Raw genomic sequence first — 57141 nt, 5'->3', positions numbered from 1 at the left:
GCGGGCCTCGACGGCCTGGACCGCGGTCAGCGACAGCCGTACGTCACCGAATGCCTCGAAGCCGGCCGCGCCCAGGTGCAGCAGCGCCACGTCGATGCGGTACCGGCCGGCCAGGGCGCTCATCGCGTCCAGGTCGACGGTGTCGCCGGAGACGTACACCGTCGGTGCCGAGCCGTCGTCGGTGTGCAGGAGGAAGCCGGTGACGGGACCGGTGAGGTCCTCGGTGCCGACGGGACCGTGGCGGGCGGGGACCGCGGTGATGTTCAGCGGCGTACGGCCCGGCTTGGACAGGGTCCGGGTCTGCCAGGGCTCCAGGCCGACGGCGCCGCCCCCGAGATCGGCGGCGCCGGCGATGGTGGTGAACACCTGCGAGGCAGCGGAGGCCACCGTACGCCCGGTGGTGTCGAGGTTGTCCAGATGCCCGGTGTGGCTGACCACGACGGCGTCGAGAGCGGGCAGTTGCGAGGGCTTCAGCGCCGGGTCAGCGGTCTTGCGCACCGGAACCGGGCCGTCCTGGTACTCGGTGCCGGCGGCGTCGAAGGTCGGGTCGGTCAGCAGCGTCCAGCCGGCCAGGTGGATCAGCGCGGTGGGACCGCCGAGCACCGTCACGGTGTTCACGGCGCGGGTCACGGCGTCGTCGGTTGCCACGGGTTACTCCTTGACGATCAGGGGTTGGTCCCCTCACTCTGACTGAGTTACTTTCTTGAAGGAAGTACATACCTTTAGGTGAGGTGAGCACGTGCAGGAAAGCACGCGAGGCAACGTCCGTAATCCGGCCTGCCCCGGCAGGCAGCTGTTCGACCTGGTCACCGCCCGGTGGGCCGCCCTGGTCCTGGTGGATCTCATGGAGGGCCCGCAACGCTGGTCCGAGCTGCGCCGACGGGCCGGCGGCGTCAGCGACAAAATGCTCGCGCAGACCCTGCGCGACCTCGAAACCGGCGGGCTGATCACCCGCACCGTGCACGCCGACCGCCCACCGACGGTGCTGTACGCCCTGACCGATCTCGCCCGGGGCGTCACCTCAGCACTGCAACACCTCCAGGACTGGGCCGAACAACACACCAGCGACTACGCCCACCACCTAGGCACCCACACCACCGAACCGAATCCCTGAAAAGGCCACCGCAGTGCTCGCTTCTGCGGCCAACCGCTGTGGGATCACCTATCGAAGGCCGAACAATCCGTGGGAGTCGTCACCGGCCGGCATGATGGAACGTCATCTGCTTTCAGCCGAACACGTCATACTGACCGCGTGGAAGCGGTGGCCCACATCGAAAGAATGCGCTGTGAAGCACCGTAGGCACGCCCTGCAAGAGCATGCCGGTCTGGTAACTGCCGCGCTCAGGAAGGAAGCACTGCGTCTCGATGGCCCCGAATGCGACGAAGCGCTGAAGCGCCTGGCCAAGATGCTGATCACAATTGCTGAGCGCTAATCCGACGGTCACTTGGACTCTTCCGCCGACAAACGAGTTGGAAGGGCTTACGCCCGTTCGACACCGTGAAGGATGGCACTCACTCTGATGGTGAGCGGCATCGTCGCCGTCACAGCGGGCGCAGCGGTGGCGGGACTTCCCGATGACGCTGCCACCGTAGCGGTACCTGCTCTTGCGGGCTTGGTGATGTGGCGGGTCAACAAACGCCATGGCGGACCAGAGACCGGGGACGCGTTCGATCTTTTCCGGCCACGATGACGGCCGACTCCTGGTCACAGCAGCAGTTGGAGTTGTCTTCGAGCCGACGGCGAAGAGCCGCTATCTCATCAGCTGAAGGTGAGTTCGCAGAAGGCGTTGCGGATCTCGGTGAGGGGCTGGCGGTCGCGGGTGTAGAAGAGCTTGTTGGTCAGCAGTACGGCCCAGCGCCCCTGGCCAGGTGAGATCCACATGCCCGTTCCGGTGAAGCCGTAGTGCACCCAGACATCCTGGGTCGGCTCGGTTCCGGGAGCTGGGTGCCAGAACAGGCCGCGTACGGGCTCCAGTTCACCGGTCTGAATCGTCAGCGACTCAGCCACCCAGGCCGGCCCAAAGCCGACCTGCTCCGGTGCAGAGGTGCCGCCCAGCATGTGACGCAGGAAAGCGGCGAGGTCGTCGAGGACGGTGAAGGCGCCGGCGATGCCGCACACACCGCCCAGGAGCCGCGCGGAGAAGTCGTGGGCGACGCCTTTGAGGTGAGCGCCGGTGTCCTGGTCGAACTCGGTCGGTGCGCACCTCGCGGCGGTCTCGGAGGGCAGCAGCCCGAACCGGGTGGTGTTCATACCGAGCGGCTGCCAGATCCGCTCCGTGGCGAGTTGATCGAGGCGTTGGCCCGAGAGGTGTTCGGCGAGGTAGCCGAGGATGAGGGCGGCCCGGTCGGTGTACTCGACGGCCTCTCCGGGCTGGCGGTGCAGTGCTTCCCTCAGTACGCCGTCGCGGATGTCCTGCGGGTCGGTGCCGTAGAGGTTTCTGAGTTGCGCCCGCAGAGGGACACCCGCCGTGTGGGTCAGCAACTGGCGTGCGGTCACCGATCCGAGGGCGTGGTCTTCGACCTCGGGCCAGAAGGTACCGAGGGGAGAGTCGAGGTCGAGCTTGCCTTCTTCCCAGAGGGAGCCGATGGAGGACCACACTGCGAGGATCTTGGTGAGGCTGGCGGCGTCGAAGACGGTGTCGGGCCGCATCGGTACATCCGGCTGCGCGGGGGCGAGGACCCCTGTGGTGCCGTGGACGTGAGTTCCAGCAGCGTCTCCGACGGCCCATACAGCGCCGGGGTAGACCTTGTCGTGGACGCCTTCGCTCAGGAGTTGTTCGATGCGGTCGGTGCGGTACGTCATGGTCTCCCTGTTCGCAGTGGGCATCCCGCCGGTCAGCGTAGTGACGCGGGTGGGATGAGTGGAGGAACGGCGTGCGGGGCTGCCCTTGCCTCTCCGGACAGCTCGGTTTCCGTACCTGCTCAGGAGAGTTGGCGGCCGAGGTCGAGCAGAGCTTGTGCGGCACGCGACAACGGATACCGAGCAGCGTTCGCGTAACCCGCCTGCCGCAGCGCGGACAGCAGGCCGGGTGAGGTTCGGAGCCGGTCCAGATCGCGGGCGAGAGCAGCCGAGTTGGTGAAATCGGTGGCGACGCCGGAGGCAGCGAGGGTCTCGTTGAGGCCGGGTACGGGTTGGTAGAGGACGGGCAGTCCACAGGCTTGGGCCTCCAGCGCGACCAGGCCCATGGCCTCCAGAGTGGTGGACGGCATGACCAGCACGTCGTGTTCGGCGAACACCTTCCACAGTTGTGGACGGCGTAGCCAGCCGAGGTAGCGGGGCCGCATGCCAGCCCGGTGGAACAACGGTGCCAGGGCGTGGAATTGGGCCTGGGGTGCGGCGATGCTCAGCTCGACACCCGGCACGGGCGCCAGGCTTTTGATCAGTGCCTCGGCCCCCTTCTCCGATGTCAACCGTCCCGCGTACAACAGCCGTAGATGGCTGGTGGCAGTGCGGGGTGGCCGGGGTGGCGGGTCAGTGAGCAGGTGATCGGGGATACCCCAGGAGATCCGGGTGATCTTCCGGCGGCCGGTCTGCGGGGCGAGCTTGAGGAGGCGGTCGGCCATTGCTCCCGTCGGTACGACGATCGCGTCGGCGGCTCTGGCGGTCTCGCGCAGGACGCGGAGTTGATCGCGGTGGGCCTCGGCGAAGATCAGATCGGTGCCGTGGACCAGAGCGATGCGGGGATGCAGGGGCAGGGCTCGGATCAGCGCGGGACTGGCTCCGAAGGTGAGGTGCTGGAGGTGCAGGACGCTGATCTGCGCTGGGTCGATCGCGGCTGAGAGTGCCTTGCGCAGGGCTGCGATGTAACGGCCGAATGCCGGGCCTTCCAAGCACTTCCCGGCGACGGGAAGCAGGTCGAGCCCGGCCGGGAGGTGGTGTCTAACGTTGGGCGGGCCCAGCATGAACGCGTGTGCCGGGACCAAAGGGCGGTCTCCAGTGTAGAGATCGAGGAAGAGTTCGACGCTGCCACCCGGACTTCCGGCGGGTAGGTCCAGCAGGGTGGCGGCCAGCGGCCCGGTGGCCGGATGGGGACTCACAGGGCTCCTCCGCGGATCTCTTCGTAGAGGCGGGAGATGTCGATGCCCTCCGTGGTCGCGTACTTGGAGAGCTGCTGTTGATAGCTGGCCGGAGTGCCGTAGGCCGTGAGGAAGACGAGCTTGCCGAACGTCATCCCCGGATAGACCCGAACGGGCTTGGCTGCGCGGATCTCCAACGTCCAGCGGATGGCGTGGCCTTGGTGGCCGAGCGGAGCGGAGACGTGGACCCAGATACCAAGTGCGCCGATGGTGCGGTCGCCGTTGAGCATCTGCGCGTACGTCTCCGAGCCGGTCTGCTCCAGCGTGATGCCGAGGTAGAGCACCCCCGGCCGCAACACCAGACCCGTTGCGGGGATGGTCTGTTCGATGAACGTGGTGGGAGCGGCGGCATCCAGGTCACCGGCACACATGCGGAGCCTGTCTCCGAGTCGCCAGTCATAGGCGTTCGGGGAAAGACGGGCGGGGTCGTACGGGTCGATCGTGATCTCACCGGCCTGGAGGGCAGCACTGATCGCGGGGCCGGTGAGGATCACGAGGCGACCGGCTTCAACGGGGTGACATCCCGCCAGTACTCGGACGGCTGCGGGCCTGTGGCGACCTGGTACTTGCCTTGATACGGGGCGATTTCACCGGTGGAGACGAAGAACATGATCTGCGCGATCTTCATCCCGGCGTACACCCGCAACGGACGGACCGGCGAGAGCATCAGCGTCCACTGGCCGTGGAAGCCGATGTCGCCGATGGGGGCGGTGATCTCGACGAAGAGGCCGAGCCTGCCGACCGAGGACCGACCGAACAGCAGCGGCACGAAGGAGTCGGAGCCGACTTGTTCGAGGGTGTGCCCGAGGTACAACTCGCCGGGCTGGAGCACGTATCCGTCCGTTCCAATCTCCCACTCACGCGTGAGGTTCGGGCGGTAGGAGTCGATCACCGTGTCGGCGTAGGTCAGCAGGGTGGGGCCGAGGCGGACGTTGTAGCTGTTCGGGTTGACCTGTTCCAGCTCGAAGGGGTCGATGGTCAGACGACCGTCGCGGGCAGCTGCGGTGATCTCGGGTCCGGTGAGGATCACTGCTCGCCTCCCGCAGCAGTAACGGCGCGTTGTACGGCTTGGCCAAGTCGCAGCCCAGCTTGGCGCGTTCGTCCGCCCAAGTGGCTGTCGGCGAGGTAGTCGGTCGTCAGTACGCTGCTCACCACCAACGGAAGTGGCATAGGGGCGATGACCAACGGGCCTACATGTTCGGCGAGTTGCCTGAAGAGCTGAGCGCGGTCATCTGGAAGAGCGGCGTGGACGAGGTGGTTGTCGAAGGGCTCGACGGCCAACAGGTCGCCGAGGGTGAGCACTTCGCCGAGCGGTACGGATCGGAGGGCGGTCTCGTTGAGAATCACCGCATCCACGCCGAGGCCGTGACGGAGTCGTGCGGCGATCTCTCGCAGCAGACGACGGCGATCCAACTCCCCATTGCGATAAGGCTCATTCACGGTTCCGAGCGAACTCGCCAGCTTGCGGCCGACGAAGGAAATCTCCTCCTGCACCGTGGCAAGCTCTTCGGGAACTCCGGATGCTCTTGGGAAAGTGCACGTACGCGCGGTCCAGCCGCTGCCGACAGGTTCCGCGGCGGCGTAGCCGATGCCGAGTTCACGCCCCTTGACGATCAGCGTGTCACCGATGTGCACCGGGCCATAGGTGTCGCTGTGGCAGTGACCGGCAAAGATGACGTCCACCAACGGGCAGGCGGCAGCCAGCTTCAGGTCCTCCTCGAAGCCGGAGTGGGACAACACGACCCACGCGTCGGCTCGGTGGTGGTTCTCCAGCATCACTTCGCGCAGAGCGTGAGCCGGGTCGGTGACGTGATGGCCCTTGCGGTCGCGGGTGGGGATCGTGTGGAACGCCTGAGGACCGATCACCGCCGTGATGGCGACCCGTTGGCCGCCGACCCGCTTGATGCGCACGCGGTCGAAGAGCGGTTTGCCGTTGGCGTCGGAGGCGTTGGCGCACACGGTCATCTCGTGCAGCCCTGGCTCGAAGTAGTGCGACCAGCCGTGATTCCCCGGCGCGAGCAGGTCGTACAGGCCGGTGAGAATCTCGCGCTCGATCCGGCCCTTGCCGAAGCGGTAGTAGCCGCTCCCTTCGAAGAAGTCGCCGCAGTCCACGATCAGGCTCTCGGTCCTGGCGGTGTGGAGGTGGGTGAGCATCGGCGTGACCGTGTCGAGGGCCGAGTGGACGTCGGTCGTGGCGATGATCTTCCGTAACCGTCGGCTCACGGGGTGACCTCGCAGATGTCGGCACCGAGGGCGTGCAGTTTGGTGGGCAGGTCGGCGTGTCCGCGCCGGAGTTGGTCGAGGCCGCCCAGCGTGGTGACACCGCGCGCGGTGAGGCCGGCGATGAGCAGGGCGGAGCCCGTGCGGATGTCGGTGGCCTCCACTCCGGTCCCGGTCAGCTGCTGCGGGCCGGTGAGGCGGCACTTGGTGGGTGACAGGTCGTGGATCTCGGCGCCGAGACGGGCGAATTGGGGCAGGAGGTTGCCGTGGCGGCCGGGGTTGATGGTGTCGGAGAAGAGATGAGTGCCAGGGCGGGTGAGGGCCAAGGCCATCAAGGACGGTTCGAAGTCGGCGTCCAGACCGCCGGGGGCGAGGGAGGCCACGGCTCGTAGCGGCCGACTGGTGGGCCGGGTGTCGTGGGCGTGGACGGTCAGAACGTCGTCTTCGACGCTGGTCGGCACGCCGAGCCTTCGCAGGGCGCCGATCAGGGGTACGACGTCGTCGCCGCGTACACCGCGGATACGTGCGTCGCCGCCCGTCACCGCGACGGCACAGGCCAGCGTGCCGGCTTCGATCTTGTCGCCAGGCACCTTCCAGGCGATGGTCTCCGTGGGGGCGGTCGGGGGCGGCGCGAGCGAGAGAAGGGACCCGTCGGCCCGGCACTGCCATCCAGTCGTCCGTAACGCCTCTACGACACTGAGCACTTCCGGCGAGAGGTTGGGCCTGCTCAGCCTCAGCGGTCGTCCGGCCACGACGGCGCGTAGAACGGCGGCGATGGTCGCACCTCGGGAACGGAAGGGCAGCATGATCGAGACCGTTCCGGTCCGAGCGGCGGCTGCTTCCACGAGGTAGCCCCGGTCGTCGACGGTCGCGCGGTCACCGAAGCGCTCGTAGACCGTGAAGTGCTGCTCCATACCACGCTCCCCGATCCGGCATCCGCCCGGCCAGGGGAGTCGGGCCTGTCCGTATGCACCGAGCAGTGCCGGCACGAGGTAGTACGAGGCTCGGATACGCGCGGCGGTCTCTGGGTCGGGCCCCGATTTCGGCCTGTCGCTGGGCAGGATGGCCACGGTGTGCGGATCGGAGACGGGGCGGGCTGTGTGCCAGCCGGACTGCTGGAGCAGGGTGAGCATCGTTTCGACGTCGGTGTTCGCTGGGACGTTGCCCAGGTGCACCGGCCGGTGCAGGGCCGCGGCGGCGGCCAGCAGGGGCAGGGCCGCGTTCTTGGACCCGTCGACTGTCACGGAACCGGCGAGAGGGGTCCCTGGCCGGATGGCGACCACTTCGGCGGCGACCGGGGGAATCCTTACGGCTGTCAACCGTCAACTCCTTTGCGGGGGAAGGCATCGTGAGGGCTGTTCCGGACCACTGACCTTGAACTCGGCCCAGCACCGCTTGCCGGAAGGCAGCAGATCGATCCCGTGGCGATCCGCGAGGGCGGCGACGATGAACAGGCCGCGTCCGCCCTCCTCTTCCCCATCCGGCAGTCCGGCCTGTGGAGCCTGGGAGCTGGCGTCGGTCACCTCGATCAGCAGGCGTTCGTCGTACAAGCGGGCGCCGGCCGAAATAGGACCGTGGCCCGCGTGCCGTACCGCGTTGGCGAGCAACTCGGCGGCGACCAGTTCCGCCGTCTCCAGAAGTTCCTGATCGAGGGAGGCGTCCCAGTCTCGTATCCCGATCGCGAGCCGCCGACGCGCCGAACTGGCGGCAGCAGCGGTGCCGTGAACGGGAAAGTGGATCTGATGCGCTTCCATGAGCGGCCTCCTGGATCGGTGTGGCAGCTCCACGCAACCGCTTCGGAGGCAAGGGGGGCCACGCCGTGTGCCGTCGCCGCATCACTTATGCAGGAGCTGCATCACGTCCAATCGCCGCTCGGTTACGCTCGGTTGAGCAGGCAGGATCGGCGGCGGCAGAAAGGGCCGTGGCACAGATGGCCGAGGCACAGAGTGAGGCGAGACGGATCGGCGAAGTGATCCGTCAGGCACGCGTGTTACAGCGACGCTCGCAGACGGACGTTGCCGCCGCTCTGGGGTACCACCAGTCGAAAGTGAGCCGCCTGGAGAGCGGCAGAGGCACCGAAGACGTGCGCACGCTGCGCGAGATCGCGCGGGTGCTGAGCATTCCACCGCACCGTCTCGGTCTCGTCTCCTCCTCCGATGCCAGCCCCGCCGATCCCGGAACAGAGGACATGTACCGCCGTACCTTCCTGGCCGCGAGCGTCGCGGCTCTCGCGGCTCCGTCGTCGTCCACCGCCGCACATCACGACCTGGTGCAGGTTCTGCTGCCAGGTACGAGCCCTGCTGCCCCCGAGCAGGCCCTGAGCATCGACGAACTGCGGGACCGGACACAGGACGTACGCCGGATGTTCTGTACGTGCGAGTACACGGACCTGGAGCGGACGCTGCCGGGTCTGATCACCGATCTGCGCCATGCCGTCGGCGGCTCGTCCGGCTCGGCGGAGGCGTCCGGGTTGCTGGCCACCGCGTACCAGACGTCGGTGAGTCTGCTGCTGAAGCGAGCTGATCAGGGCAACGCCTGGCTCGCGGCCGGTCGGGCCATGGCCGAGGCGGAGCGGTCAGGTGATCCCGTTGTCCTGGCCGCCAGTGTCCGTGTTCACGCCCACGTCCTCGTGCGCGAGAAGCACACCGCCCAGGCGGTGAACATGGTCCGCCACACCGCCGACCAGCTCACCGGTTCCTACGATCAGCGCTCACCCCGATACCTGGCAGCGGTCGGCCTGCTGCTGCTCCGTGGGGCGACCGCCGCCAGCAGAAACGGGGACCGTGCCACCACCCAGGACTTCCTCGTCGAGGCCAAGGAAGTCGCCCGCTACGTCGCCTTCGACCGGCCCGACGCCTGGGCGAACTTCAGCCCCACCAACGTCGCTCTGCACGAGATCAGCGCGGCCGTCTCCTTCGGCGACGCCGGCATCGCGCTGGAAACCGCGCGGCCACTCATGCGGCACCACATTCCCGTCCCCGAGCGCCGGGCCGCGCTCTGGGTGGAGACCGCCCACGCCTACAGTCAGCAGGGCAGACTCGCCGACGGCTACCAGGCCCTGCGCATCGCCGAGAGCTGTGCGGCCCAGGACATCCGCCGACCGGCCGTACGCGAACTGGTCGCCGACATGGCGGCCCGCGACCGCCGCCGGGCCCTGCCCGAACTGCACCACTTCAGCCGCCAACTGGGAGTGCCCGCGTGAGTGACCAGCCCGACAAGCCGTTCCTCCAGATCATTGTCTGCGCGGCCGGGGTAGCCGCCGACGTCGGCAAACTGATCACCGCAGCGCAGGAACGGCACTGGGACGTCGGTGTCGTCGCCACCCCGCAGGGGCTCGGCTTCCTCGATGTGGAGGCGGTCGAAGCGCAGACCGGTCTCCCTATCCGCTCGGCCTGGCGAACCCCGGGCCAACCACGCCCGACCCGCCCCGCGGACGCGATCGCGGTCGCCCCGGCCACCTTCAACACCGTCAACAAGTGGGCCGCCGGGATCGCCGACAACCTCGCCCTGGGCATCCTGTGCGAAGCACCCGCGATGGAGGTGCCAGTGGCTGTGCTGCCGTACCTGAACTCCGCCCAGGCCGCCCACCCCGCGTACCGGCAGAACCTGGGACAGCTGCGCGAGATGGGCGTCCTGATCGGGTCGTACGAGCCTCATCGGCCGAAGGCCGGCGGCGGCGCGAACCGCTTCCCCTGGGAGGAAGCCTTGGACCTGCTTGAACCTCGGCTCGCTCGGTAACCGCAGCCGGGTGTGGTCAGGATCCAGGCAGTAGCGCCACGACGGTGGACTGGACGAGTTGGGCTGCGGCCAAGAGGTTGGGGACTCCGCCGCAGCGTTCGACGAGGTTCTGGAGCATGTAGCGCAGGGTGCCGGGGTCGCGGGCGGGTTCGTCCAGGCGCGAGGTGATCATGGCGAGGTCACGCAGGGCGGCGTCCACCTCGGGGTATTGGCCGCGTAGTTCTTCCAGGCGCCGTCGAAGGTCGTCGATGCTGTCGCGGGCTTTGTCGACCGCTTCGTTGGTGATGTTGTTGGTCTGGCTGGCGTTCTGGGAGAACGCTGCGGCTTGGGCTGGCCCGGTCATGTTGCCGTGGTTGATGATGCCGAAGTTGGGTCCGTTGGGGACAGGGTCGGGCTGGCGGCGGATGGCCATGCGAGGCTCCTGTTGAGGTGCGGGTCAGTTCTTCTGGGAGGGGCTCTGGGAGAACGGGGCGGCCTGTGCGGGGCCGATCATCGTGCCGCCGTTCATGACACCGAAGTTGTAGATGGCGGTGGCCTGTTGCTGGTATGAAGCGATGTCGACGTTGTGGTCGCGCAGGAAGATCTCGGTGGAGTCGAAGACTCGGCGCTGCATCATCTGCACGTAGTAGCGGGCGTCGTCGTTGGTGTGCATGTCCTCGATCCAGCGAACGCTGTACACCTCTCGAAGACTGACCGGTCCGCTGCCCGCGTCGAGTTCGGGACGGCTGCGAGCCTTGCGACGCAGGAGCCGGTCGACGCCGACATAGATGTCGCCGACGGCGTTGAACGCATTGCGGCCGAGCCATCTCAGGCTCCGCGGGTTTGCGGGCTTGAGACCGGCGACCTTCGGGTTGAGCGGAGCCATGATGTGTGGCCGGACGGTGACGCGCAGAAAGCCGCCCTGGTAGGCAAGGTGGACCAGAACGGCGGCGATGAGATCACCGTTCCAGGCGGTGACCCGGGCCCAGATGTAGCGGCGAGCAATCTCGTCAGCGGGTTTGTCTCCGACGTTGTCTTCGGCGAGGGCGTGCAGGGTACGCCAGGCATCGCCGTCGATCTGGGCCCAGCGTTTGTGGTGGATGCCAGCGATGCCGATGACCTCCATGCGCGGGATGGGGTGATCGGGGTGGTGGGCGGGTGCCGGGTCGTCCAGGCGGCGTGCGACATGCGTGTGCAGCTGGGCAACGGTGAAGTGCTTCAGCGGCTTGCGCGCCACTGGTTGGTTGTGCTGAGCCAGGGCGTCTAGGACGGCCTTTGCCACCTCGGCCATGTCGGGCTGGCTTCGGCGTTGTGCGGGCGAACCGAGCCCCGAAGACAACCCGGGATCTTCGTCCCCCGTGTCCTGGTTCTCCGGGGCCGGCTCGACGTCGATGCCAATGACCGCAGGCGGCCACGCCTGAAGACCCGCTCCGAGAAAGCGGTCCCGGTCGCCGCTGTCGCGGCGCTCTCGGAGATACGGCAGGGCGTGGGCCTGGACGGCTGTCGGAGCCGAGTGCAGCTCACCGGCCAGCAAGGCGTTGAGGCGTGTTTGTGCCAGGTAGCGTTCGACCAGGTACACGCCCCATACCCCGACGACCAGGGTGAGGGCAGCCCACCCCACCGTCAGAGTTCCGGCGATGGCCTGCCAGAGGACAACCGCGACCACCACAGCGACGGCCCATCGCCGTTTCCACATGTGGCGTATGGCGCGGTCCGAGGCTTCCAGCACGGGTTCCTGGTGGAAGCCGTACGCCGGAACCGGCCGCTTCGACTTCTTGATCCTCCGCCGAACCCAGACCGCGTAGTCCTCGCCCACCACCACCGACGGGGGCACTGGTTCAGAGGAACCAGGTGCTTTCTCCGCTCCCTTGGGCGGAAAGAGCCACCGCAGCCGCTTCTTCACGGCTGCCTTCAACTCCTTCCACAGCCGTGCCAGTTCGGCGCGCAACACGGCCAGCCAGTCCGTGCGGGCGAAGACCGCAGCGCTCAACCGGCGAGTGATTCCCTCGGTATAGACCCCGTGCTTGATCACTTCCTTTGCATCAGCCGCAGTCCCCAACGGCACCGCCGGTACCGAAAAGACAGACTGATGCTCCGCGTAGGTCAAAGCCCCCCACCCCCGTGTCTCCGATGCCCCACCGCGACACCTGGATACGGCGGATGCAGAGGGGCATCGTCCTCGCACAGAGCAAGCGCTGCCATACCGCAAAACCACACGAATAGCCCACAGAGCCATTCGGATCGAACAATGACCGAAAGGCGCCTCCGTGTTGTGTGGTTACTGACGGTGCAGGTGATGTCCCGCCGGGACCCGGAGGCCGGGCGTCACCGGGAGCGTGGCCGCGCCTGTGCCGACTGTTGTGGGGCTGGGGCGACTGCTGCGATCGGAACCGCAGCACCGATGTGCCCTGCGGCAGCACTGCGAGCCTGCGCCGCACGGGCCCGTGCGCTGGGAACCGGCCGTACGCCGAGGCGTTGAACACGCCAGGTCAGGACTCGCGCGGGAGAGTCGGCATCGTCGAGGGCCCGTTGGCCGGCGGCCTGTTGAAGGAGCCGCTGCGGATCGTGGCCCGCTGCCTCGGCCTCGGCGAGGGCAGCGGAGAGAGCGCCGAAGGCGGGATCTTCGACGATCTGCTCGACACGGCCGGGCACAGCCTGGCGCAGGTGCAGAACGTACCGATCCACAGTCCGCCGGGGCGGTCGGCGCTGAGCGAGAGCGGCCAAGGGGGCGGCTGCGGCCTGACCGTAGGCGGCCTGGAGATGGAGCAGCGTCTGGCGCGCAGCCGCGACTTGCTGATCATGATGGCGGAGCTGGTGCCAACGGGCAGCGGCGATGACGACGAGGATCGCGGCGTCGAGGAACATCGCCAGGACGGCTCCGTCTTTGGGCGCAGGTTCGCGGAGCATGGCACGTACGGCGCCCCGCAGGGCCCTGGCGTGGTGGTGCTCGGCGCGAATGCGGGAGCGGGTGGCGCGCTCGAACGCAGTTGCCGCTTCTCGGAGTTGAGGCCGCACAGCTTGGGGCGTGACGAGGAGAACGGCGTCGAGAGCTTCACCGAAGGCGGCCAAGTGAGCCTGAGATGCTCCGTCGTCGGGTTGATCCAGGTGTTGGGGAATGCGTTCGGCGGCAGCTGTGGCCTGGTGCCAGGGGTCGGACCTTCGCTGGCCGGACTGGTCCGTGCGCTGCGGCGGCCCCATACTCGCCAGGCGTTCTTGGATCTTGGGGAGGGACAGGTCCGGGGCGAGTTTGGAGCCGGAGTACCAAATGGGACCTTGGGCGTCGTCCGCGACGGCGACCTTGTATCCGCGTACGTCCCCTGAGGGGAAGTGCACGACCTCGACCAGCACACCGTCGAGGCGGCTGAGCAGGCCGACGAACTCCTCGACGGTGGAGGCGGCGGCCACAGCGGTGCGGACGGTGGCGCGCAGGCGTTCGCGGGCGGTCGTGTCGTGGCCGGCGCGGCGGGCCTTCTCCTGTTCTGCGCGGGTGGGTCGTTCGGCGGCAGTACGGTCACCGCGGACGACCTGGGAGAGGCCGTACTTCTTCTCGATGGCGGCGAGTTCGCGATCGGCGGTGAGGTAGTCGTTCCAGTGGCGGGCGGTGCGCAGGTCGGCGCGGACTTTGGTGGCGGCGATGTGGATGTGGTCGGGGGCGTGGCGGACGGCGACCCATCGGCAGCCGTCCGGATCTCCGTCGGGTGCGATGCCGGTGGTGGCGACGACGCGGCGGGCGATGTCGGCCCACTCCTCGTCGCTGAGGTGGCGGTCGCTCTCGGCGGCCCGGATCGAGCAGTGCCACGTGTGCTTTTCAGGGGCGCGGCCGAGGCGCCCGGCCTGTTTGACGTGCAGGTCGAGGTCGGCCACGAGGAGCCTCCTCGTGGCGTCGAAGTCTTCGGTGCGGCCGGGGTCGGGGGCGAAGCCGTCCCAGGAGGCGACCAGGTGGGGGTCGGTGTGGTCCTTGGCCGTCCTGGTGTCGAACAGGTACCGGATCAGCCCGGCTGTGTCCTTGCCGCCGCTGATCTTCGCGATCATCGGGCGGGCTTCTTGGCGACGGCCTGGTTCGCGGCGGACGCGATGTGGCGGACGGTGGCGCCTACTGCGTCCAAGGCGGGTTCGACCTGGGCCAGCATGGCGTTGTCCCCAGGGTGTGGATGGCCGCCGGAGTTGAGCTTCTTGGCGATCTGGTTGATGTTGTGGCCGATCCTGGCAACCGCACTGCGCAGGGCGGTCAGTTCGTCGATGTAGTCGTCGAGCGGAGTGCGCTGGCCGGACAGAGCGAGGTCACCGTGGAGATGGGCCATGACGACAGCGCCGACGTAGTGGGCGCCGGCGATGTTCAGGGACCGGGCCTTGGCGAGGATCGCGGTCTTCTCGTCGGCGCTGTAGCGCACGTCGACACGCTCTTTGCGCTGGACGGGTTCGCGCTGACGGCGGCGGGCGACGCGGCGCAGCGCGGCGGCATCGGCGGCTCGCGACAGCGGAACGACGGGAGACTCGACGAGCTTGTCCTCCTTGGACACCTCCTGGTGCCCGAGCCCCTCCGCCACTCCCGGGGCGGAGGCACCCTCGTTGGACCGGCCCTTGGACGGTCCAACGGGATACCTTGCTGCGCTGTTCAGGCTGGTGGTCATCTCCTGCTCGGAGAGCAGGAGTTCGTGGTGCGGATCGCACATGGAGGGATTCTCCGAAGGTTGTTCGGGGGCTGATGGTTCGCTGTGCACCGAGGTCAGGCGGCGGTGGCGGAGGCCGTGTCGGGCTCCCTCTGCTGCGGGGAGGCGGCCTCGTCGAGTTCGGCCTGAAGGATGCCCTTGAGCTTGTCCGCCTCCGCCCTTCCGATGGTCAAGTCCCTGTCGCGGAAGGTGGCTTCGATGTGGCGGCGGGAGGCACGCCCGTTGCGTCCCAGTGGCGCAGTGCGCGCGAGGGCGAGCCGTTCGGGAGAGATCTTGCTGGGCTCGTGATCCTTCGGTTCGGCTGAGGAACTCGGTTCCTCAGCCACTTCGATGGCGGCCGGAGCCACATCGGCGGGGCCGTGAGCAGTGGGCTGGCGGTGGACGACGATGGAGAGATGGACCGCGCCGGCCAGGGCGAGCGGGGCGATGGCGGACAGGCCACCGACTGTGAAGTCGTCGAGGCGGAGGCCATCGCCCAGGCGGGTCTGCTGGTTGAGGCGGACGGCGTGCAGGGCGTTGGCCCAGATACTCGTCACGGTCGCGGCGCCGACGAGTGTCCATACGTACACGCGGGACCCTGCCGAGGCTGCGCGCAGCATCACGAGGACTCCCACGCCGATGGCGATGAACCCGTCGATCACCAGCGGAAAGACGTAGGTGAGAAGCCCGCGGACGTGGATGGCGACGGCCATCTGACGCAGGGCGTCGTAGGACAGTGCGAAGGCGAAAGCGGCGAGTAGAGCGATGCCGACGCGAATCGCGGCGGTGGCGGTGATGCGGGCAGACAAGCGGGGTGCTCCAGGGAACTTGAGGGGGCGGCGGCCTCGGCGCAGGGGAGGGCGAGGCGTGGCCGCCGGGAGATGCGGTGTCTCGTACCACTCGTCGCATGGCTGGTCAGCGCAGGTACGAGTGGGCTGGCGATGTCGAGACGACTCGTTGCGGGTCTTTCACTCGTCCCCGCGCTGACCTGCGCGGGGACGAGTGCGACGAGTCGGTGCGGGTCAGGCCGCGGAGTCGGGAAGGGGCTCGGCCACCGGAGCCGGTTCGGGGCAGTAGCGCGCCCAGGCGTCGAGGAATTGGTTGCGGGCGAAGCCCTTGGCCTGGGTGCCGTCGGGGAAGCGGCGGTTGGCCGAGCTGATGCCGTAGGGCTTCAGCAGCAGTTGCAGGCCACGCGGGGTCAGCCCGTTGGGGCCATACTCGGCCCACGGCGCTTCCTTGTCCGCGTTGAGGGCCTCCAGCAGGCGTTTCGTGCCCAGGACCGCCGGGTCGTTCTCGGCGGCGAAGGCCCGGCGGATGCCGACCAGGAGGCGGGTGCGCAGGCCGCCTTCCTCGTCCTGCCCGGCCTCGTAGTCGGTCATGACGCGGCAGGCGGTACGGGCGAGTGCGGGCCACTCGCCGCCGGCGAGGTCGGCGATGACCACCAGGGGTTCCCAGGTGTCGGCCGCGCGGTCCTCGACCGGCATCGGCGGCTCCATCTCCAGCGCCTGGGCGTACAGCGGCTGGAGCCAGGTGGTGAGCCGGTCACGGATCGCGTGCAGGGCAGGGGTGTCGCGGTGGGTGCGGAAGTGCGCCACCTCCTCGCCGTCCGCCCGGCGCCTCATCCGGATGACCACTGACCGGTCCATCACCGTGTCCGGCAGATCACCGATCCCGGCGAGCGCCGCCATGGCGAACGTGGGGAACGCGGTGGGCTTGTGCTCGGGCCCGGTCCCCCGCAGCGTGGGCCGGTTGCGCTGGTGCCCGGCGTTGATCAGGCCGCGCACCTCCTCGTTCTTCTCCGCCGCCTTGGCGGTGCTGAAGAGGGTGTCGGCCTCGTCGACCAGGAGAGCCGGCGGGTCCTCGTCGTCGATCGAGCGGAAGATGGCCGCCGCGCTGGCGTTGACCGTGATCAGCGGGTTGCGCACGGTCTCGGTGACCACGTCCAGCAGCCGCGACTTCCCGCACCGCTTCTCCGGAGCCACGATCGCCAGGCGCGGCGCGTGCTGCCACGCACGCTGTAGATGCGTGGCCGCGATCCACAGCGTGACCGCGGTGAGAGCCTCCTCGCCCGGCATCGCCACGTACCGCTTGATCTGCGCCCGTAGACCGGCCAGGACCCGCGCGCCCTCGGAGTCGGGCGACGCGTTCGGCGCCTCAACTGGGCTGGCGGGTATATCCGGTGTGCCGTCGACCGGTCGGCCGGGGACAGCGACCGGCGGCCACGAAGGCGTGTCGGAGTCGGAATAGTGCTCGGCTCCCGCGTGTTCCACGGGGCAGCTCCTCGTCTGGCGGCTGCGGGCTTGCACGCCTTTGCCGCCGGGTCGGTACTTCACGGGCCGTACGGGGTTGCTGGGGTCTCCGGCGTTGCACCGCCGGGGGCCCGTCCCGTTCTCGCGGGCGCCAGGCCATCGCGAGGGAACACGGACCGTACGTCCACGCCCGCCAACAGTCCAGCGTTTCTGTGTCAGCTCAGCGCAGAACGGTTTGCTACGCTGCCGACCTTTCACGCAGCCAGCCCGAGCAGTTCCAGCAGATTCGCGGTCACCACCCGGTAGGCATTGCCGAGCCGCAGCACCCTGCACGGGTACTCGCCACGCTTCGCCAGCTCATACCCCTTGCTCCGCCCGAGCCCCAGAGCCCGATTGCCCGTATCCAGGTCAACCGACACGGGAAGGGCGAGCAGCTCCTCCCGGCTCATCCCCTTCGAGCTCGTCGACCGTCCTGCGGTCGCGTCGTCGCGCATGCAGCGCACCCCTTTCGGTACAGCCCTCGGCGAACGCGGTCATCGCGTTCGGCTCCAGGCGTCTACCTACCAGGATGACCAAGCTAATGTGTCTTCATGACACAACGCGATTTCGATGATGAAGAGGACCACGTTCCCGAGTGGGAGGACCGGGTCAAGGCCAACGTGGCCGCCGAAGTCCGCCGGAGAAGGAAGGAGATGGGATGGAGCGCACAGGACCTGGCGGACCGGTGCGAGCAACTCGGGCATCCCATCCCGCGCAACGTCATCGCCAACATGGAGTCCGGCCGCCGGGCCAACCTCCCGCTCGTGGACGTCATGATCTTGGCCGCCGCCTTGGAGACGTACCCGGTCTGTCTGATCTTCCCGGTCGGCTACGTCGAAAAGACCCAAGAGCTTCCCTTCCAGGACCTGGTACCCACCTGGGACGCCCTGCGGCGCTTCACCGGCGCCGAGGACGTGCCCTTGTACGACGCGGGCCTGGTCCCCGACTTCGAGGTGCACGACAGCCTCGTACGCACCGCCTTGGCCGCCCTCGAAGAGGAAGAACGGGCACGGTTCGCGGCCAGGACGGCAAGCAACCGGGCTCAGCAGGAAGAAGCCGAGCGCAAGCGGACCAAGTACGCCGACGAGGCCATCTCCGCCAAGTACAACCTCCGCCACCTCCGTCGTGACATCCGCGAGGAGGGCGCCGTCCCACCCCACCTGCCACTCACCCTGAGCGACGTCGACCCACCCGAACCCGACCCCCGCACCACCCCGGAGGAACACGCTTGAAGGGCTCCACCCACCGCCGCTGCTACTGCCGCGCCCCCCACACCGGCAAGCCGCTCGGCAAGAAGTGCCCGAAGCTCTCCAGCCGCAAGCACGGCTCCTACTCCATACGCCAAGAACTCCCGCCCCGCGAGGACGGCACCCGCCGTTCCTTCAACCGCGCCGGCTACGAGTCCCTGAAGACGGCTCAGGCCGACCTCGACCACGTCCGCGCTCTGCTCGCCCTCGCGGACAAGGACGACCCCGACAGCCTCCAGCGCCTCGTCACCCTGCTGGAGGAGGTCTCAGCCGAGAAGGCCCCGCTGCCCGCCATCGAGGAGACCCGACGCCGCCTGCGGGCGGGCCTGGCCCTCCGTGGCAGCCTCACCGTCGGCGAGTGGCTCGACCAGTGGTTCGCCGCGAAGAAGCGCCGCAAGACCACGCTCAACGGCTACGCCTCCCACATCCGCGTCCACCTCAAGCCCCGCATCGGCCACGTACGCCTCGACCGCCTCAACGTCGGCCACCTGGTGGAGATGTTCGACGGGATAGCCGACGACAACGAGGTCATTGCGGCCGAGAACAAGGCCCGCCGCGAGCAGATCGTCCGTTGCAAACCGAGCAAGCCCGGACGCCCCATCGGAGCCGAGCGCAAACTGCTCGCAGCCGAACGAGCCAAGCTGGACGAGATGAAGCCGTTCCGGAAGATCACCGGCCCGGCCTCCCGCCAGGCGATCCGCCGCACCCTGCGCGCGGCCCTGAACTCCGCGATCGCCCAACAGCTCATCACCTTCAACCCGGCATCTCACGTCGAGCTGGAATCCGGTAAACGCCCGAAGCCTCTCCTCTGGACCGACGAACGAGTCCGACGCTGGCGCGAGACGGGCGAGATCCCCGGCCCCGTCATGGTGTGGACCCCGCAGCAGTTCGGCGCCTTCCTCGACGCGGCCGAGGGCGACCGCCTGTACACGATCTTCCACCTCATGGGCACCCGCGGCCTCCGTCGCGGCGAGGCGGTCGGCCAGGACTGGCACGAGATCGACCTCGACGCCGGCCTCATCACCCCCGCGAAGGAGATCGTGGTGGACGGCTGGGACCCCTACGAGTCCGAGCCCAAGACGGACGGCAGCGCCAACACGATCGCGCTCGACAGCACGACCATCAGGGAGCTGCGCGACCACAAGGCCCGCCAGGAGAAGGACCGCGCGAAGTGGGGCCCCGCCTGGCAGAACACCGGCAAGGTCTTCACCAAGGAAGACGGCTCCTGGCTTCACCCGGAGACGGTCTCCGAGACCTTCCGCCGCCTCCTCGCGACGACCGACCTGCCGCCCATCACCCTCCGGGACCTCCGCCACGTCGCCGCGACGCTCACGCACGGAGGCGGGGGCGACATCCACGCGGTGAAGGAGACCCTGCGGCACTCCACCATCACGTTGACCTCGGACACGTATACGAGCCTGCTCCCGGAGCTGGACCGTGAGATCGCTGAGAAGGCTGCGGCGCTTGTTCCTCGGGCTACCGCGTTGAAGGCTGCTAAACAGCGAGCAACCTAGTGCCTGGACCCACGGAAGGCGAGGATCAAGCGCACGGTCAGCTCCTGGGTAAGCTCGCGAGTGCGGCCGGCAAGCATTGCGGCGGTGACTGCTTCGTCCGGATCGGTCCTCACTGGGGTGTCACTTCTGTGCGAGAGGGTGGCTCGATTGGGATCAACCGTGCTGAGGCGTCCAATCATCACCATCATCGGCTTCTCGATACCGACCGCTGGCGCGTAGGCGGAAGCCGTCGCTACCTCGACAGCCTCCAGCAACGACAGCAGAGCGGTGATTCGCTCCTGAGCGTGCTCCTCGTCGAGTACGAAGGCGAGACCCGGCTGCGGCAGGGCCTCCCACGCACTCCGCTGGCCGGACCGAGTGATCGCCAGCCCAGCTGATCGCCCGTGGCGACCCACCACAGATGCCACCGTCATCTCGGCACCGTCGTGCACCTCAACGTGCTCGGTGTTCGAGAAAAACCCGCTGGCGCGGCCGAGGCTCACCAATTCATCGGCCAGCTCCCGCATGCGGGTCGCAGTGACCCTGCTCGTCATCAACACGGGCGCCAAGTGGACTTCCAGCAAGGAGGGACCGCTGGTGTAGGCGCTCGACGGCACGATGTCCCTGTACCAAGCCACGGTGGCGGGCTGATCGAGAGGTTGCCAGATCAGCTCGTCGGCAGGCTGTCCGGAAGCAGCTGATTTCGGGCGCAAGTCCGCATTAACGGGTTTGAACTGAGCGATCACTTCCGCCAGGAAGAGGGCCGCGTGCCGCGCTCCGGCTTCCTGCATGCCTGCACCGTCGGTGTTCTGTTTGGTTCCGTTCGCCATATCGCTGATCCCACGAACCAAAAGGAAGGGAACCCCCGCCTTGGTAGCGGCGTTGGCGAAACCTGCGCCTTCCATCTCCACAGCCACGGCGTCGTTGAAGTTCTGGTCCAAGAGGACGCGGGACGGAGACCCTGCCGGAGCGTCCAGCACCAGGTCGCCAGCCGCGATGGGCTTGAAATGCACCTGGGTCGCGTCTCGTTCCATTTCCGGCAGTCGCCCCCGCCAGTCATCCACGCTGTCGACGTGCATGGCCACCTGCTGAAGATGATGCGTGGTTTCCCAACTGCGGGGGCGCCCCTTGAACCCTCCTGGGCTCTCCTTACCTCCGTGGTACGCATACACCTCAGAAGCCACGACCACGTCGCCTGGGGAGACATCGGGCTTGAGCGACCCCGCAATACCGACGAAGAAGATGGCCTGCGGACGTACAAAATTGATGGCCCGCTCGGTGATCACCGCCGCGGAATCGTTCCCCGGTCCGGTGGCGGCCAGATAGATGGTCCAGGACGTACCCGGGAGCCGACCTCGCTCGAACACCGTTCCCGCTTGGTCGACTCTCTCAAGCCCCTCCAGCAGGCGACGTACTGCCCTACGTTCCAAGGGCAATGCCGTCAGCACGACAAGTGTGTCCTCAGATGCGTGCATGACCGCCCCCTTGCCGCCACTGCTGTGTGCATCTCGCGCTCATACCGTAGATCCAGTGAGCCTCGCCGAAGCGGGTGGTCATCGGCGTGTCGTCACGCGAGGAGATCGCCCATCAACTGTCGCAGTGATGCTCCTCAGCTTGCACCCTCGAACATCCGCTCACGCATCGCTCACGCAAGGGCCCGAAAACGAGTCAGCGTCCGAGCCGACCGAAGCCGACCCGGACGCTGCGTAGCAGGTCAGAGGGAACATCCCCTACCTACAGCCCGTAGGCCCTGTCGGACTCGAACCGACAACCAATGGATTAAAAGTCCACTGCTCTGCCAATTGAGCTAAGGGCCCTGGCCGATGTTGCCCCCCGAGCATAGCCGCCCGCGGCCGTGTCGCCGATCGGGTATAGGGGACACGGCCGTGTCAGGGGGCGGAATCGTCAGGGTTGGGTGGGTTCCTGGGGCGTGCGGTCGGGGTTGAGGAACCAGTGGCGGGCCGAGGCGAACCACCAGGTCGCCGCGGAGCCGAGGACGACGAGGACGGCGATGGGGGCGTAGTTGAAGGTCTCCCAGGTGACGGGGGAGACCTGGGGGAGCATGAAGAGGACGGTGATGAAGACGACCCAGGTCACGGAGATCACGCCGATCACCCCGGACCAGCGGCCGAGGTGCCAGGGCCCCCGTTCGAAGGCGGCGCCCTTGCGGACCCGCAGGAACGTCGGGATGACGTACGCGATGTAGAGCCCGATGACGGCGATGGAGGTCACGGCCGCGTACGCCGTCTCGTTGATCAGGTAGGGCAGGCCGAGGACGAGCGCGCCGCCCGCGGCGAGCCAGACGGCGGCGACGGGGGTGCGCGTACGGGGGCTCACCGTGTGCCAGACACGGGAGAAGGGGAGCGCGCCGTCGCGCGAGAAGGCGTAGATCATGCGGGAGTTGGCGGTCACGGACGCCATCCCGCAGAACAGCTGGGCGCCGATGACGACGAGCAGGAGCAGCTTCCCGGAGGTCGCCCCCAGCGCGTCGAGGAGGATCTGCGCGGGCGGCACCCCGGTCTCGGAGTTCAGCTGCGCGTCGTACGACTGGATGGCGAAGGTGAAGCCGAGCAGGAGTACGAACCCGGCGATCCAGGAGGTCCAGATGGCTCGGACGATGCCCTGCGGGCCGGCGGTCGACGCGTCGTGGGTCTCCTCGGTCATGTGCGCGGAGGCGTCGTACCCGGTGAACGTGTACTGCGCCATCAGCAGCCCGAGCGCGACGACGTACACCCCGCTCCCCCACCCGGTGTTGTTGACGAACTCGCCGAAGACGAAGGACGCCGACTGGTGGTGGTCCGGCGCGAAGGTGAGCGCGCCGACGATGACGGCGACCCCGAGGACGTGCCACCAGACGCTGACGCTGTTGAGGAAGGCGACGATGCGGACGCCGAAGGTGTTGAGGAGGCCGTGCAGGAGGAGGATCGCCGCGAAGAGCAGGATCGTCCGGCCGGGCGTCACCTCGAAGCCGAACTGGAGGTTGAGGTACGCGCCGAGGAACGACGCCGCGCCGAAGTCGACGCCCGCGGTCACGGCGATCTGCCCGAGGACGTTGAACCAGCCGGTGAACCAGGCCCAGGCGGCGGCCGTCCGCGGGGGCGCGAGGCGGTGGGCCCAGAAGTAGAGGCCCGCCGAGGTGGGGTACGCGGAGCAGATCTCGGCCATCGAGAGGCCGACGAACAGCGTCATGAGCCCTACGGCGACCCAGCCCCAGGTGATGACCGCCGGGCCGCCCGTGTTCATGCCGAACGCGTAGAGGGTGAGGCAGCCCGACAGCACCGAGATGATCGTGAAGGAGACGGCGTAGTTGGAGAACGCGGACATGCGGCGGGCGAGGACCTGCGTGTAGCCGAGCTGGGCGAGGCGCTCCTCGTCGGAGGCCGGGGACGGGGGCGGGGCCTGGGTCGAGCTCCGTTCGGCGGGTATGGCGGAGTCTTCTGTCATGCCCCCAGCAATTCCCTTGCCAGGGGCGTGACATGCGTCACAAGTGGCTAAAAACAACGGCTGGGAGGCGGGTTCGCGGACGGGACGAGTAGGCTCCGCCGGCGAATCCACCGAGGACGGGGAAGGCCGATGCGGTACTGCGAGCGCCACGAGATGCACAACTGCGCCGACTGCGCTCCGCCCGTACCCCGTGGCCTTGCGCCCACCGGCGAATGGGACGAGTGGCCGGCGGCCGCGATCATCATCCACGCCAGTGGCAAGGCCCACCTTCCCGGCTGCGGGCACATCGTCCCGGCCGATATCCGGCCACCGCTCTACGGCTGGGTGCTCGATCCCTCACCCGGAGCATGGCGCCGCCTCGCGCCGTCCAGTCCGCTCGGTGCCACACGGGGCAACACCGCGCGGGTGGCCGTGAGCCGTTGCATGACCTGCGACGCGACGCAGTAGGGGCGACCGGGAGGCGACTGCCGACCGAGCCTCGCGGCCCGGCCGGGGTGCCCGGAGGTGGGGTCAGGCCCGGGTGAGGCGGACCGCGACCGTCTCGGCGGACTGTCCGGAAACCGCCGCTACTGGTCGAGGGCTTCGGCCGGGCGCGTTTCAGCCCGCGTTCAACTCCGCCAACGGCAGCGTGTGGCTCGTCTGGAGGACCTTCGCCCGCAGGTACCGCACGTTGTGCGGGGTCGTGAAGACGCCGGTGGGGACGCGGTTCTGGACGTCGATGCCCAGCCCCCGGAGCTGGTCGGCCTTGTCGGGGTTGTTGGAGAGGAGGTCGAGGGAGTCGATGCCGAGGGCGGTGAGCATCTGGGCGGCGGCGGTGTAGTCGCGGCCGTCCTCGGGGAGCCCGAGCGCCTTGTTCGCCTCGTACGTGTCGAGGCCCTGGTCCTGGAGGGCGTACGCGTCGAGCTTGTTGTAGAGGCCGATGCCGCGGCCCTCCTGGCGGAGGTAGAGCAGGACGCCGCCCGTCTCCGCGATGCGCTCGACCGCCTCGCGGAGCTGGGGGCCGCAGTCGCAGCGGGCGGAGCCGAAGACGTCCCCGGTGAGGCACTCGGAGTGGAGGCGGACCAGGGGCACGCCGTTGGGGGTGCCGAGGACGATCGCGATGTGTTCCTGGCCGTCGGTCAGTCCGTCGAAGGTGACGATCTCGGCGTCGACGCCGTAGCCGTCGGCGAAGCGCAGCGGGACCCGGACGCGGGAGCGCGGCGTGGCGGCGGGGAAGTCGGGCATGCGGGTCTCCGGGGGCCGGGGCGGGTGGGGCGGCGGGCAGGCTGCTTCAGATTTGAAGCAGGTGCCCGGTTCCCGACCCTACTCCTCGTTTTAAAGTTGCAGCAACTGGTTTTGATGTACGTCACGTGTCGCTTTCGCACCCCGACGATCGGCGCAGCCAGGGCACCTCCTGCCCCTCCAGGCCCTCGGTGATCCGCCGGCTGATCTCCTCCAGCTGGCCCACCTGCTCCGGTGTGAGCCGGTCGAACAGCACCGAGCGGACCGTCTCGACGTGCCCCGGCGCGATCCGCTCCAGGATCGCGAGCCCCTCGTCGGTGAGCGCCGCGATGCTGCCGCGCTTGTCCCAGCGGCACTGCTCGCGCCGGACCAGACCGTCCTTTTCCAGCCGAGTCACGGCATACGTCAGCCGGCTGCGCGTGATCTTCGTACTCTCGGCGAGGTCCGTCATCCGCAGCCGGTGCTCCGGCGCGTCGGAGAGGTTGGCGAGGATGGAGTAGTAGAGGTGCGGCATGCCGGCGTCCTGCTGGAGCTGCCGGTCGAGCGCGTCCTCCACCAGGAACAGCGCGGAGACGTACGCGCGCCAGGCGCGCATCTCGTCGGGACTGAGCCAGCGGGTCGTCATACGTCCAGTGTAGGTTTGTTTCAAACTTGAACCAACATCAGCTCAGGGGAGACCGCGCAGATGACCTACCCGTACGTCCTCCTCTCCGCCGCCGTCTCCCTGGACGGCTACCTCGACGACACCGGCCCCGACCGCCTCCTCCTCTCCAGCCCCGCGGACTTCGACCGCGTCGACGAGGTCCGCGCCTCCGTCGACGCGATCCTCATCGGCGCCGGCACGATCCGCGCCGACAACCCCCGCCTCCTCGTCTACTCCGCGTCCCGCCGCGCCGCCCGCGTCGCCGAGGGCCGCCCCGAGTACCCCCTGAAGGTGACGGTCACGGCGTCCGGCGACCTCGACCCCGACGCCAGGTTCTGGCACACGGGCGGGGAGAAGGCCGTGTATACGACCGACCTGGGCGCCCGGCGGGCCGTAGAACTCGGGATCCGCGCCGACGTCGTACCCCTCGGGCCGGAGATCGACTGGCGGCGGCTGCTCACGGATCTGTACGGCCGGGGTGTGCGGCGGCTCATGGTCGAGGGCGGGGGGACGATCCACACGCAGCTCCTCCAGGCGGGGCTGGCCGATGAACTCCAGCTCGTGCTGGCGCCGTTGTTCGTCGGCGACCCGAAGGCGCCGCGGCTGTTCGGGGCCGGGGAGTACGAGCGCGAGCGCCTCCGGCTGATCGAGACGCGGCAGATCGAGGACGTCGTGCTGATGCGGTACCGGCCGAGCGTGACCCCGGCCGACCACCACTGGCTGGGCGTGGCCTGCGACCTCGCCGCGCTGTGCCCGCCCTCGGAGACCGCCTTCAGCGTCGGCGCGGTGATCGTCGCGCAGGACGGTACGGAGATCGCGCGCGGGCATTCGCGGGAGGGCGGCGACAGCGTCGTCCACGCGGAGGAGGCGGCGCTCGCGAAGCTCGACCCGGCGGATCCGAGGCTGCCCGGGGCGACGGTCTACTCCAGCCTGGAACCCTGCGCCCGCAGGGCCTCACGCCCGGCGCCGTGCGCGCGGCTGATCCTCGACGCGGGGGTGCGGCGGGTGGTGACGGCATGGATCGAGCCGGACACCTTCGTCCAGGACGCGGACGGGAACGGACTGCTGCGGGACGCGGGGGTGGAGGTGGTGCTGCTGCCGGAGTACGAGAAGGCGGCGAAGGACCCGAATGGTCATCTATTGGGGTGATACGACTGGCGAGGGTGGGGGCGGGCGGTGACGCTGCCCACATGAGGTCAGTCAAAGCCGTAACCGCCCTCCTCCTGGGCGCCGCCCTAGCCGCCTGTTCCAGCTCCGCCGGCGAACCCCGCCAGATGGCCCGCGCCCTGCCCCCGGACGCCTCGTTCACGCACCCGGGGGTTCTCGTCGGTGCGGATCAGCTCGACGTCGTACGCGAGAACGTGCGCGCCGGGAAGCAGCCCTGGCTGCGGGCCTATCTGGACATGCGGGACAGCAAGTACGGCTCGTACAAGTACCGGCCGGAGCCGTACGAGAGTGTCGACTGCCCCGGCGGCGACCAGCCGGACCGGCCCGCGCACGGGTGTGTGGAGGAGCGGCAGGACGCGATCGCCGCCTACACGCAGGCCCTGCTGTTCCGGGTGACCGGCAAGCAGGCGCACGCCGTGAAGGCGCGGGAGATCATGGACGCCTGGTCGGGGCGGATCCGGCGGCACACGGAGGACGACGCCGGGCTCCAGACCGCGTGGGCGGGGTCGACGTGGGCGCGGGCGGCGGAGATCGTCCGGCACACGCCGGGGGCGGGGTGGCCCCAGGACCGGGTGCTGAGGTTCGAGGGCATGCTCAGGAACGCGTACCTGCCCGCCGTGACGAGAGAAGTCCCGGACTACAACGGGAACTGGGATCTCGCGATGGCGGACGCGGCGATCGGGATCGGGGTCTTCACGAACGACCACAAGGTGTTCGACCAGGCGCTGAGCAGGTTCCGGGCGCGGGTGCCGGCGTACTTCTATCTGGAGAAGGACGGGCGGGTGCCGATCGCGCCGGCGAGGGCCGGGCTCGACGACCCGGTGAAGCTGACGAAGTACTGGTTCGGGCAGACGACGTTCAAGGACGGCGTCTCCCAGGAGACGTGCCGCAACTTCAAGCACGCCGGGTACTCGCTGGCGGCGGCCTCGCACATCGCGGAGACCGCCTGGCACCAGGGTGTCGACCTGTACGGCGAGGCCAAGGACCGGCTGAGGGCGGCGGCCGAGCTGCACGCCCGCTACCAGGAGGGCGAGAAGGCCCCGGCGTGGCTGTGCGGCGGGAAGGTCGACCGGAACATGGGGCCCGACCTGGAGGTCCTGGTCAACCACCTGGAGGGCCGCCTCGGCGAGCCGCTCCCGGCGGCGCACCGGCTGGTGGAGCGGCACCGGCCCGCCGGTACGGACGACCTGTTCGTGGCCTGGGAGACGCTGACGCACGCCCGCAACCCGGGGGTCTAGGGAAACCGGTTTGGAGATCCGCCCGGCGTCTGCCTATAGTTGTCTCACCGACGCGGGGTGGAGCAGCTCGGTAGCTCGCTGGGCTCATAACCCAGAGGTCGCAGGTTCAAATCCTGTCCCCGCTACTGAAAGAGAACCGGGATCCTGGAAACAGGGTCCCGGTTCTTTTGTGCCCAGATGTGATCACTCTGTGTATCCCGCTGTTCTCATCAGCACCCCAACTTGCCCGTTTCTCCCTGCGGTTGACCCAAAAATCCCAGGCCAAAATGTTTGTCGATCAAGAGGAACGGCTTGGAAACGGCCCCCCAGGTCGATTAACGTTCGATAACGCAGCACGGTCACAGCCGTCACAAGAGGCGGCTCCGTGCGCACGCGCCGAATCCCGTAAGGGAACCGGGGAACCACCACCTTGGGGTGAATCACGCGGACGCCACCGCTCACGAGCGGGCGGTTTACGCGCGTAGGAGACCTTCCCGCTCCGAACCCGTCAGCTAACCCGGTAGGCAGCGGAAGGAAAGGAGTGCGCCCGCGTGGCGAACCCGACTGCCCCCGAGGCCCCCGCCCCTCAGCCGACCTTCGGGTTCGGCGGCTACCGAGCCGACGAAGAAGGCCCCTGGGAGGAGTGGAACCCGACGGCGGACTCCGTCCCGGTCAAGGGCAGGCACCGCGTAGCCAAGCAGCGCACCGGAGGCGGCGGCTTCGCCCGTAGCTCCACGGTCCTCGGCGTCGGCGTCATCGCCGCCGTCAGCGCGGGCGGCATGGCCAGCGCCAACACGGGCAACGCGCCCGTCTCCATCAACGTCGCCGACATACCCGGCGTCGGCTCCCTCGTCTCCGACGACGGCGACCAGGCCCAGGACCCCGCGCCGATCAGCAACATCGTCGCCGAGGCCGGCCAGGAGTCCTCCGACGCCGCCGAGGCGCTGCGCAGCCGGATCATCGCGCAGGCCGAGTCCCAGCAGACGCAGGCCGACCAGCAGGCCAAGGTCGCCGCCCAGCGCGCCGAGGCCGAGGCCGCCGCGAAGGCCGCCAAGGCCGCGCAGGCCAACGTCGAGGACGCCAAGGAAGAGGCCGACGCCGCGGCCAAGCGCAAGGCCGAGGAGGCGCGGCTCGCCGAGCTCGCCAAGCAGTACGCGCTGCCGACCTCCTCGTACACCATCACCTCGACGTTCGGGCAGTCCGGGGCCCTGTGGTCGTCCGGCTACCACACCGGGCTCGACTTCGCGGCGCCCACCGGGACGCTCATCAAGGCCGTCCACAGCGGGACCATCACGGAGGCCGGGTACGCCGGGTCCTACGGCTACCGCACCATCCTCACTCTGGATGACGGCACCGAGATCTGGTACGCCCACCAGTCGTCCATCAGCGTCAGTGTCGGCCAGAAGGTCGGTACGGGCGATGTCATCGGGCGGGTCGGGGCGACCGGGAACGTCACCGGGGCGCACCTGCACCTGGAGGTCCACCCCGGGGGCGCGTCCACCGGCATCGACCCGATGGCGTGGCTGCGGAGCAACGGGCTGAACCCCTGAGGTTTTTTGACGCGGGGCCGCTTCGGATTCGGGGCGGCCCCGGTTTTTTTATGCGCTGCTTCTGACCGGATCTTTGCGGTACCGGCGGAATGTGCGCGTCCGGGGCCGTCGTTGACGTAGAGCATGACTACTCTGCGCCCGCTCGGCTCCTCCGACCTCGAAGTCTTCCCCCTCTCCCTCGGCGGCAACGTCTTCGGCTGGACCGCCGACGAGGCGGCCTCCTTCGCCGTCCTCGACGCGTACGCCGCCGCGGGCGGCAACTTCGTCGACACCGCCGACGCCTACTCCGCCTGGGTCGAGGGCAACAGCGGCGGCGAGTCCGAGACGATCATCGGCAAGTGGGTCGCCTCGCGCGGCAACCGGGACGACATCGTCATCGCCACCAAGGTCAGCCAGCACCCCGAGTTCAAGGGCCTGTCCGCCGACAACATCAAGGCGGCGGCCGACGCCTCGTTGAAGCGCCTCGGCACCGACCACATAGACCTCTACTACACCCACTTCGACCAGCCCGACACGCCCGTCGAGGAGATCATCGGCGCGCTCGACGAACTCGTCCGGGCGGGCAAGGTCCGGCACATCGCCGCGTCCAACATCTCCGCCGACCGTCTGCGCGAGTCCCTCGACTTCTCCGACCGCGAGAACCTCGCCCGGTACGTCGCGATCCAGCCGCACTACAACCTCGTCTCCCGCGACACGTACGAGGGCGCCCTCCAGGACACCGTCTCCCAGGCCGGCCTGGCCGCGGTGCCGTACTTCGCGCTCGCCTCCGGCTTCTTGACGGGCAAGTACCGCCCGGGTGCCGTCGTCGAGGGCGCCCGCGCCGCCGCCGGGGCGGGCAAGCACCTGGAGTCCGAGCGGGGCGTGAAGGTCCTCGCCGCCCTCGACGAGATAGCCGGCGCGAGGGGTGTCGAGGTCGCGACGATCGCCCTCGCGTGGCTCGCCGCCCAGCCGACGGTCGCCGCGCCGATCGCCTCCGCACGGGTGGTCGAACAGCTCCCCGCACTGCTGGCCGTGGGCGAGGTGGAGCTGACGGAGGCGGAGGTGGGGTTGCTTACGGGGGCTTCTGCGTAGGGGGAGTTGTCCGGGGTTTCCTTCCCGGCGGTAAGGAGTGACGGCCTTGCCGCCGGAGTGCTTTCAGCCCGGGGAACGACTGCTCGGCCGCACGGAGTCGACAGCACTGCTTGCGCGTACGCCGGTTGACGAGCCGCTCCCTCTATGGGCGCCGGGCAGGTGCTCCGGGCGGCCCGAGCTGGGCGTTGCCCGTCTGAGGTCTACGCCCGGTACCCGCCGTAGGGCGCCCCGTACGCCGGAGGCTGCTGCCAGGTGACGGGCGGCTGCCACTGGTGTTGCCAAGGCAGCGTCACCGGCATCGGCGGGGCCGTCGCGCGGGCCGCGTATTCGAGGGCCGGGCGGGTGGTGGTGCGGGCGGTCCAGAGGGCTGCGAGGAGGCGCTGTTCCCTGGCCACGAAGTCGGCGGGCGGGTGCCCGAGGCGTCCCCGGCGGCGGAGCTGGGCGAGGGCCAGGGCCGTGGACTCGTACTCGGTGAGGGTCTTGGCCGCCGGTTTGCCCAGGTAGTGGGTCGCGTAGTCGCGGGCGACGCGGCGGGCCTTCATGGAGGAGAGGGCAAAGGGTTCGGCGGGGGAGAGCCAGCCGGCGGCGACGTACGCGGGGAGTTCCTCGCGCAGGTAGCGGAGTTCGCGTTGGCGGGTCCAGATGACCAGCCAGGTCAGGAGGCCGAACACCGGGACCATGAACACGCCGTACACGACGAAGAAGCCGAGCGGGCCGAAGTGCGCGGAGCCGTTCCACAGGGAGTGCATGCCCATCGCGAGGACGAGGCCGGTGAGGGGGAACAGGACGCGGCGTACGCGGCGGCCGTCGACCGTGAGCGCGGACAGGCCGAAGCCGATGCCGGTGAAGACCGTGAACAGGGGGTGCGCGAACGGGGACATGATCACCCGTACGAAGAACGTCGCCGCCGTCACCGACACCTTGTCGCCGGCGATCTGGTCCGTGCCGTACGCCGAGCCCAGATAGAGGATGTTCTCGGTGAACGCGAACCCCGCGGCCGCGGTTCCCGCGATGACGACGCCGTCGACGAGGCCCGTGAACTGCCGCCTGCGGAACAGGAAGACGAGGAGTACGGCCGCGGCCTTCGCGGTCTCCTCGACGATCGGGGCGATCAGGGTCGCGCCGAGGGTGTCCGCGCCGTCCGGATCCGCGGTCGTGTTCGCTATCCACTGCGTCGTGAACGTGTTCGCCACGATCGCGATCAGCGTCGCCGCGCAGGCGCCCCAGGCGAACGCGAACACCATGTTCCGCCAGGGGGCGGGGTCCACTCGGTCCAGCCAGCGGAACGCGGTGAGGAGGAGGGGGACGGGGAAGATCGCCAGGCCGAGGCCCACCAACAGGCCCTGGGTGCCGGTCTGTTCGCGGACCAGCGCGAGGATGACCACGCCGGAGATCGTGAGGAGGGTGATGAGAGCCGTGTAGCGGACGGCTGGGCGTTGCCACCAGCGGGGGCGGGGTATCAGGGGGACGGGTGGGTACGCGGCACTGGTCGACACGTCAATGACCATAACGAGGGAATGGTTCTGCCGCGATGGGTTGTCTGCTGGGTGCGGCGCCATTGTGGTTGCTCGCGCCCACGCGGCGGAGCCGCAAATCGATACAGCCCCGCGCCCCTTAAGGGCGTTGATCTACCCGGCGGAACAGCAAATCCCGTACCACGTGGCCCTTCTCGATGCCCTGGCCCTCGAAGCGTGTCAGCGGGCGGAACTCCGGCCTCGGTGCGAAGCCGCCGTTCTCTTGCGTGTTCTCGAACTCCCCGTGCGCGTCCAGGACTTCGAGCATCTGCTCCGCGTACGGCTCCCAGTCCGTCGCGCAGTGGACGATCGCCCCGGGGCGCAGCCTCGTCGCCGCCAGGTCGAGGAACTCCGCCTGGATCAGGCGCCGTTTGTGATGCCGTTTCTTCGGCCACGGGTCCGGGAAGTACACGCGTAGCCCGTCCAGCGCGTCCGGCTTCAGCATCTCCCGCAGCAGGATGATCGCGTCCCCGTTGGCGACCCGGACGTTGGTGAGCCCGTGCTGTTCGGCGAGGTTGAGGAGGTTGCCCTGCCCGGGGGTGTGGACGTCCACGGCGAGGACGTTCGTCCCGGGGTCGGCCGCGGCCATCGCCGCCGTCGCCTCGCCCATCCCGAACCCGATCTCCAGGACGACGGGGCGCTCGTCCCCGTACAGCCCGGTCAGGTCGACCGCGTGTCCGTCGACGTCCAGTCCCCACCGCGCCCACAGCCGCTGCAACGCGTCCGCCTGCCCTGTCGTGACCCTGCTCCGGCGCGGCTGGAAACTCCGGATCCGCCGCTCGAAGTGCGACCCGGCGGGGTCGGCCTTGGGGCCGTCCGGGAAGCGGGGTTCGCCCTTGGCGCGGGTGGGGCGGACGGAGGCATGGGCTTCGGAGCCGGGGGTCTCCGGCTCGCCGCTGGGGTTCAGGGAATCAGACACATTGACATCCTCCCCCTCTTTTAAGAAGAGGGGGATTCCAACCCAGGTGGGTTGAGGTTCACGGACGCTCGACCGCTTGGTGGGCGGTGTCGTCCCTCCGGCACCGGCTGTGCGCCGGGGGCGGGGGGTCCCGCCCTGTCCTGCCACGACGTTGGCTGCTGCGTTGGTGTCCGCGTTGCAGGTGAAGCCGCAGGAGGAGCACTCGAACTCGGCTTGGTTCTTGCGCGAGTTCTTGTCGATCCATCCGCAGGCACTGCACCGCAGACTCGTGTACGGGGCGGGTACGTCCTCGACGCGGCCCGGGGCTTTGTGTCCGGTGCGCTGGCGCAGGAGGCCCCAGCCTTGGGCGAGGATCGCCCGGTTCAATCCGGCTTTGGCCGCCCGGCCGTTCTTGAGGTACTGACCGGGCCGGTCGGGGTCGGGCTTGGCCTTGGCCTTGGCGGTCATTGTCTTGATGTTCAGCTTCTCGAACCGCACGAGGTCGTAGGTGCGGGCGAGCATGGTGCTGGTCTTCTCGCACCAGTCCTTGCGCCGGTTGGCCTCGCGGGCCTTGAGCCGGGCAGCCTTGGCGTACTCGGTGGTCTTGCGGTCGCTGCCCTTGGGTGCGCGTGCTGCCCGGCGCTGGTGCTTGCGGATCTGCGCCCGCTCGCGCGTGGTGAGTTGGGGGCAGTTGAGGGTGCGGCCGTCCGACAGTGCGGCGGTGATCTTCACGCCTCGGTCGATGCCGATGGCCTCACCGGTGCCAGGAGCCGGGACCGGCTCGGGGATGACGGCGAACGCGATATGCCATTGACTGTTCTTGTAGGTGACGCGGAACGTCTTCGCGGACGGGGGCCGGGCGCCTTTGCCTTTGGCGCTGAGGCGGAAGCGGACCCATCCGCAGCCGGGCACCTTCACCTGCGCCCACCTGCGGTTGAGTCTCCGCACCACGACCGAGCGGCCCATGACCTGTCTGCCGGTCTTCGCGTTGAGTTTTGCCCTGCCGTCGTCGTCGAACTCCGGAACGAGGTCGGTGCCGATGACGCGGAAGCCTTCGTGCCGATGCTTCCTGCGCCACGTCGGCTCGCCGAACCCGGACGTGAAGCGGGCGTTCTTGGCCTTGGCGAAGTCCCTCAGCGCCTGCTGTTGAACGACCGCGTTTCCGGCGCCGAGCCACTCGTTCTCACGCCGGGCTTCGGTGAGCTGGCGGCACTGCTCGGCGAACGACGGGGCCGCCTTACGGCCCTTGCGCCAGTGCGCGTGCTGTTCGACGGCGAGGTTCCAGACGTACCGGGCATGTGCGCAGTGCGAGAGCATCTGCTCTTGCTGCTCACGCGTCGGGTACAGCCGGAAACGACTCATGCACCTATTGTGGGTGCACTATGGGTTCATGGTCAAGCCTGTTCCGGGTCTACTCTGGGTGCATGGTGAACTTCAACCTCCGTCTTCCCGACGACCTGCACGCAGCCATCAAGGCCGCCGCCGAACACGACGGACGCTCCGCCCACGGACAGATGCTGTGGTACCTGCGCCAAGCCGTCGAGTCCCCCGGCACGCCGGATCGCCCAGGCGGCGATCCGGCCGCCTCTGCCCCGCCACGCGGGAACGGGCATTCCTCCCGGTCCTGAAAGACAAGAGTCGGGGGGAATGCCTGGCAAGACCAGTGGGTCGGTTTTACGGGAGGGTGCCTGCGAGGACAGGCAGCGCCCAACTCGGGCCGTCCAAGGTGATGGTTACGCCGAACTCGGAAAGGTGGGGTGAGCGGTGGACCGGCCAGATGGCGATCGCGTCCTCGACGCTGCCCCGGATGAGGGAGGGGGCAAGGTCCAGTCGTTCTTGACCGCGCGGGTCCTGGCCTGTGAGTCGGTGGCCATGTCGAGGAGCGCTTCCGAGGGTGGAGGGCGGGTGTCCTGTCTCGCTCAATCGAGTCGTCTTCTCGACGAACCGAGTCGTCGGTGCTTCTGCGTCAGCGAACCGAGTCGCGAAGCTGAGCTTCGGGGACGATCCAGACGTGCTTGGCTACCTCGTCAAGCACGTCCATGGTCAAGCCAAGAAACGCCCTTCGCTCCGCTATGAATCTCATGCCGGCCTCGTGCACGGTGTCGCCCCCATCGCCAAGGCTGTCTGACGTGGCTGCTTCCGCGTACTCCCGAACGCCTTGGACCAGAGAAGACAACTGATCGACGAGGTCCTGGGCCGCCTCCGTGACGGTCTCGGGACCTTCCAGGATCACCACGAGTCCTGCGCTCTCGGCGTCCTTGAACTTCAGCCTGATCGCGGCGATCCGCGTCTCGTCGAGCGGGACCAGAGAGGATCTGGCCCGCAGCTCACGGAAGAAGGCTTGGTTGTCTCGGTCAGCGGTACCCAGAGCTTCGAGGAAGGAGAGGTAGGCAGTTTGTCGGCGTTCTCGGCGCCAGCGCTGATGCTCGACCCGCAGTTCATTCAGCTGCACACGATCCTGTGATCTTTCTCTGTGCTGTTCCGTACGGGCCGCAACGAAGGCGCTGAGAGCTGCCCCCATGACGGTGCCCAGCACGCCCACGACTGATACGAAGATGGCCGTCATACCGGCGTGTCTTCCCTGCAGTGGTACCCGTGTACGCCGACACGGGTTGTTGAGCCCACAGTGCAGGGGCCTGCTCCGGCCCGCGACTGCCGTCTGTCTCATCGAACCGAGTCCGCGCGTCTCGCAAGGTCGAGGTCTGGCTGGCGGTCGTCGCGCCGGTGCCGTGCTTGTTGCCCATGTCGACACGGGTGCCGTCCGGGTACAGCGTCAAGCTCCGTACGCCTCAGGGGGGTTGACTGAGGAGCGGGCACGTCGTTCCTCCAGGAGATGTGACTCTCTGTGCTGCATCGATCACATGATGAGCTGGAGAAGCGTACGCTCGCTAGTGCTGTGACCGCGTAGGTTCGCCGGGTTGGTGGTCGTGGCGGTTGGATGTGGGGTGACGTCCGATCCGAGTGCTGGAGGCGCTGTGGCCGAGCCTTTCCGTGTGCGCAGACTGACCGGCCAGGAGGGGCAGCGGCTGCAGCAGATCGTGCGTCGGGGCAGCACGAGTTCGGTGCGGTACCGGCGGGCGATGATACTGCCGGCCTCGGCCGGCGGGAACCGCGTGCCGGTGATCGCCCAGCCGGTGCAGGCCGACGAGGACACCGTGCGGGACGTGAACCACCGGTTCAACGAGATCGGCCTGGCCTGCCTGGACCCTCGGTGGGCGGGAGGCCGTCCCCGCCTGCTCAAGCCTGACGACGAGGACTTCGTCGTGGCGACGGCCACCACCCGCCCCACCAAGCTCGGCCGGCCCTTCACCCGCTGGTCCCTGCGCAAACTCGTCGCCTGCCTGCGGACAGTCCACGGCCGCATCATCCGCATCGGCCGCGAGACCTCACGTTGCCTGCTCGCCCGCCGAGGTGTCACCTTCCAGCGCACCAGGACCTGGAAGGAGTCCCCAAACCCGGAGCGCGAGGCGAAGCCGGACCGGATCGAGGAAGTGCTGGACCGTTTCCCCGACCGGGTCTTCGCCTTCGACGAGTTCGGCCCGCTCGGGATCAGGCCCGCCGCAGGCTCCGGCTGGGCCCGCCAGAAACACCCTGACCGGGTGCCCGCCACCTTCCACCGCACCCACGGGGTGCGTTACTTCCACGGCTGCTACTCGATCGGTGACGACCGGCTGTGGGGCGTCAACCGGCGCAGGAAGGGTGCCGGGAACACGCCGGCCGCGCTGAAGTCGATCCGTGCCGCCCGGCCCGACGGCGCCCCGGTCTACGTGATCCTGGACAACCTGTCCGCCCACAAAGGCGCCGGCATCCGCCGCTGGGCGACGAAGAACAAGGTCGAGTTGTGCTTCACCCCGACCTACCCCTCGTGGGCGAACCCGATCGAGGCGCACTTCGGACCGCTGCGGCAGTTCACCATTGCCAACTCCCACCACCCCAACCACACCGTGCAGACCCGCGCACTGCACGCCTACCTGCGCTGGCGCAACACCAACGCCCGCCACCGCGACGTCCTGGCCGCCGAGCGCAAAGAACGCGCCCGCATCCGCAGCGAGAAGGGCATCCGCTGGGGCGGACGCCCCCTCAAACTCGCGGCCTGATCAACCCGGCGAACCTACGCGGTCAGAGCACTAAATCCGGAGGCATTCCAACTGTGCTGGGAATCTAGGGGAGTTGATGGAACGCGTGAGCGAAGTGGGAGGTGGCTCGCCCGCCAACGCGGCCGAATACTTCGGCAACGAAGTCAAGGCGCTCCGCGAGGCGTTGGGGATGTCGCAGGCCGAGTTCGCGAAGGAGTTGAAGTACGGGGCGGCGCAGGTCTGCAAGGTCGAGGGCGGGCAGGTCCTGGCGTCGGAGTCCTTCGCGATGGCGGTGGACAGGGTCGCGGGGACGCCGGGGGTGTACGTCCGGCTGCGGGCGCGGCTGGTCAGCCTCGGTCACCCCGACTGGTTCCTGCCGTACGTCACGCTGGAGGAGAAGGCGACGTGGGTGCGTATCTTCCACCCTCAGCTCGTGCCCGGCTTGGCTCAGACGCCTGAGTACGCGCGAGCGGTGTTGCGGACCGGCCGCCCGGAGAACCTGGAGGAGTTGGTGGCCGCACGGATGAGCCGCCAGAAGATCCTGCGCCGCACGCACAAGCCTCCGGCCCGGCTGTGGCTTGTCCTCAACGAAGCGGCGTTGAGGACCAAGGTCGGCGACTCGATGGTGATGCGGGGTCAGCTTGAGCACCTCAGGGCCCTGGCGGAGGTCCCCAGGCACCGGGTGCAGATCATCCCCGACGGGGGATGGGACCATGGATCGCCCAGCGTATTCGGCCCGTTCGGGCTGCTGTCGTTCGACGACGGCCCTGACGCCGCGCACGTCGACGGGTTCCCCAGGGGGTACGTCCTGCTGGAACCGGACCATGTTCGGGAGGCCGAGGAAGCCTATGATCTGCTTACGGCCGCCGCAGCGCCGCCGGGCAAGACGGCCGACCTGATCAACTCCGTGCTGAAGGACTTCCGATCATGACCCACTCCCCTTCCGAGCAGGACTGGCGCAGCTCTTCGTACAGCGGAGCCAATGGCGGCGAGTGTCTTGAGTGGGCCCCCGAACACGCGCGTGCGACGGGCGAGTTCAAGGTCCGCGACAGCAAGACTCCCGACGGCGCTCACCTCACGCTGACCCGCACAGCCTTCACCGGCCTCATCGCCCTGGCCCATGACGCAGACGACTAGCGAGGACGAGCCGTTCTTCTCACGCACCTTCGAGGGACCCGGCACCACGCTCTCCAGGAGCGATGTGCGTGACGCCGTTGCCGATGCGGTCGGCCGGGAGACAGAAGCTGCGTCGGCGTACCCCAATCCCACGTGAACGCCTGGGGGTTGCCGTACACGACCTGCACCCGGTGGACGCCGTGAACGCGAGCCGCCCCCTCACACCCCCTCCAGCACCCCCAACGCCCTCCGCGCCACCTCCCGCCCGATCGGCAGCGATGCCGTGGCCGCAGGCGAGGGTGCGTTGAGGACGTGGACCGCACGCGCGCCCTCCTGGATCAGGAAGTCGTCCACCAACCCCCCGTCCCGCAGCACTGCCTGGGCCCGGACCCCGGCGTCGCCCCGGACGAGGTCGGACTCCTCGACGCCCGGCAGCATGCGGCGTACGGCGTCGACGAAGGCAGCCTTCGACAGGGAGCGGTGGATCTCGCCCGCGCCGTAGCGCCAGTGGCGGCGGCCCAGGCGCCAGGAGCCCGGCCAGGTCAGGGTGCGGGCGAGTTCGGAGCCCCGGATCACCCCCCAGTCGTAGCCCTCGCGGGCGAGTGCCGGGACCGCGTTGGGCCCGACGTGGACGCCCCCGTCGATGCCCCGGGTGAGGTGGACGCCGAGGAAGGGGAAGGCGGGGTCGGGGACGGGGTAGACCAGGCCCCGGACCAGGGAGGGACGCGTCAGTTCGTAGTACTCGCCCCGGAAGGGGACGATGCGGACCGAAGGAACGTCGCCCGTCATGCGGGCGAGCGTGTCGCAGTACAGCCCGGCGCAGTTGACGAGGACGCGCGCGCGTACGACGTCGCCGAGGGACGTCAGGACGGCGACTCCCCGGTGCGCGCGCCGGTCGACGCGGACGACCTCGGCGCCGTACCGGATGTCCGCGCCGGAGGCGTCCGCGAGGGTGCGCGCGACCGCGCCGTAGTCGCAGATGCCGGTGGAGCCGACGTGGATGGCGGCGAGGCCGCGGACCTCGGGCTCGTACTCCTGGATCTGGGAGGCGCCGAGTTCGCGTACGGAGATGCCGTTCTCCCGGCCGCGTTGCACCAACGCGTGCAGGCGAGGCAACTCCGCACGATCCGTCGCGACGATCAGCTTGCCGGTGACCTCGTGGGCGATGCCGTACTCGGCGCAGAACTTGACCATCTCGGCGCCGCCCTGGACGGCGTACCGGGCCTTCAGGGAGCCGGGGCGGTAGTAGATGCCGCTGTGGATGACGCCGCTGTTGCGCCCGGTCTGGTGGCGCGCGGGACCGGCCTCCTTCTCCAGGACGGTGACCTTGGTCCCGGGGGCGGCACGGCTGACGGCGTACGCGGTGGCGAGACCCACGATGCCGCCACCGACGATCAGCACGTCACAGTCGTACGGAACCCCACCGGACACGAGCACCACCTCCACTCTCGATAGTGCACTGCGCCACTGACAACGCCCTCAAACGTGATCCCCGCAGCGGATCTACGCCGGTGTCATCAGCAGCGGCCGGGCCCGCTCCCGGAGTTCCACCACGCGCGGCTCGTCGCCGTACGGCTCCAGGCGGTGGAGCAGGTCCTTGACGTACTCGGTGGTGCGGACGGAGGAGATGCGGCCGGCCACCTCGACCGCGCGCACGCCCTGCTCGCAGGCCGCGTCGAGGTTGCCGGACTCCAGCTCGGCGACGGCGGAGACGACGAGGCGCAGGCCGTGGGAGCGGACGAACTCCTCGGTCGGCTGGGAGAGGGCCTGTTCGGTGAACCGGCGGACCTGGCGGGGCGCCTTGAGGTCGCGGTAGCACTCGGCGGCGTCGGCGGCGAACCGGTCGTAGGAGTAGAAGCCGAGCCACGAGGGGTCGCTGTCGCCCTCGCGCGCGCGCTCCAGCCAGCCTTCGGCGGCACGCAGCGCCGCACCCGCCGCGTGTGCGTCGCCCGCGCGGGCGTGCGCGCGGGCCTCGACGAGGCGGAAGAAGCTCATCGTGCGCGCGGTGGCGAGGCCCCGGTTGCGTTCCAGGGCGGCCTGCGCGAGGTCGACGCCTTCGTCGCCGAAGCCTCTGTAGGTGGCCTGGAGGGACATCGAGGCGAGGACGTAGCCCCCGAGGGGGACGTCGGCCGCCGCGCGCGCGAGGCGCAGCGCCTGGATGTAGTACCGCTGGGCGGCCTCCTGCTGGCCGGTGTCGAAGGCCATCCACCCGGCGAGGCGGGTGAGTTCGGCGGTGGCCCCGAAGAGCGCGCGCCCGACCTCGTCGGAGTACGCGCCGAGCAGCAGCGGGGCGGCCTCCACGCGCAGGCACTCGGGCACCATGGACGAACGCCAGTCGCCGCCGCCGTACTTGGAGTCCCAGCGGCGGGCGTCCTCGGCGGCCTCCCGGAGCTTGCGGACGTCGCTGTGGCCGACTTTGACCGGGGCGCCCGCGCTCTCCGCGAGGGGCGCCTCGCGGGCGACGGAGCTGTCGGCCGGGGTTATGAGCCACCGGGAGGCGGGGGTCGCGTACGCGCTGACGGCGAACGAGCCCGCGAGGGACTGCCAGATGCCGCCGGTGCCCGCGCGCCGGCCCGCGAGGTCGAGCCGGTACAGCTCGGTCGCGGAGCGGACGGCCTGGCCGACGTCCCGGGGGAAGGCGAGGCCCACCTCGGGCGCGGGGTCGGCGTCGGCGAGGCCGATCTCGTGCAGCGGGACGGGCCGGCCGAGCTTCTGGCCGATCGCGGCCGCGATGAGGTGCGGCGCGGCCCCCTGGGGGACCATCCCCTTCGACACCCAGCGCGCCACGGACGTCTTGTCGTAGCGAAGCGTCAACCCGCGTTGTGCGCCTAAGTCGTTGACGCGACGCGCGAGCCCCGCGTTGCTGATTCCCGCGAGGGCGAGAACGGCGCCGAGCTTTTCGTTCGGCCCGCGTTGCTCCCTGGACATTGCGCCACCCCTCGACACAGACGGCTGCCGCGCTGGCATAACCACGCGGCATTCGTAAACCCAGCGTAGTTCGCCGCATCCCAAGCGTTAAGAGGCATTGTTCCGGTTGGCGGGATTGTTGCCCGTACGGAAGTGCGGGCTCCGTAGCGGTCCGTCGCTATGTGCTCCCGCTGTGTGGCCGTGCGCCTGCGTGTGCGCTCTTCTCCGGCCATCCCGGGAGCGCTTCGATGGATGGTGCGTGGGTCGGCCCGCTGTACTGGATCCAGTGGGCTGGGGGACACCGCCGCCTACATCCCCGCGGGCGGCGGAACGGTCCGGGGGGCGAACTCCGTCTCCCGGATCGCGCGCTCGCACAGGGTCGTGCGGGCCGTGTACGGAGCGTGTGCGCGGCTTTTCCAAAAGCTCCCGCAACAACCGCGCCACGCTGCGTATTTGGCCGAAAAACGCCCCTCGGACCGCCGGGTGATCAAGGCTCCGACCATGGGAATCGAGGGCGCACAGGGCGTCCAGGGGGAGCGTATCGGGGGCGCATTCACGTCGCGAGCGCGGGGGCGCACGCGGGGGTGTGCCGGGGTGCCGGCCCCGTCAACGGCACGCACGCGCGGGTGCGTTGCGGTGCCTGTCAGGCGTTCTGCCTTCCGTCATGGGCGCGTTCTTCGTGGCAGCATGGTGAACCGGTTCGTACGGTGCACCGGTTGTCCACAGCCTGTGGAGGCGTCGATGCGGTGGTTGGTGGGTTGGAGCATGACCGCCGCGGGGTCCGCGCCCGGCTCGGCGGACCCCTACGGCGGGTACGACGGCGCAGGCGCCGTCGGCCTGGACGGCGAGGTCGTCCAGCCGGTCGGCTCGCAGCTCCTGTGGGGCGACCCCGACCCCCTGTGGGCCGTCGGCGACTGGCGCCCCGACGAGATCCGCGTGGTCCGCGCCGACGAGCGCACCAGGATCGCCGTCCTCGGCCTGTGCGGCGCCAGCGACGAGCAGCTGCGCGTAGGGCTGTTGGCGGCCCGCGGCGGCGCCCTCAGACACCTCACCGCCTGGCCCGGCAGCTACACCGCCGTCGTCCAGGTCGACCGCCGCATCACCGTCTGCGGCGACCTCGCGGGCGCGCGCCCGGTCTTCCACACGCCCTGGGCGGGCGGTACGGCGTACGCGACCGCCGCCCTGCCGCTCGCCGACCTCGTCGAGGCCAACCTCGACTTCGGGCACCTCGCGGCCCTGCTCGCCGCTCCCGACGTACCGGCCGCCCTCCTCGACTCGACGCCCTACGACGGCGTACGACGTGTGCCCCCGGGGCACGCGCTCGTCCTGCGCGCGGGCGCGCGGGAGGTCGCGAACTACGAACCGGTCGCCTCCCTCGCCGTCGCCGCCGCCCCCACCGATCCGGACAGCGCGGTCGAGGGCGTGCGGGACGCGCTCGTCGAGGCGGTGCGTACGCGCCTGTCGGCTCCCCGGCACGTGCCCGACATGGATCCCGGGCCGGTGCCGGGGATGGGACCCGCCGAACGGCGTGCCGCGCGCGGGATGCCGGTGCCGGGGATCGGCGCGGACCTCACGGGCGGGCCCGCCTCCGGGACGCTCGCGCTGCTCGCCGCGGGCCTGCCCGGCATGCCGGGGACGATCCTCGGGCACGGCACGGGCGCGGGCGAGCGCCTCCTCGCCGTCACCTTCAACGACCTCACGTCCCGGCGTCAGCAGGAGGAGCTGGAGCGGGCGGGGGAACTCGCCGCGAACCCCCGCCTGCACCACGTAGTCGTCACCGGCGACGCCTCCATGCTCCCGTACACGGCCCTGGACGGCCCTCTGACGGACGAACCCGGCCCTTCCCTCGTCCTGGCCGCCCGGCACCGTGCGCGGCTCGCAGCGGGCAGCGCGGACCACTTCACGGGGCACGGCGCCCGGCAGGCGTTGGACGCGCATCCGGCCCGCCTCGCCGACCTCCTGATGGACCGTAAGCGGCGTCACCTCGTGAGGCCCATGGCCGCGTTGACCAAAGCCGACGGGTCGGTCCTCGTCCCCGCGCGCGTGTACGGCGCCGCCCGGCGCCTCGCGCGCACGCCCTACGCCGCCGGTCTGGAGTCGCTCGCCGACCGTCTGCTGTCCCGTCGCTTCGAGGACACGCCCGGCGCTGTAGGGGCCTCGTTGGCGGCCCTCACCTGGGCCCCCGCCGGGCCCGCCGCCCGCTGGCTCACCGGTGAGGCGCTCGCTGAAGTATCGGTTCGCCTCCAGTCCTCCACGTCCCGCGCGGGCGGGCCGGGACAGAGACCCGGCGACCATCGCGCGCGTGCGGCTCTCGCGAGGCACGCCGCCGATCTGCGCGTCCTGGAGCAGGCCACCGAGATCCGCTCCCAGCGGCTCCACGCGCCCTACCTCGACAACCAGGTGGTGCGGGCCTGCCAGGCGTTGCCGGAGACGCTGCGGGTCCAGCCGGGGGCCCGTGCCGCCATCCTGCGCCGGGTCCTGAAGGCTTCCGGGGTGGCCGAGTTGCCGCCGGGGTGGGGGACTCCGACGCCGGGTTCCGCGACCGCGACGGCCCGCGCGGGGCTTCGGGCGGCCACGGGGAGCGTCCTGACGTTGTTCGAGACGCCGCTGCTCGCCGAGGCGGGGCTCGTGGAGGCGCGGGTCGTACGCAAGGCCGTCCGGGCGGCGGCTGCGGGGGAGCCGTTGCCGCTGGCGGGGCTCGCGGACCTGGTGTCCCTGGAGCTGTGGCTGCACCGCCTGCTCGCGCGCAGGGGGACGTGCTGGACGGGGACACCCGCGCGGGCGCGCGCGGTGCCTGCCGGGATCGCGCCGAGGCGGGGGGCGTTGTCCTCGGGGGCGTGAAACTGGGGTGACCTGTACGGACGTTCACTCCAGGAGCCCTCCATGTGGTCCAGCGTCATAGCCGTGGCCGGCACTCTCCTCGGCGGCGTTCTCGCCGGGTTCCTCCAGCAGCGAGGCGAGCGGGTGGCGCGCGCCGAACGCCGGGAGGAGGCGTTGCGCGTGGCGCTGGGCGAGTTGGTCGCCGCGTTGGGGGACCACCGCAGAGCGCTCTGGCATCGCGAGGAACTCCGCCTGCAGGGAGCGCCGGAGGAGACCCGTCACTCCGCGAGATCCGCCTCCCACGCGACCCGCTCCGCACTGACCGCGCCCCTGGTCTCCGTATCCGTCCTGTCCCCGCCCCTCGCCGCCCCCGCCCGTACGGCGGTCCTCGCGGCGGTGGACCTCCGGGGCGTCCCGGACCTGGAGACCCTGTCGGCGCGCAGGGAGGCGGCGATCAGGGCGACGGACGAGCTGGTCGCGGCGGCGGGGAGGGCGCTGGCGGCGTGAGGGCCGTACGCCGGGTGGCCGGAGCACACCTACAGGCCGATGACCCGCACTCGCTTCCCGCACAGCTTGACCATGTCGTCGGCAGCGGACGTGAGCACCGCGACCGGTCCCGGCAGGCGCAGCGCCACCTCGGCAACCATGGCGTCGATGGCGTACTTGTGTCCGTGCAGCCCGGCCGCCTTCAGGAGCTCCGCGCTTCGGCGGGCGCTGTCCCGTGTCACCGCCTCCACGCGGATTCGGGACAGCAGCCGGTTGAGCCGCGCCATGTCCACACCCCCGTACGAGACTTCGATGATCGTGGCGGCCGACATGGCGACGTCGACTCCGTCACGCTCTGCCTGCTCCAGGAGCGGCATCACCTTGCGGTCCCGGTCGATCCACGAAGAGAGTCCCTGTGAGTCGAGCACCAAGGATTCGATGTTCACGCCGCGCGCTCTGCCCCGCCCTCGGTTCCGTGCAGGAGCGCGCGGGCCTCGGCCATCTCCTCGTCGGTGAACGCGCCGAATTCTTCCTGGTAGCGGTCCAGGTCCTCCCGAAGGAGCCTTCGCCGCTCGGCCCGCTCGGCCAGCTCGGTGATGTAGCCGGAGACGTTGTCGGTGTGCGCCTTCATGCTTTCCAGTAGTTCCACAGGCAGCGTGATGGTGACCTTCTTAGTCTTCGCCATACCGCGACCATACCGCGGTGTTACCGGGTCGTCGGGGTGCATGACGACGCCGTCAGGCGGTCCGATACCGGCCGTCGTGGAGGCGTTGGCGCTGGAGGTGCTGTTCGCTCAGGCGGCGGGCCTCGTCCGCCTCCGCCTGGCGCCGGAAGATCTCGGCGGCCTCGGCCTTGGAGGGGCTCGTCCAGGGGCGGGACCAGGGGCTCTCGGGGATGACGGGGGTCGCGGGGGCGGTTGCGGTGAGGTGGTGTGCGCTGTGGCGGCCGGGGCGGCGGCGGGGCATGAGGGCGCAGAGGGCGCGCGAGAGGGCGCGCAGGATAAGGTCGTACAAGGTTGGAACAGCTCCTTACGCAAGCTGGTTCGGCTTAGCCCCGGTGGATCGTTGCCGCGATCCGGCGGGGCGTTTTCGTGTCGTGGGCACAGACCGTAGGGCATCGCACACAACTGGAGAAGCGGATTCCGGGAAGTCGTCCTCCAGGATGACCTTCCCCGTAGTACCTGAGAGCTACTACCGCCGGTAAAGGCTCAACTCGTTGCCCTTTCGGGCAAGTTCAGCGTCACCCACACCACTTTCCCGACCCCGTCCCGAGGTTCGGTCCCCGGCGTTCACGGCGTTGGTGACCAGAGGTCGAGTTCCGCGAGGCCGCAGGCATGAACATCGACGACGCGGCGGAACGCACCGGCTGCCACCGCACGAAGATCAACCGCATCGAGAACGCCCGACTCGGCATCTCCCTGGGCGAGTTGCGGGACCCGCTGAGGTTCTACGGCGTGACGGACCCGGCCCAGGTGGACGAGATGGCCGCGCTCGCCCAGCGCAGCCGGGAACCGGGCTGGAGGCAGCGCGCCGGGCTGGCGCGTCCGACGTACACGGAGTTCATCGACTACGAGAAGACCCCCGACTACGCACGGGCGATCCTCTCCGCCGCCCCCTCCACCCTGAGCCCCGAAGACGTGGACGCGCTGGTGGAGGCGCGCACGAAACGGCAGGAGATCCTGCGGCGCCCCACCCCTCCGTGCCTGTGTGTGATCCAGAGCGAGGCGGCCCTACAACTCGAAGTGGGCGGCCGGGAAGCCATGCGCAAGCAGTTGGAGCACCTGGAGACGATGGCCGGCCACCCCTCTGTAGAGGTGCAGGTCATCCCCGACCGGGCAGGCGCACACGCCGGGTTGGCCGGCCATACGCTCATCTTCGATTCGCTGCGGTCGATTGCGCTGAGCCCCCGGGACAGCCTTGAGGTGATCACCCGCGTGCGACAGGAGATGCGACAGCAGGTGGAGAGGCAGTGGACGAGCACCCCCGGCCCCGAGACCGCAGTGTGGCGCAAGAGCAGCTACAGCGGCCAGGGCGGCGACTGCCTCGAAGTCACCGACAACCTCCCCGGCACCCTCCTCGTCCGCGACAGCAAGACCCCGGACCGTACCCCTCTCCCCTTCACCCCCACCACCTGGACCGCGTTCATCCGAACCCTCTGAACGCACAGGCGAAGCCGGCACCTCCTCACTGGAAGTGCCGGCTCTCCGATGCCCGGATTACGACTTCTGCCGTCCGATCGACATGTCACCCTTGCGCGGGGCCCTCACGATGATGGTCTTCGTCTTCTTGTTGCAGGGCGGCGCGTACCAGGTCTTCACCGACGTGAGCTTCCAGCCCACCTGCCCGAGAACGGCGCGGTACCCCTTGCTCGTGTTGTTCGTGTCGGTGACCCGCTGGGACCCCGTCCACGTCCACGAGTTGCCGATCTTGACGTCGACCTTCACCTTGGCCTTCGCCACGATGATCTTGGCCTCCGCCTCGTACCCACCGGTCACGTCGAACGTGAAGGTGTGGGAGCCCGATATCTCCCACGACACCGACTGCCGGGGCAGGAGCCACGTCGACTGCGGCTCGTCCTTGTCGGCCAAGAAGTACGGCTTCCCCTTCACCGTGTACGTGGGCGGCTGGTTCACCTCGGGGCAGACGGAGCCGAACGGAGTCTTCGCCGGCCTCGGCTCCGGCTCGTCCCCCTCGAACGCGAAATCGGTCTCGTCGCCGGCACTGACGACCGTCCCGTCGTTCATGACGATCGTCGTACCGTCGGCCGGTACGGGCTCGTCGTCCGAGTCGGCGGCACCGGCGCCGGACGCGGTCAACAGCACGGTCGCAGCGGTCAGGAGCGGCAGTGCGGTGCGCGTCAAGGTGTTTCTCATGGGTCCCCGTTTCGATGGAGCTGGTCGCTTGCTCACAGGCGGCAAGGCGGGCGCACACCACCACAGCGCCTCGACGACGCTCCCCGGATGGCATGTTCACGCCGCTTCCGCCTGCCTGTGATTGTTGGGTACGCCGGCCCGGATAAACCTCAGGAGTACCTCAGACTTCGGCCGGAAAGACCCCTGAGGGCGTCAGGACGCCGATCACGCGCGGGACTTGAGCCACCGAGCGCTGGTCGACGCGTACAACGCTGCCGGGAGAACGTCACCGAACAGGCGGGGATCTTCACCCGATCGGCCCTTCCTGCGCGGCGTGCGGCATACGCGCGTCTGAGCATGGTGCCGGGTACGGCGGCCGGCGATCAGGGGCGAGGCCGGGCGACGGCGCGCTGGCCCACGTACCCGTAGACGTACCGGCTCGTCACGCGGTCGAACGCGAAGGAGCAGCGCTGATGTCGCCAGCAGTGTCGACCCCCTGCCAAGTACAGGAACACGCCCTGGAGGGATTCAGATTCGAGTCCCGGCTGACCGGGTGGGACCGGCAGGGTCTGCCCATCGTGCTCGTGGGTGGTGCGTTCCAGCGCAAGGAGTCCTGGGGGCGGCTGGAGGAAAGGCTCATCGAGACGGTCCCGGTGGTGACGGTGGACCTGCCCGGCTGGGGTGCCGCCGACACGCTGCCGGCCGATGTGGGGGTGGACTTCCTTCCGTCGGCGCTCCAGGAGATGCTGCGGGACCGCGGGCTGACCCGGGTGAAGATAGCTGCCGGCTCCTACGGCAGCGCCATCGGCTACCGGCTCGCGCAACAGCGTCCCGACCTGGTCTGGCGCCTGTTCCTGATGTCCACCATGACGCGGATACCCGAGTCCGCCCGCGATCAGATCGAGCACTCCCTGAGCCTGCTCGACCGCGGTGACCTCCCCGCCTTCGCCTCCACGACGGTCAGCTTGTTCATGTGCAGTGACCCAGCGCGCCGCATCGCCCACGGACCGGTCGTCAAACGGATCCTCACGACTCGGTTCACCAACGCCACCCCGGACGAGCTGGAGAAGTACCGGCTGAACACCCGCCGACTCCTCGACCAGGACCTGCTGTGCCCGCAGCCGGCGCAGTCCGTCCCCACCCTGGTCGTCACCGGTGAGCACGACGACTTCACCAGACCCGAGCTCTGCCGACAGGTCGCCGAGACCTGTCCGGACAGCTTCTTCGCCACCTTCCGCGATGCGGACCACATGGTCCACCTGGAGCGCACCGGCGAAGTCGCGGATCTCGGGCTGCGCTTCTTCCACGACGTCCCGTTGGCCGACCTGGACTACTGCGCCGTGACGGAACGCGTCAACTAGTCCCCGTTATCCGTGACGTGAGGGATCCGGCGTTCGACGTCACCCGCACCGGAACTTCGACTCCGCCCAGTCCACCAGCGCGAGTTCGTCGAACGGCGTGTACGGCTCCACCACCAGCCGGACCGTCTTCCGCCCGGTCAGATCCACATGGACGGGTACGGCGGGGTCCCCGCCCTTGACCAGCCCGGACCGCCACAGCCGTACCCCGTCCGCGTAGACGGCGAAGTACGCCTGCCCGAGCCGCAGGGTCGTGTCGTCGACGCCGACCAGCGCGTCGTACGACGTGCACGTCCGGTTGAGGTCGATGGTGACGGAGGACCCCGCGCGGACGGTCACCCCGCTGTAGGACCGACCGGCGATGGAGAGGTTGTCCCGCTGCCAGACCCAGCTGCTCTCGAAGAGGCGGATCTCGGGGTTGGTGCCGTCGCCGTTGGCGTTGTAGGCGAGCTCGTTGAGGGGGTAGACGGCGGGAGGACGCGGGGGTGTCGGGGTCGGGGTGGGTGAGGGCTTGGCGCTCGGTGTCGGGCTCGGTGCCGGGGAACTCGGCGTCGGGCGCGGCACGACAGGCGCCGGCTGCGGCGCAGGGGGACTCGGTTTCACGGAAGCCGAAGCCGAAGGCACCGGCGCGACAGCCACCGGCTCCGGCGCCTCCCGAGAGGGAGACGGGGACGGCGAGGGCGATGCCGGCACCTCCTGCCGCACCACCGGCGCCGACGACGGCGGCGGAGCCGCGGGCGTCTTCGCGGGCTCGTCGTTCCCGACAAGGGCCAGCGCGACAGCGGCAGCGGCCACCGCCACCACCCCCGCCGCGATGCCCGCCTTCACGGGCGCCCCGAGCCCCTCGGAAGCAGCCGCACCGGACCCCCCGTTCGCGGCGGCGGCCGCACCACCGACACCGGCCGCCCCCGCCCCCACACCCCCGGCGATGAGCGCGGCGGCCTTCGCGTACCCCGCGGCCCCGAACCACCCGATGACCGCGACCGGCACGACCGCCGGAATCCCACTGGCGACTTCCTCGATCTGCAAGGCCGCCAGCCGGCACTTCGCGCACTCCTCCAGATGCTTGCGCAACCCCCGCTCGGCCCGCGTCCGCAACCGTTTGCGCGCATACGTCCCGAGCTGGTCGGCGTACCGGCTGCACTCCTCGTCGGAGGTCAGCGTCGCGGACACGTGCGCCTGGAGGTACGCCTGCTTGAGCCCCTCGCGCGCCCGCGAGGCGAGCACCCGGGTCCCGTTCGCGTCGAGCCCGAACAGCGTCGCGACCTCGCTGGGTGACTCGTCCTCGACCTCGGTGTGCCACAGCACGGCCTGCCACCGCTCGGGCAGCGACCGGAACGCCTGCATGGCCATGGACTGCTCGGCCTCGTGCATGGCCCGTACGTCGGCGCCGAGTTCCAGCGTGTCGTCGTCCCCGACCTCGGAGGCCCGCCCCGCCGCCTGCGCCGCGAACACGGCGAAGTCGTCGACGAGCTGCTCCCGCTTCGCGGACTGGATCCACTGCGCGGCAACGCGCCGCACGGACGTCAGCAGATAGGCGCGTACGGCGTACTCGGGCCCCGACCCGCCCCGCACGGCCTGCAGCATCCGCGCGAACACCTCGGCGGTGAGGTCGTCGGCGGTGTGCCCGTCCCGGCAGCAGGTGCGCGCGTAACGGCGTACGGCGTCGGCGTGCCGGCGGTACAGCTCCTCGTACGCGGTGTCGTCGCCCGCGCGCATCGACGCGATGAGGTCGGCGTCGGCCGGCGGCAGCTCCCGCAGCGGCGGCAGCACGCTCTCGTCACGCCGGTCGCGCTGCGGGGGAACCTGTGGCGCGTCCAGTTCCCCGGTGTCGCCGCCCTGTGACTCGTCCCGCCCGTCAACGCTCATCGCGGAAAGCCCCCGCCGCCAGCCCGTCCAGTCCCGAACACCGGCTCAGACTGCCACACACATTTCGCCCGACGCCCCCCACGAACGCCCCCTTCCACCCGTAAGTGCCCCCTTGCCGTTCCCTTGTACTAGAACTCACCCGGCGTGGGAATGCTCAACTGCCGCAAGAAACACGGCAGTTACCTCAGGCGGCGGGAATGGGGCATATGTTCGGCGACGGGGGCCGCCACCCGAAAGGATGACGGCCCCCGCCCGGTACCCCTTACCGCGACCGCAGCCCCTCCAGCAGGATGTCCAGCAGTCGCGCCGAAGCAGCCGCCTGCTGCACCGCATCCGGCAGAGACGGCGCCGCCGTTGCGATCACGAGCAGGACGTCGGACACGGACACGTCGGCCCGCAGCTCCCCGGCGGCCCGCGCCCGGTCGACCAGCTGCCCGACGACGTCGAGCAGCGCGGCCACCCCGGGATCGTCCAGCGGCGACACGACCTCGGCCTCGGGGACGATCCGCAGCTCACCCCCGCCGGGCTGGGACCGCTGCTGAGGCACACGCGCCTCCTCCTCGGCCACCCCCACCCGCAGCACCTGAGGCGGCAGCAGCCGCCCCGCGCCGGACGCGACGGACGTACGGAGGAACCGCGAGAGAGCCGACCACGGCTCGTCCTCCTGCCCGAGCGCGGCGCGCGCCTGCTCGGTCAGCCGGGACGTCTCCTCCTCGGCTATCCGCCGGACCAGGACGTCCTTGCTGGGGAACCGCCGGTAGACCGTGCCCACCCCCACGCGGGCCCGGCGCGCGACGTCCTCCATGGGAGCCCCGTAACCCAGCTCCCCGAACACCTCGCGCGCGGCCCGCAGGACGTGTTCGAGATTGCGCTGTGCGTCCACGCGCAACGGCGTCGTCCGCGAGGTGTCCCCGCGGCCGTTCCCCGTCGCGCTCATCATGGCGCCGCCCGCGAGAGCGGTCGCCGTAGACCATTGTGAGTCCTGAATGTGCATCAATGATCCCCCGGTAAATGTCGTCTCCCCCCGGAGACTTTCTCCGCCATTGAATGCCGGAGCGTGTGGAACCGGGAGCAGCGCGTCCACCCCCGCGTGTCGCGGGTCCGGCGGCACACTTCCCCCGTCGGGCGGTCCGGCCGACGGACACACGCCGGACGGAAGCCCTACACCCCGTCGTCACACGAACATAGTTGAGGGACGGTCAATTCAGAAGGGGCACGTTCCGCACGGGGTACCGCCCAAACGGAGTACACGGGGTGCGTATCCCGGTCTCACACCTCCGCATGCCCCGGCGCACCTGGCCTGACCTGCGCGCCAGGCGTACGTGCGGCCGACCTGACAGACCCTGCCCACACCGGGGCGCACGCCCCGCTGCGCGCCGGGACTGTGGACAAACCGCGGTGTCGGGTGCGTCATGGGGTGGTGAAGGAACGTGCGCGCATTCTCGTTGTCGGCGGCGGCTACGTCGGGCTGTACACGGCACTGCGACTCCAGCGGAAGTTGAGGCGTGAACTGAAGCGCGGCCAGGCCGAGATCACCGTCGTCACCCCCGACCCGTACATGACGTACCAGCCGTTCCTCCCGGAGGCCGCGGCCGGCTCCATCTCCCCCCGGCACGTCGTCGTGCCGCTGCGCCGCGTCCTGCCGCACTGCCGGATCGTCGTCGGCGAGGTCACGGCCGTCGACCACGCCGCCCGCACCGCGACGCTGACCACCCTGGCCACCGCGGAGGAGGGCGGCACCCCTCGGCAACTGCCGTACGACGAACTGGTCCTGGCGCCCGGCTCCGTCTCGCGCGCCCTCCCGATCCCCGGCCTCGCCGAGCACGCGATCGGCTTCAAGACCGTCGAGGAGGCCATCGGCCTGCGCAACCACGTCATCGAGCAGATGGACATCGCGTCCTCCACCCGCGACCCCGCCGTCCGCGACGCGGCCCTGACGTTCGTCTTCGTCGGCGGCGGCTACGCGGGCGTCGAGGCCCTCGGCGAACTGGAGGACATGGCCCGCTACGCCTCCCGCTCCTACCACAACGTCACCCCGGACGACATGAAGTGGATCCTCGTCGAGGCGTCCGACCGCATCCTCCCCGAGGTCGGCGAGGACCTCGGCCGCTACACGATCAGCGAACTCCGCCGCCGCAACATCGACCTCCGCCTCAAGACCCGCCTGGAGTCCTGCCTCCACCGCACCGCCGTCCTCAGCGACGGCTCCCGCTTCCCCACACGTACGGTCGTGTGGACGGCCGGCGTCAAACCGCACCCCCTGCTCGCCGCGACCGACCTCCCCCTCACCGGCCGAGGCCGCCTGCGCTGCACCCCGGAGCTGACGATCGAGGGCACCGCGCACGCCTGGGCGGCCGGAGACGCCGCCGCCGTCCCCGACCTCACCGCGGGCCCCGGCACCCACACCGCGCCCAACGCCCAGCACGCCCTGCGCCAGGCCAAGGTCCTCGGCGACAACCTCGTACGCTCCCTGCGCGGCGAACCCCTGCGCCCGTACGCGCACACGTACGCCGGCTCGGTCGCCTCCCTCGGCCTCCACAAGGGGGTCGCGCAGGTCTACGGCCGCAAGCTCAAGGGGTACCCCGCGTGGTTCATGCACCGCGCCTACCACCTCAGCCGCGTCCCCACCGTCAACCGCAAGGCGCGTGTGCTGGCCGAATGGACCCTCTCCGGGCTCTTCAAACGGGAGATCGTCTCGCTGGGTTCCCTCGAACATCCGCGCGCGGAGTTCGAACTCGCCGCCGGTGGACAGTCTTCCGATGAAAGGACCGGCCCGCCCGGAGATCCCGGTTCCCGAAAGGACGAGGACAACCCGAAGGAGTAGTCCTCACCCGATCCAGGAACTTGGCCGAACGCCCCCGCGTCGAACGAATACCGGGCCCGACGCCCGCACTGCCAGACTGCATCCCGACGACCCTCTTACCGCCCTCTCACGTCCCACCGACCAAGGCAGCACACGGCGTGTCCCCGCCGCACGGCCGCCCCGGAGCCGGCCGACCACCACGACACGAGGCAAGGATTCGTGAACTTCACGCGCTGGAGCGCCCGGCTCCCCGGAACGCAGCGCCGCGCCGCCGCGCGGGCCGAGCACCCGCACGCCACCCCCGACCGGCGCGGCGAGGGCTCCGTCCCCGCGGCCCGCGCCGAACACCTCACCGACCCGGACGACACCCCGACCGCCCAGGCCGTCGACGCTCTGCCCGTCCGTGAGGTCCTCGACCGCGTCCCCGCCCTGGTCGCCCTCGTCCACGGCCCCGACCACCGCCTCGCCTACGTCAACGACGCCTACGCCGCCGCCTTCGGCCCCCGCCCGCCCGGCGAACCCGCCGCCGACACCCTCCCCGAACTCTCCGAACTCGGCCTGCTCCCCCTCCTCGACCAGGCCCTGCGCAGCGGCCGCCCGCGCACCCTCAAGTCCCGCAAGGCACCCGACGGCCGCTCCTACACGTTCACCTGCACGCCGGTCACCGAAGGCGACGGCGGCGAGAAGGACGCCGTCCTCGTCTTCGCCGTCGACGTCACCGACCACGCCGAGGCCGCCGAACGCCTGCGCGCCAGCGAACGCCGCCAGCGCGAGACCGCCGTCACCCTCCAGCGCTCCCTCCTCCCCCAGGAGCTCGACCAGCCCGACGACCTGCGCATCGCCGCCGTCTACCACCCCGGCGGCACCGAGGCGGCCGTCGGCGGCGACTGGTACGACGTCATCACCCTCGGCGGCGGCCGCACCGCCCTCGTCATCGGCGACGTCATGGGCCGGGGCGTGCGCGCGGCGGCCGTCATGGGCCAGCTCCGCACCGCCGTGCGCGCGTACGCCCGCATGGACCTCCCCCCGCACGAGATCCTCCAGCTCCTCGACGGCCTCGCCTCCGAGATCGACGCCAACCAGATCGCCACCTGCGTGTACGCCGTCCACGACCCCAACGAGGGCCGCCTCGTGTACGCCTCCGCCGGCCACCTCCCGATCCTGGTCCGCGACGAGACGGGCGCCGTCACCCGGGCCCCCGAACCCACCGGCCCGCCCCTCGGCACGGGCGGTCTGATGCACGCCTCCTCCTCGATCCCCCTGGGCCCCGGCTCGACGGCGGTCCTCTATACGGACGGCCTGGTCGAACGCCGCGACGAAGACCTCGACGAAGGCATCGCCGCCCTCGAACGCGCCCTCTCCGGAGCGACCGGCACCCCCCAGGTCGTCTGCGACCGCCTGGTCCGCTCGGCGGGCGTGACCGCCGACCACGACGACGACGTGGCCGTCCTGGTCCTCCAGCACCCCAGCCGCAGCGGCCCCGAGAGCGAACTCTTCCGCAACGCGGCCCTGGAACTCCTCGGCGGCGTCGAAGCGGCCCCCCGCGCGCGGGCCTTCGCCTCCGGCGTCCTCACCAGCTGGCGCTTCCCCGCCGACCTCCACGACCACGGAGTCCTCGCCGCCAGCGAACTCGTCGCCAACTCCCTCCAGCACGGCACCCCGCCCATGCGCCTGCGCCTGCGCCGCACCGACCGCCGCCTGATCATCGAGGTGACGGACGGCGACGACCACCTCCCCCTGCGCAGACAGGCGGACCCCGCCGACGAGTCGGGCCGGGGCATCGCGATCATCGCGACGATCGCCACGAGCTGGGGGGCGCGCAGGACACCGGGGGGTGGGAAGGCGGTGTGGTGCGAGTTCGCGCTGCCGTAGGCAAGGGAAAGGGCCGTCGTCGATGGACGACGGCCCGTGGAGACGAGGGTCCGGGCGCCAGCGTCAGGCGCCGGCCTCAGGCGTTGACCGACTCCGCCGGTACTCCGCCCCGCGCGACCACCCGGTTCCGTGCCAGCAGCGGCTGGTCCTGGACGGGGGTGAGCTGCCGCCCCAGCCGCAGCGCGAGCCACGTGATGCCGAGCGAGAACAGCAGGAACGTCACGATGTACGGGGTGTGCAACGAGGCCCCCATCGGCCCGCCGATCGCCGGACCGAGGGCCAGCGCGAGCTGCTTGACCAGCGCGAACGCCGAGTTGTACTGACCGGCCAACCCGGTGGGCGCGAGGTCCGCGACCAACGGCGCGACCGTCGGGGACAGCATCGACTCACCGAGCCCGAACAGCGCGTACGTCGACACGAACGCGGCCGTCGCGACCTCGGGGCTCGCCTGCCCCAGGCCCGCGAAACCGGCCACCACCCAGGCGACGGCCCAGATCAGACCCACGGCCGCGATGACCCGGGACCGGCGACGCCGCTCCACGAAACGCAGGATCGCGAACTGGGCGACGACGATCACCGCCGTGTTCGCCGCCAGCGCCGTACCCAGCGTGGACGGCGAGATACCGGCCGCCTCGACGCCGTACGCGCTCAGGCCCGACTCGAACTGGCCGTAGCAGGCGAAGAAGAGGACGAAGCCGAGGACCGAGAGCTGCACCATCGCGCGGTTGGACATCAGCTCGCGCCAGCTGGCCTTCGCGGAGCGCGGCGCGTCGGTGATCCGCGGGGCGTGCGGCACGCGGACCGTCGCCATCACGACGACCAGCAGCAGGAACATCGCCGCCTCGATCGAGAACAGCAGCACGAACGACGACGCCTTCGACGTGTCGACGAGATGCCCACCGATCAGACCGCCGACGCCGAGCCCGAGGTTCTGGAGAAAGAACTGCATGGCGAACGCCCGCGACCGTGTCTCGGAGGTCGAGGAGTCCACGATCATCGTCGCCAGCGCCGGCGACATCACGGCCTGCCCGGCCCCGAGCAGCGAGGCGGCGGCCAGGACGGCACCGGCGCTCGCGGCGAGCCCCAGCGCGAGGGCGCCGAACGCGGCGGTGACCAGGGCGACCAGCAGCACCGGCAGCGGGCCGCGCCGGACGATGGCCCGCCCGGCGAACGGCAGCACGATCAGCGCGGCCACGGCGAAGACGGCGAGCACCAGGCCCGCCGTCATGGCGCCGAGTCCCCGTACCTCCGCCACATAGACGTACAGGTAGGGGACGGTGAAGCCGAGCCCGAACGCGCTGAGTGCGTTGCCCACGTGGATCCGGCGCATCGCCGCGCCCTTCTCCCTGGTCACGTTCACCTCTCTCAAGTACTTACTTACAAAGACTTCGAAGCTAAAGTTTCGAGTTGAACCATACACCTCGAAGAACTTGAACGCCAACGGACCCATGCGATACTGACCGGCATGGGCGACACCCCCGGCACCCCCGGCACCGGCAGCGAGCCGACGCTCGACGAGCAGATCGCCGCCTACCAGCGCGAGTTCCGCGACCTCGACCCCCAGGTCGAGAAGATCGTCTCGGCGCTGTCCCGGCTCAACCGCCGGATGAACGTCGCCTACGGCCGCCAGACCGCGGGGCTCGGCATCTCCAACGCCGACTGGGAGGTCCTCAAGGCCCTCGTCCTCGCCGGCGCCCCCTACCGGCTCGGCCCCGGAGACCTCGCCAAACGCCTCGGCCTCACCCCGGCCGCGATGACCCACCGGATCGACCGCATGGTCACCGAGGGGTACGTGACCCGGGCACGCGACGCGTCCAACCGGGTCCGCGTCATCGTCGAGCTGACTCCCGAGGGCCGGGAAATGTGGCTGGAGGCCATGCGGCTCGCCTCCGTCTTCGAGGAGGACCTCCTCCAGGACCTCTCGCCGGCCGAGCGCACGACGCTGGGTGAGGTTCTGACCAGGCTGCTACGCCGGGTGGAGCACGCTCAGCCGGATGCCGGGGGCCGTCTCAGCGATCTTGAGTAAAAGATCTTGACAGGAGCGCCTTGACAGGGGTCTGGGCGATCCGTAAGGTTCTTCGAGTTGCCACGGAGCCGTAACGGTTCTCCGGTAGCACTCCCGCCGCGAGAGCGGCACTCACACCATCAGCACGATCACTCCCGACGGGGTCGAATTCGGCATGTCCGCATGCTCGAATTCAATTCGAATCGGGGCCCGGATCCCCGATTGGGAATCACGGAGCGGATCCGCTAAGGTTTGAGACGTCGGAACGGCCCAACAGCCCAGAAGACAAACCCCGCTGACTGGGAATCAGACGCCGAAAGGATCTGATAGAGTCGGAAACGCCGGAAGGGAAACGCGAGAGCGGGAACCGGAAAGCGCCGAGGAAATCGGATCGGAAAAAGATCTGATAGAGTCGGAAACGCAAGACCGAAGGGAAAAGCCCGGAGGAAAGCCCGAGAGGGTGAGTACAAAGGAAGCGTCCGTTCCTTGAGAACTCAACAGCGTGCCAAAAATCAACGCCAGATTAGTTGATACCCCGTCCTACCGGCTGTGAATGCCGGAC

Annotated in this window: 51 protein-coding genes, 2 tRNA genes, 2 pseudogenes and 1 riboswitch (1 of these 56 only partly in view); of the genes and pseudogenes, 22 read left to right on the top strand and 33 right to left on the bottom strand. The window is 69.6% G+C overall.

The features are described 5' to 3' along the window. On the bottom strand, positions 1-648 hold the 5' portion of the coding sequence (locus tag ACLZOT_RS37295; RefSeq protein ID WP_416973593.1) for an MBL fold metallo-hydrolase. 165 nt of this gene lie to the left of the window's left edge; only the first 648 of its 813 coding nucleotides appear in the window; it begins with the start codon at positions 646-648; its stop codon lies off the left edge, out of view. Between the two features lie 91 nt (positions 649-739). On the opposite strand from ACLZOT_RS37295, the gene ACLZOT_RS37290 reads away from it, so the two are divergent. Then, positions 740-1114, top strand: a complete 375-nt coding sequence (locus tag ACLZOT_RS37290; protein ID WP_416973592.1) for a winged helix-turn-helix transcriptional regulator — start codon at positions 740-742, stop codon at positions 1112-1114. A gap of 645 nt (positions 1115-1759) precedes the next feature. Here the strand turns inward: ACLZOT_RS37290 and ACLZOT_RS37285 are convergent. The 7 genes from ACLZOT_RS37285 to ACLZOT_RS37255 form a co-directional block, all read right to left on the bottom strand. Then, the gene (locus ACLZOT_RS37285) at positions 1760-2803 is read right to left on the bottom strand and encodes a serine hydrolase domain-containing protein (protein ID WP_416973693.1); all 1044 of its coding nucleotides are present in this window, start codon (positions 2801-2803) and stop codon (positions 1760-1762) included. Positions 2804-2922: 119 nt separating this feature from the next. Beyond that, on the bottom strand, positions 2923-4038 hold the full coding sequence (locus tag ACLZOT_RS37280) for a glycosyltransferase family 4 protein (RefSeq protein WP_416973591.1): 1116 nt from the start codon (positions 4036-4038) through the stop codon (positions 2923-2925). Continuing rightward, positions 4035-4571: a dCTP deaminase domain-containing protein gene (locus tag ACLZOT_RS37275; RefSeq protein ID WP_416973590.1), complete on the bottom strand. Its 537-nt coding sequence runs from the start codon at positions 4569-4571 to the stop codon at positions 4035-4037. Before ACLZOT_RS37275 ends, ACLZOT_RS37280 begins: the two co-directional genes overlap by 4 nt. Then, positions 4568-5107, bottom strand: coding sequence for a dCTP deaminase (dcd, locus tag ACLZOT_RS37270; protein ID WP_416973589.1), 540 nt, complete (start codon positions 5105-5107; stop codon positions 4568-4570). Before dcd ends, ACLZOT_RS37275 begins: the two co-directional genes overlap by 4 nt. Further along, positions 5104-6300, bottom strand: coding sequence for a metallophosphoesterase (locus ACLZOT_RS37265; RefSeq protein WP_416973588.1), 1197 nt, complete (start codon positions 6298-6300; stop codon positions 5104-5106). Before ACLZOT_RS37265 ends, dcd begins: the two co-directional genes overlap by 4 nt. Further along, complete coding sequence (locus tag ACLZOT_RS37260; RefSeq protein ID WP_416973692.1) at positions 6297-7580, bottom strand: UDP-N-acetylglucosamine 1-carboxyvinyltransferase; 1284 nt, start codon at positions 7578-7580, stop codon at positions 6297-6299. Before ACLZOT_RS37260 ends, ACLZOT_RS37265 begins: the two co-directional genes overlap by 4 nt. A gap of 39 nt (positions 7581-7619) precedes the next feature. After that, the gene (locus tag ACLZOT_RS37255) at positions 7620-8051 is read right to left on the bottom strand and encodes an ATP-binding protein (protein ID WP_416973587.1); all 432 of its coding nucleotides are present in this window, start codon (positions 8049-8051) and stop codon (positions 7620-7622) included. A 176-nt stretch (positions 8052-8227) separates the two neighbouring features. Here ACLZOT_RS37255 and ACLZOT_RS37250 point away from each other — a divergent pair, with 176 nt between their 5' ends. Together ACLZOT_RS37250 and ACLZOT_RS37245 are read left to right on the top strand one after the other, a co-directional pair. Continuing rightward, entirely contained in the window at positions 8228-9499 is a 1272-nt protein-coding gene (locus tag ACLZOT_RS37250) for a helix-turn-helix domain-containing protein (RefSeq protein ID WP_416973586.1), read from the top strand. Continuing rightward, positions 9496-10035 carry a flavoprotein gene (locus tag ACLZOT_RS37245; protein ID WP_416973585.1) on the top strand — a complete coding sequence of 180 codons (540 nt, stop codon included), beginning with the start codon at positions 9496-9498 and terminating at the stop codon, positions 10033-10035. The genes ACLZOT_RS37250 and ACLZOT_RS37245 overlap by 4 nt, the downstream gene beginning before the upstream one ends. Positions 10036-10051: 16 nt before the next feature. Here ACLZOT_RS37245 and ACLZOT_RS37240 read toward each other — a convergent pair whose 3' ends face one another. The 7 genes from ACLZOT_RS37240 to ACLZOT_RS37210 all read right to left on the bottom strand — a co-directional run bounded on the left by ACLZOT_RS37240 (position 10052) and on the right by ACLZOT_RS37210 (position 17406). Beyond that, the gene (locus tag ACLZOT_RS37240; protein WP_416973584.1) at positions 10052-10447 is read right to left on the bottom strand and encodes a hypothetical protein; all 396 of its coding nucleotides are present in this window, start codon (positions 10445-10447) and stop codon (positions 10052-10054) included. 24 nt (positions 10448-10471) lie between these two features. Continuing rightward, on the bottom strand, positions 10472-12121 hold the full coding sequence (locus ACLZOT_RS37235; RefSeq protein ID WP_416973583.1) for a hypothetical protein: 1650 nt from the start codon (positions 12119-12121) through the stop codon (positions 10472-10474). Positions 12122-12339: 218 nt separating this feature from the next. Next, the gene (locus ACLZOT_RS37230; RefSeq protein WP_416973582.1) at positions 12340-14046 is read right to left on the bottom strand and encodes a relaxase/mobilization nuclease domain-containing protein; all 1707 of its coding nucleotides are present in this window, start codon (positions 14044-14046) and stop codon (positions 12340-12342) included. Next, the gene (mobC, locus tag ACLZOT_RS37225) at positions 14043-14687 is read right to left on the bottom strand and encodes a plasmid mobilization relaxosome protein MobC (RefSeq protein ID WP_416973581.1); all 645 of its coding nucleotides are present in this window, start codon (positions 14685-14687) and stop codon (positions 14043-14045) included. Before mobC ends, ACLZOT_RS37230 begins: the two co-directional genes overlap by 4 nt. A 53-nt stretch (positions 14688-14740) precedes the next feature. Then, a complete protein-coding gene (locus tag ACLZOT_RS37220) occupies positions 14741-15472 on the bottom strand; it encodes a DUF2637 domain-containing protein (protein WP_416973580.1) in 732 nt (243 codons plus the stop codon). A 213-nt stretch (positions 15473-15685) separates the two neighbouring features. Continuing rightward, positions 15686-16933, bottom strand: a complete 1248-nt coding sequence (locus ACLZOT_RS37215; protein WP_416973579.1) for a DUF3631 domain-containing protein — start codon at positions 16931-16933, stop codon at positions 15686-15688. 233 nt (positions 16934-17166) lie between these two features. Then, positions 17167-17406 (bottom strand): hypothetical protein, encoded by a 240-nt coding sequence (locus ACLZOT_RS37210; RefSeq protein ID WP_416973578.1) that lies wholly within the window; start codon positions 17404-17406, stop codon positions 17167-17169. 96 nt (positions 17407-17502) lie between these two features. Here ACLZOT_RS37210 and ACLZOT_RS37205 point away from each other — a divergent pair, with 96 nt between their 5' ends. Then, the gene (locus ACLZOT_RS37205; RefSeq protein ID WP_416973577.1) at positions 17503-18183 is read left to right on the top strand and encodes a helix-turn-helix domain-containing protein; all 681 of its coding nucleotides are present in this window, start codon (positions 17503-17505) and stop codon (positions 18181-18183) included. Beyond that, complete coding sequence (locus tag ACLZOT_RS37200) at positions 18180-19712, top strand: site-specific integrase (protein ID WP_416973576.1); 1533 nt, start codon at positions 18180-18182, stop codon at positions 19710-19712. The genes ACLZOT_RS37205 and ACLZOT_RS37200 overlap by 4 nt, the downstream gene beginning before the upstream one ends. Here the strand turns inward: ACLZOT_RS37200 and ACLZOT_RS37195 are convergent. The 5 genes from ACLZOT_RS37195 to ACLZOT_RS37175 form a co-directional block, all read right to left on the bottom strand. Beyond that, positions 19709-21166: a hypothetical protein gene (locus ACLZOT_RS37195; RefSeq protein ID WP_416973575.1), complete on the bottom strand. Its 1458-nt coding sequence runs from the start codon at positions 21164-21166 to the stop codon at positions 19709-19711. The two genes, ACLZOT_RS37200 and ACLZOT_RS37195, sit on opposite strands and share 4 nt — an antisense overlap. A gap of 269 nt (positions 21167-21435) precedes the next feature. Next, a tRNA-Lys gene (locus tag ACLZOT_RS37190) sits at positions 21436-21508 on the bottom strand. 88 nt (positions 21509-21596) lie between these two features. After that, a complete protein-coding gene (locus tag ACLZOT_RS37185; protein ID WP_416973574.1) occupies positions 21597-23135 on the bottom strand; it encodes an amino acid permease in 1539 nt (512 codons plus the stop codon). A gap of 597 nt (positions 23136-23732) precedes the next feature. Then, positions 23733-24359, bottom strand: a complete 627-nt coding sequence (locus ACLZOT_RS37180; protein ID WP_416973573.1) for a GTP cyclohydrolase II — start codon at positions 24357-24359, stop codon at positions 23733-23735. A gap of 121 nt (positions 24360-24480) precedes the next feature. Further along, positions 24481-24981, bottom strand: a complete 501-nt coding sequence (locus ACLZOT_RS37175) for a MarR family winged helix-turn-helix transcriptional regulator (RefSeq protein WP_416973572.1) — start codon at positions 24979-24981, stop codon at positions 24481-24483. Between the two features lie 60 nt (positions 24982-25041). On the opposite strand from ACLZOT_RS37175, the gene ACLZOT_RS37170 reads away from it, so the two are divergent. From ACLZOT_RS37170 to ACLZOT_RS37150, 5 genes are all read left to right on the top strand, one after another. After that, complete coding sequence (locus tag ACLZOT_RS37170) at positions 25042-26148, top strand: dihydrofolate reductase family protein (RefSeq protein WP_416973571.1); 1107 nt, start codon at positions 25042-25044, stop codon at positions 26146-26148. 41 nt (positions 26149-26189) lie between these two features. After that, a complete protein-coding gene (locus tag ACLZOT_RS37165; RefSeq protein ID WP_416973570.1) occupies positions 26190-27404 on the top strand; it encodes an alginate lyase family protein in 1215 nt (404 codons plus the stop codon). 51 nt (positions 27405-27455) lie between these two features. Then, positions 27456-27529: transfer RNA gene (locus ACLZOT_RS37160), tRNA-Met, on the top strand. Positions 27530-27767: 238 nt separating this feature from the next. Next, a riboswitch (cyclic di-AMP (ydaO/yuaA leader) is annotated at positions 27768-27927 on the top strand. A gap of 7 nt (positions 27928-27934) precedes the next feature. Continuing rightward, positions 27935-28933 carry a M23 family metallopeptidase gene (locus ACLZOT_RS37155; protein WP_416973569.1) on the top strand — a complete coding sequence of 333 codons (999 nt, stop codon included), beginning with the start codon at positions 27935-27937 and terminating at the stop codon, positions 28931-28933. A 123-nt stretch (positions 28934-29056) separates the two neighbouring features. Next, positions 29057-30004, top strand: coding sequence for an aldo/keto reductase (locus tag ACLZOT_RS37150; RefSeq protein ID WP_416973568.1), 948 nt, complete (start codon positions 29057-29059; stop codon positions 30002-30004). Positions 30005-30204: 200 nt separating this feature from the next. Here ACLZOT_RS37150 and ACLZOT_RS37145 read toward each other — a convergent pair whose 3' ends face one another. From ACLZOT_RS37145 to ACLZOT_RS37135, 3 genes and pseudogenes are all read right to left on the bottom strand, one after another. Next, on the bottom strand, positions 30205-31512 hold the full coding sequence (locus tag ACLZOT_RS37145; RefSeq protein ID WP_416973567.1) for a PrsW family intramembrane metalloprotease: 1308 nt from the start codon (positions 31510-31512) through the stop codon (positions 30205-30207). Positions 31513-31618: 106 nt separating this feature from the next. Next, positions 31619-32437: a tRNA (guanosine(46)-N7)-methyltransferase TrmB gene (trmB, locus tag ACLZOT_RS37140; RefSeq protein WP_416973691.1), complete on the bottom strand. Its 819-nt coding sequence runs from the start codon at positions 32435-32437 to the stop codon at positions 31619-31621. 159 nt (positions 32438-32596) lie between these two features. Next, positions 32597-33733 (bottom strand): annotated as a pseudogene (locus tag ACLZOT_RS37135) (RNA-guided endonuclease InsQ/TnpB family protein); the annotation flags it as partial. A 107-nt stretch (positions 33734-33840) separates the two neighbouring features. On the opposite strand from ACLZOT_RS37135, the gene ACLZOT_RS37130 reads away from it, so the two are divergent. Continuing rightward, complete coding sequence (locus ACLZOT_RS37130; protein WP_416973566.1) at positions 33841-34044, top strand: Arc family DNA-binding protein; 204 nt, start codon at positions 33841-33843, stop codon at positions 34042-34044. A gap of 338 nt (positions 34045-34382) precedes the next feature. Here ACLZOT_RS37130 and ACLZOT_RS37125 read toward each other — a convergent pair whose 3' ends face one another. Beyond that, the gene (locus ACLZOT_RS37125) at positions 34383-34982 is read right to left on the bottom strand and encodes a hypothetical protein (RefSeq protein WP_416973565.1); all 600 of its coding nucleotides are present in this window, start codon (positions 34980-34982) and stop codon (positions 34383-34385) included. Between the two features lie 409 nt (positions 34983-35391). Between ACLZOT_RS37125 and ACLZOT_RS37120 the strand changes: the two genes are divergently transcribed. The 3 genes from ACLZOT_RS37120 to ACLZOT_RS37110 all read left to right on the top strand — a co-directional run bounded on the left by ACLZOT_RS37120 (position 35392) and on the right by ACLZOT_RS37110 (position 37629). Next, positions 35392-36513, top strand: coding sequence for an IS630 family transposase (locus ACLZOT_RS37120; RefSeq protein ID WP_416973564.1), 1122 nt, complete (start codon positions 35392-35394; stop codon positions 36511-36513). Positions 36514-36598: 85 nt separating this feature from the next. Then, entirely contained in the window at positions 36599-37423 is an 825-nt protein-coding gene (locus ACLZOT_RS37115) for a helix-turn-helix domain-containing protein (RefSeq protein ID WP_416973563.1), read from the top strand. Then, the gene (locus ACLZOT_RS37110) at positions 37420-37629 is read left to right on the top strand and encodes a DUF397 domain-containing protein (RefSeq protein ID WP_416973562.1); all 210 of its coding nucleotides are present in this window, start codon (positions 37420-37422) and stop codon (positions 37627-37629) included. The genes ACLZOT_RS37115 and ACLZOT_RS37110 overlap by 4 nt, the downstream gene beginning before the upstream one ends. Positions 37630-37827: 198 nt before the next feature. Here ACLZOT_RS37110 and lhgO read toward each other — a convergent pair whose 3' ends face one another. Beyond that, on the bottom strand, positions 37828-39048 hold the full coding sequence (gene lhgO, locus ACLZOT_RS37105; protein ID WP_416973690.1) for an L-2-hydroxyglutarate oxidase: 1221 nt from the start codon (positions 39046-39048) through the stop codon (positions 37828-37830). A gap of 63 nt (positions 39049-39111) precedes the next feature. After that, positions 39112-40536, bottom strand: coding sequence for an MFS transporter (locus tag ACLZOT_RS37100; RefSeq protein WP_416973561.1), 1425 nt, complete (start codon positions 40534-40536; stop codon positions 39112-39114). Between the two features lie 720 nt (positions 40537-41256). Here ACLZOT_RS37100 and ACLZOT_RS37095 point away from each other — a divergent pair. Then, entirely contained in the window at positions 41257-43356 is a 2100-nt protein-coding gene (locus ACLZOT_RS37095) for an asparagine synthase-related protein (RefSeq protein WP_416973560.1), read from the top strand. Positions 43357-43398: 42 nt separating this feature from the next. Continuing rightward, on the top strand, positions 43399-43842 hold the full coding sequence (locus ACLZOT_RS37090; RefSeq protein ID WP_416973559.1) for a protein kilB: 444 nt from the start codon (positions 43399-43401) through the stop codon (positions 43840-43842). Between the two features lie 29 nt (positions 43843-43871). On the opposite strand, the gene ACLZOT_RS37085 is transcribed toward ACLZOT_RS37090, so the two are convergent. The 3 genes from ACLZOT_RS37085 to ACLZOT_RS37075 are packed head-to-tail and all read right to left on the bottom strand — an operon-like array spanning position 43872 to position 44834. Further along, on the bottom strand, positions 43872-44267 hold the full coding sequence (locus ACLZOT_RS37085) for a PIN domain-containing protein (protein ID WP_416973558.1): 396 nt from the start codon (positions 44265-44267) through the stop codon (positions 43872-43874). Beyond that, on the bottom strand, positions 44264-44506 hold the full coding sequence (locus ACLZOT_RS37080; RefSeq protein ID WP_416973557.1) for a hypothetical protein: 243 nt from the start codon (positions 44504-44506) through the stop codon (positions 44264-44266). Before ACLZOT_RS37080 ends, ACLZOT_RS37085 begins: the two co-directional genes overlap by 4 nt. A gap of 52 nt (positions 44507-44558) precedes the next feature. Then, complete coding sequence (locus ACLZOT_RS37075; RefSeq protein ID WP_416973556.1) at positions 44559-44834, bottom strand: hypothetical protein; 276 nt, start codon at positions 44832-44834, stop codon at positions 44559-44561. Positions 44835-45148: 314 nt separating this feature from the next. Between ACLZOT_RS37075 and ACLZOT_RS37070 the strand changes: the two are divergent. Together ACLZOT_RS37070 and ACLZOT_RS37065 are read left to right on the top strand one after the other, a co-directional pair. Then, a pseudogene (locus ACLZOT_RS37070) lies at positions 45149-45289 on the top strand (helix-turn-helix domain-containing protein); the annotation flags it as partial. Between the two features lie 12 nt (positions 45290-45301). Continuing rightward, complete coding sequence (locus tag ACLZOT_RS37065; RefSeq protein WP_416973689.1) at positions 45302-45979, top strand: DUF397 domain-containing protein; 678 nt, start codon at positions 45302-45304, stop codon at positions 45977-45979. A gap of 57 nt (positions 45980-46036) precedes the next feature. Here ACLZOT_RS37065 and ACLZOT_RS37060 read toward each other — a convergent pair whose 3' ends face one another. Continuing rightward, a complete protein-coding gene (locus tag ACLZOT_RS37060) occupies positions 46037-46681 on the bottom strand; it encodes a hypothetical protein (RefSeq protein ID WP_416973555.1) in 645 nt (214 codons plus the stop codon). A gap of 464 nt (positions 46682-47145) precedes the next feature. Here ACLZOT_RS37060 and ACLZOT_RS37055 point away from each other — a divergent pair, with 464 nt between their 5' ends. After that, positions 47146-48033 (top strand): alpha/beta fold hydrolase, encoded by an 888-nt coding sequence (locus ACLZOT_RS37055; protein ID WP_416973554.1) that lies wholly within the window; start codon positions 47146-47148, stop codon positions 48031-48033. A 39-nt stretch (positions 48034-48072) separates the two neighbouring features. On the opposite strand, the gene ACLZOT_RS37050 is transcribed toward ACLZOT_RS37055, so the two are convergent. Both ACLZOT_RS37050 and ACLZOT_RS37045 read right to left on the bottom strand, forming a co-directional pair. Beyond that, complete coding sequence (locus ACLZOT_RS37050; protein WP_416973553.1) at positions 48073-49899, bottom strand: sigma-70 family RNA polymerase sigma factor; 1827 nt, start codon at positions 49897-49899, stop codon at positions 48073-48075. Positions 49900-50161: 262 nt separating this feature from the next. Next, positions 50162-50893, bottom strand: coding sequence for a TetR/AcrR family transcriptional regulator (locus tag ACLZOT_RS37045; protein ID WP_416973552.1), 732 nt, complete (start codon positions 50891-50893; stop codon positions 50162-50164). Between the two features lie 423 nt (positions 50894-51316). Between ACLZOT_RS37045 and ACLZOT_RS37040 the strand changes: the two genes are divergently transcribed. Both ACLZOT_RS37040 and ACLZOT_RS37035 read left to right on the top strand, forming a co-directional pair. Further along, on the top strand, positions 51317-52723 hold the full coding sequence (locus tag ACLZOT_RS37040) for an NAD(P)/FAD-dependent oxidoreductase (RefSeq protein ID WP_416973551.1): 1407 nt from the start codon (positions 51317-51319) through the stop codon (positions 52721-52723). Between the two features lie 198 nt (positions 52724-52921). Beyond that, complete coding sequence (locus ACLZOT_RS37035; protein WP_416973550.1) at positions 52922-54574, top strand: ATP-binding SpoIIE family protein phosphatase; 1653 nt, start codon at positions 52922-52924, stop codon at positions 54572-54574. 76 nt (positions 54575-54650) lie between these two features. Here the strand turns inward: ACLZOT_RS37035 and ACLZOT_RS37030 are convergent, their stop codons facing one another. After that, positions 54651-55904: an MFS transporter gene (locus ACLZOT_RS37030; protein ID WP_416973688.1), complete on the bottom strand. Its 1254-nt coding sequence runs from the start codon at positions 55902-55904 to the stop codon at positions 54651-54653. A 135-nt stretch (positions 55905-56039) separates the two neighbouring features. On the opposite strand from ACLZOT_RS37030, the gene ACLZOT_RS37025 reads away from it, so the two are divergent. After that, the gene (locus ACLZOT_RS37025) at positions 56040-56600 is read left to right on the top strand and encodes a MarR family winged helix-turn-helix transcriptional regulator (RefSeq protein ID WP_416973549.1); all 561 of its coding nucleotides are present in this window, start codon (positions 56040-56042) and stop codon (positions 56598-56600) included. Positions 56601-57141: the final 541 nt, after the last annotated feature.

The sequence above is a fragment of the Streptomyces sp. 4F14 genome, from assembly GCF_048159485.1.
GTDB lineage: Bacteria > Actinomycetota > Actinomycetes > Streptomycetales > Streptomycetaceae > Streptomyces.
This window is presented reverse-complemented; position numbering and strand designations above follow the sequence as displayed.

Bases quoted from the DNA above. Each gene is read 5' to 3' on its own strand.
- ACLZOT_RS37285 (WP_416973693.1), bottom strand. From the start codon at position 2,803: ATGACGTACCGCACCGACCGCATCGAACAACTCCTGAGCGAAGGCGTC.
- ACLZOT_RS37255 (WP_416973587.1), bottom strand. From the start codon at position 8,051: ATGGAAGCGCATCAGATCCACTTTCCCGTTCACGGCACCGCTGCTGCC.
- ACLZOT_RS37250 (WP_416973586.1), top strand. From the start codon at position 8,228: ATGGCCGAGGCACAGAGTGAGGCGAGACGGATCGGCGAAGTGATCCGT.
- ACLZOT_RS37240 (WP_416973584.1), bottom strand. From the start codon at position 10,447: ATGGCCATCCGCCGCCAGCCCGACCCTGTCCCCAACGGACCCAACTTC.
- ACLZOT_RS37230 (WP_416973582.1), bottom strand. From the start codon at position 14,046: ATGATCGCGAAGATCAGCGGCGGCAAGGACACAGCCGGGCTGATCCGG.
- mobC (WP_416973581.1), bottom strand. From the start codon at position 14,687: ATGTGCGATCCGCACCACGAACTCCTGCTCTCCGAGCAGGAGATGACC.
- ACLZOT_RS37210 (WP_416973578.1), bottom strand. From the start codon at position 17,406: ATGCGCGACGACGCGACCGCAGGACGGTCGACGAGCTCGAAGGGGATG.
- ACLZOT_RS37205 (WP_416973577.1), top strand. From the start codon at position 17,503: ATGACACAACGCGATTTCGATGATGAAGAGGACCACGTTCCCGAGTGG.
- ACLZOT_RS37195 (WP_416973575.1), bottom strand. From the start codon at position 21,166: ATGCACGCATCTGAGGACACACTTGTCGTGCTGACGGCATTGCCCTTG.
- ACLZOT_RS37185 (WP_416973574.1), bottom strand. From the start codon at position 23,135: ATGACAGAAGACTCCGCCATACCCGCCGAACGGAGCTCGACCCAGGCC.
- ACLZOT_RS37180 (WP_416973573.1), bottom strand. From the start codon at position 24,359: ATGCCCGACTTCCCCGCCGCCACGCCGCGCTCCCGCGTCCGGGTCCCG.
- ACLZOT_RS37175 (WP_416973572.1), bottom strand. From the start codon at position 24,981: ATGACGACCCGCTGGCTCAGTCCCGACGAGATGCGCGCCTGGCGCGCG.
- ACLZOT_RS37170 (WP_416973571.1), top strand. From the start codon at position 25,042: ATGACCTACCCGTACGTCCTCCTCTCCGCCGCCGTCTCCCTGGACGGC.
- ACLZOT_RS37165 (WP_416973570.1), top strand. From the start codon at position 26,190: ATGAGGTCAGTCAAAGCCGTAACCGCCCTCCTCCTGGGCGCCGCCCTA.
- ACLZOT_RS37150 (WP_416973568.1), top strand. From the start codon at position 29,057: ATGACTACTCTGCGCCCGCTCGGCTCCTCCGACCTCGAAGTCTTCCCC.
- ACLZOT_RS37145 (WP_416973567.1), bottom strand. From the start codon at position 31,512: ATGGTCATTGACGTGTCGACCAGTGCCGCGTACCCACCCGTCCCCCTG.
- ACLZOT_RS37130 (WP_416973566.1), top strand. From the start codon at position 33,841: ATGGTGAACTTCAACCTCCGTCTTCCCGACGACCTGCACGCAGCCATC.
- ACLZOT_RS37125 (WP_416973565.1), bottom strand. From the start codon at position 34,982: ATGACGGCCATCTTCGTATCAGTCGTGGGCGTGCTGGGCACCGTCATG.
- ACLZOT_RS37110 (WP_416973562.1), top strand. From the start codon at position 37,420: ATGACCCACTCCCCTTCCGAGCAGGACTGGCGCAGCTCTTCGTACAGC.
- ACLZOT_RS37100 (WP_416973561.1), bottom strand. From the start codon at position 40,536: ATGTCCAGGGAGCAACGCGGGCCGAACGAAAAGCTCGGCGCCGTTCTC.
- ACLZOT_RS37095 (WP_416973560.1), top strand. From the start codon at position 41,257: ATGCGGTGGTTGGTGGGTTGGAGCATGACCGCCGCGGGGTCCGCGCCC.
- ACLZOT_RS37090 (WP_416973559.1), top strand. From the start codon at position 43,399: ATGTGGTCCAGCGTCATAGCCGTGGCCGGCACTCTCCTCGGCGGCGTT.
- ACLZOT_RS37080 (WP_416973557.1), bottom strand. From the start codon at position 44,506: ATGGCGAAGACTAAGAAGGTCACCATCACGCTGCCTGTGGAACTACTG.
- ACLZOT_RS37065 (WP_416973689.1), top strand. From the start codon at position 45,302: ATGGCCGCGCTCGCCCAGCGCAGCCGGGAACCGGGCTGGAGGCAGCGC.
- ACLZOT_RS37055 (WP_416973554.1), top strand. From the start codon at position 47,146: ATGTCGCCAGCAGTGTCGACCCCCTGCCAAGTACAGGAACACGCCCTG.
- ACLZOT_RS37050 (WP_416973553.1), bottom strand. From the start codon at position 49,899: ATGAGCGTTGACGGGCGGGACGAGTCACAGGGCGGCGACACCGGGGAA.
- ACLZOT_RS37045 (WP_416973552.1), bottom strand. From the start codon at position 50,893: ATGCACATTCAGGACTCACAATGGTCTACGGCGACCGCTCTCGCGGGC.
- ACLZOT_RS37030 (WP_416973688.1), bottom strand. From the start codon at position 55,904: ATGCGCCGGATCCACGTGGGCAACGCACTCAGCGCGTTCGGGCTCGGC.
- ACLZOT_RS37025 (WP_416973549.1), top strand. From the start codon at position 56,040: ATGGGCGACACCCCCGGCACCCCCGGCACCGGCAGCGAGCCGACGCTC.